39 protein-coding genes and 2 pseudogenes (2 of these 41 cut by a window edge) are annotated in these 57671 nt (G+C 64.5%); 11 read left to right on the plus strand and 30 right to left on the minus strand.

Features of this window, described 5'->3' with window-relative positions:
• From BM310_RS17110 to BM310_RS21535, 3 genes are all read left to right on the plus strand, one after another.
• Positions 1 to 947 carry the 3' portion of a selenium-binding protein SBP56-related protein gene (locus BM310_RS17110; RefSeq protein ID WP_089810041.1) on the plus strand. It extends 457 nt beyond the left edge of the window, so only the last 947 of its 1404 coding nucleotides appear in the window; the start codon falls outside the window, past its left edge; the stop codon is at positions 945 to 947.
• 6 nt (positions 948 to 953) lie between these two features.
• Positions 954 to 1271 (plus strand): 2Fe-2S iron-sulfur cluster-binding protein, encoded by a 318-nt coding sequence (locus BM310_RS17115; protein ID WP_089810042.1) that lies wholly within the window; start codon positions 954 to 956, stop codon positions 1269 to 1271.
• A 553-nt stretch (positions 1272 to 1824) separates the two neighbouring features.
• On the plus strand, positions 1825 to 1998 hold the full coding sequence (locus BM310_RS21535) for a hypothetical protein (RefSeq protein ID WP_177232684.1): 174 nt from the start codon (positions 1825 to 1827) through the stop codon (positions 1996 to 1998).
• A gap of 98 nt (positions 1999 to 2096) precedes the next feature.
• Here BM310_RS21535 and BM310_RS17120 read toward each other — a convergent pair whose 3' ends face one another.
• The 4 genes from BM310_RS17120 to BM310_RS17135 all read right to left on the minus strand — a co-directional run bounded on the left by BM310_RS17120 (position 2097) and on the right by BM310_RS17135 (position 7960).
• Positions 2097 to 3668 (minus strand): hypothetical protein, encoded by a 1572-nt coding sequence (locus tag BM310_RS17120; protein WP_218156484.1) that lies wholly within the window; start codon positions 3666 to 3668, stop codon positions 2097 to 2099.
• A complete protein-coding gene (locus BM310_RS17125) occupies positions 3665 to 4528 on the minus strand; it encodes an ABC transporter ATP-binding protein (protein ID WP_089810044.1) in 864 nt (287 codons plus the stop codon). The genes BM310_RS17120 and BM310_RS17125 overlap by 4 nt, the downstream gene beginning before the upstream one ends.
• Positions 4529 to 5805: 1277 nt before the next feature.
• Entirely contained in the window at positions 5806 to 6570 is a 765-nt protein-coding gene (locus BM310_RS17130; protein ID WP_089810046.1) for an IclR family transcriptional regulator, read from the minus strand.
• Positions 6571 to 7105: 535 nt separating this feature from the next.
• Entirely contained in the window at positions 7106 to 7960 is an 855-nt protein-coding gene (locus tag BM310_RS17135; RefSeq protein ID WP_089810048.1) for a BKACE family enzyme, read from the minus strand.
• 210 nt (positions 7961 to 8170) lie between these two features.
• On the opposite strand from BM310_RS17135, the gene BM310_RS17140 reads away from it, so the two are divergent.
• The 4 genes from BM310_RS17140 (at position 8171) to BM310_RS17155 (ending at position 13063) form a co-directional block, all read left to right on the plus strand.
• A complete protein-coding gene (locus BM310_RS17140; protein ID WP_089810050.1) occupies positions 8171 to 8947 on the plus strand; it encodes an SDR family NAD(P)-dependent oxidoreductase in 777 nt (258 codons plus the stop codon).
• Positions 8948 to 9109: 162 nt separating this feature from the next.
• On the plus strand, positions 9110 to 10462 hold the full coding sequence (locus tag BM310_RS17145; RefSeq protein WP_089810052.1) for a sugar ABC transporter substrate-binding protein: 1353 nt from the start codon (positions 9110 to 9112) through the stop codon (positions 10460 to 10462).
• 22 nt (positions 10463 to 10484) lie between these two features.
• Entirely contained in the window at positions 10485 to 12059 is a 1575-nt protein-coding gene (locus tag BM310_RS17150; RefSeq protein WP_245778534.1) for a sugar ABC transporter ATP-binding protein, read from the plus strand.
• A 104-nt stretch (positions 12060 to 12163) separates the two neighbouring features.
• Positions 12164 to 13063: an ABC transporter permease gene (locus BM310_RS17155; RefSeq protein WP_089810435.1), complete on the plus strand. Its 900-nt coding sequence runs from the start codon at positions 12164 to 12166 to the stop codon at positions 13061 to 13063.
• A 115-nt stretch (positions 13064 to 13178) separates the two neighbouring features.
• Here BM310_RS17155 and BM310_RS17160 read toward each other — a convergent pair whose 3' ends face one another.
• From BM310_RS17160 to BM310_RS17180, 5 genes are all read right to left on the minus strand, one after another.
• Positions 13179 to 13673, minus strand: coding sequence for a VOC family protein (locus tag BM310_RS17160; protein WP_089810053.1), 495 nt, complete (start codon positions 13671 to 13673; stop codon positions 13179 to 13181).
• 194 nt (positions 13674 to 13867) lie between these two features.
• Complete coding sequence (locus BM310_RS17165; RefSeq protein ID WP_089810055.1) at positions 13868 to 14677, minus strand: aldo/keto reductase; 810 nt, start codon at positions 14675 to 14677, stop codon at positions 13868 to 13870.
• 70 nt (positions 14678 to 14747) lie between these two features.
• Positions 14748 to 15821: a 2,3-butanediol dehydrogenase gene (locus BM310_RS17170; protein ID WP_089810057.1), complete on the minus strand. Its 1074-nt coding sequence runs from the start codon at positions 15819 to 15821 to the stop codon at positions 14748 to 14750.
• Between the two features lie 152 nt (positions 15822 to 15973).
• Entirely contained in the window at positions 15974 to 17650 is a 1677-nt protein-coding gene (locus tag BM310_RS17175; RefSeq protein WP_089810059.1) for an aldehyde ferredoxin oxidoreductase family protein, read from the minus strand.
• 72 nt (positions 17651 to 17722) lie between these two features.
• Complete coding sequence (locus tag BM310_RS17180) at positions 17723 to 18475, minus strand: SDR family NAD(P)-dependent oxidoreductase (protein ID WP_089810062.1); 753 nt, start codon at positions 18473 to 18475, stop codon at positions 17723 to 17725.
• 337 nt (positions 18476 to 18812) lie between these two features.
• On the opposite strand from BM310_RS17180, the gene BM310_RS17185 reads away from it, so the two are divergent.
• Positions 18813 to 19889 carry an amidohydrolase family protein gene (locus BM310_RS17185; protein ID WP_089810064.1) on the plus strand — a complete coding sequence of 359 codons (1077 nt, stop codon included), beginning with the start codon at positions 18813 to 18815 and terminating at the stop codon, positions 19887 to 19889.
• A complete protein-coding gene (locus BM310_RS17190; protein WP_089810066.1) occupies positions 19886 to 20299 on the plus strand; it encodes an iron-sulfur cluster assembly protein in 414 nt (137 codons plus the stop codon). Before BM310_RS17185 ends, BM310_RS17190 begins: the two co-directional genes overlap by 4 nt.
• Before the next feature lie 212 nt (positions 20300 to 20511).
• Here BM310_RS17190 and BM310_RS17195 read toward each other — a convergent pair whose 3' ends face one another.
• The 5 genes from BM310_RS17195 to BM310_RS17215 form a co-directional block, all read right to left on the minus strand.
• Positions 20512 to 22479, minus strand: coding sequence for an AMP-binding protein (locus BM310_RS17195; RefSeq protein WP_089810068.1), 1968 nt, complete (start codon positions 22477 to 22479; stop codon positions 20512 to 20514).
• 99 nt (positions 22480 to 22578) lie between these two features.
• Positions 22579 to 23079 (minus strand): gamma carbonic anhydrase family protein, encoded by a 501-nt coding sequence (locus BM310_RS17200; RefSeq protein WP_089810437.1) that lies wholly within the window; start codon positions 23077 to 23079, stop codon positions 22579 to 22581.
• 61 nt (positions 23080 to 23140) lie between these two features.
• On the minus strand, positions 23141 to 23548 hold the full coding sequence (locus tag BM310_RS17205; protein WP_089810070.1) for a Zn-ribbon domain-containing OB-fold protein: 408 nt from the start codon (positions 23546 to 23548) through the stop codon (positions 23141 to 23143).
• On the minus strand, positions 23545 to 24711 hold the full coding sequence (locus BM310_RS17210) for a thiolase domain-containing protein (protein ID WP_089810072.1): 1167 nt from the start codon (positions 24709 to 24711) through the stop codon (positions 23545 to 23547). The genes BM310_RS17205 and BM310_RS17210 overlap by 4 nt, the downstream gene beginning before the upstream one ends.
• A 70-nt stretch (positions 24712 to 24781) precedes the next feature.
• On the minus strand, positions 24782 to 25954 hold the full coding sequence (locus tag BM310_RS17215) for an MFS transporter (protein ID WP_177232685.1): 1173 nt from the start codon (positions 25952 to 25954) through the stop codon (positions 24782 to 24784).
• A gap of 146 nt (positions 25955 to 26100) precedes the next feature.
• Between BM310_RS17215 and BM310_RS17220 the strand changes: the two genes are divergently transcribed.
• Positions 26101 to 26502 (plus strand): universal stress protein, encoded by a 402-nt coding sequence (locus BM310_RS17220; RefSeq protein WP_089810076.1) that lies wholly within the window; start codon positions 26101 to 26103, stop codon positions 26500 to 26502.
• 733 nt (positions 26503 to 27235) lie between these two features.
• Here BM310_RS17220 and BM310_RS17225 read toward each other — a convergent pair.
• A complete protein-coding gene (locus tag BM310_RS17225; protein ID WP_089810078.1) occupies positions 27236 to 29650 on the minus strand; it encodes a pentapeptide repeat-containing protein in 2415 nt (804 codons plus the stop codon).
• Between the two features lie 270 nt (positions 29651 to 29920).
• On the opposite strand from BM310_RS17225, the gene BM310_RS17230 reads away from it, so the two are divergent.
• Complete coding sequence (locus BM310_RS17230; protein WP_143105185.1) at positions 29921 to 30943, plus strand: hypothetical protein; 1023 nt, start codon at positions 29921 to 29923, stop codon at positions 30941 to 30943.
• Between the two features lie 50 nt (positions 30944 to 30993).
• Here the strand turns inward: BM310_RS17230 and BM310_RS17235 are convergent, their stop codons facing one another.
• The 15 genes and pseudogenes from BM310_RS17235 to BM310_RS17305 all read right to left on the minus strand — a co-directional run.
• Positions 30994 to 33369: a phage tail protein gene (locus BM310_RS17235; protein ID WP_089810082.1), complete on the minus strand. Its 2376-nt coding sequence runs from the start codon at positions 33367 to 33369 to the stop codon at positions 30994 to 30996.
• Entirely contained in the window at positions 33366 to 35684 is a 2319-nt protein-coding gene (locus tag BM310_RS17240) for a baseplate J/gp47 family protein (RefSeq protein WP_089810083.1), read from the minus strand. Before BM310_RS17240 ends, BM310_RS17235 begins: the two co-directional genes overlap by 4 nt.
• Complete coding sequence (locus BM310_RS17245) at positions 35681 to 39319, minus strand: putative baseplate assembly protein (RefSeq protein WP_089810086.1); 3639 nt, start codon at positions 39317 to 39319, stop codon at positions 35681 to 35683. The genes BM310_RS17240 and BM310_RS17245 overlap by 4 nt, the downstream gene beginning before the upstream one ends.
• A 17-nt stretch (positions 39320 to 39336) precedes the next feature.
• Positions 39337 to 39726, minus strand: a complete 390-nt coding sequence (locus BM310_RS17250; protein WP_089810088.1) for a GPW/gp25 family protein — start codon at positions 39724 to 39726, stop codon at positions 39337 to 39339.
• Positions 39727 to 39733: 7 nt separating this feature from the next.
• On the minus strand, positions 39734 to 40027 hold the full coding sequence (locus BM310_RS17255) for a PAAR domain-containing protein (RefSeq protein WP_089810090.1): 294 nt from the start codon (positions 40025 to 40027) through the stop codon (positions 39734 to 39736).
• Between the two features lie 6 nt (positions 40028 to 40033).
• Entirely contained in the window at positions 40034 to 40675 is a 642-nt protein-coding gene (locus BM310_RS17260; protein ID WP_089810092.1) for a phage baseplate assembly protein V, read from the minus strand.
• On the minus strand, positions 40672 to 41730 hold the full coding sequence (locus BM310_RS17265) for a phage late control D family protein (protein ID WP_089810094.1): 1059 nt from the start codon (positions 41728 to 41730) through the stop codon (positions 40672 to 40674). The genes BM310_RS17260 and BM310_RS17265 overlap by 4 nt, the downstream gene beginning before the upstream one ends.
• Positions 41731 to 42369, minus strand: a complete 639-nt coding sequence (locus BM310_RS17270; RefSeq protein WP_089810096.1) for a CIS tube protein — start codon at positions 42367 to 42369, stop codon at positions 41731 to 41733.
• Positions 42370 to 44205: 1836 nt separating this feature from the next.
• Entirely contained in the window at positions 44206 to 48642 is a 4437-nt protein-coding gene (locus BM310_RS17275; RefSeq protein WP_089810097.1) for an eCIS core domain-containing protein, read from the minus strand.
• A gap of 187 nt (positions 48643 to 48829) precedes the next feature.
• Positions 48830 to 49753 carry an eCIS core domain-containing protein gene (locus tag BM310_RS21885; RefSeq protein WP_177232686.1) on the minus strand — a complete coding sequence of 308 codons (924 nt, stop codon included), beginning with the start codon at positions 49751 to 49753 and terminating at the stop codon, positions 48830 to 48832.
• A gap of 473 nt (positions 49754 to 50226) precedes the next feature.
• Entirely contained in the window at positions 50227 to 52731 is a 2505-nt protein-coding gene (locus BM310_RS17285) for an ATP-binding protein (RefSeq protein ID WP_089810101.1), read from the minus strand.
• A 56-nt stretch (positions 52732 to 52787) separates the two neighbouring features.
• A complete protein-coding gene (locus BM310_RS17290; RefSeq protein WP_089810103.1) occupies positions 52788 to 53225 on the minus strand; it encodes a phage tail protein in 438 nt (145 codons plus the stop codon).
• A gap of 216 nt (positions 53226 to 53441) precedes the next feature.
• Positions 53442 to 57101 carry an eCIS core domain-containing protein gene (locus BM310_RS17295; protein ID WP_089810106.1) on the minus strand — a complete coding sequence of 1220 codons (3660 nt, stop codon included), beginning with the start codon at positions 57099 to 57101 and terminating at the stop codon, positions 53442 to 53444.
• A 94-nt stretch (positions 57102 to 57195) separates the two neighbouring features.
• Positions 57196 to 57357, minus strand: a pseudogene (locus tag BM310_RS17300) (DUF6760 family protein); the annotation flags it as partial.
• A 59-nt stretch (positions 57358 to 57416) separates the two neighbouring features.
• Positions 57417 to 57671 (minus strand): annotated as a pseudogene (locus BM310_RS17305) (hypothetical protein) (its annotated part continues 123 nt past the right edge of the window); the annotation flags it as partial.

Genomic DNA, 57671 nt, shown 5'->3' on the forward strand with positions numbered 1-57671 from the left:
GCGTTCCCGAGGGAAAAATCGTCATCAGTATGCTCGGGAACGCCGACGGCGAACTCCCGGGCGGCTTCCTCCAACTCGACCAGGACGACTTCTCCATCGACGGCCACTGGGAGATCGACCGCGGCGACATGGAGATGAACTACGACTACTGGTATCAGCCCCGCCACGGCGTGATGCTGTCGACGGAGTGGGCGGCGCCGGAAACCTACTATCCGGGATTCGACTTGGACGACGTCGAAGACGGTAAGTACGGCGACAGCATCCACGTCTGGGACTGGGAGACGAAAGAACACCGGCAGACGCTGACGTTCGGCGAGGAGGGGCTCATTCCACTCGAGATTCGGATGCCCCACAACCCCGAGGAAACCGAGGGCTACGTCGGTGCCGCCCTCTCTTCGAACATCCTCCGGTTCTGGGAGGCGGAAGACGGCCGCTGGGAGTGGGAAAAAGTCATCGACGTCGAGGACCGCGAACATCCCGACTGGGACATGCCCGTGCCGGGACTGGTGACGGACATCCTCCTGTCGCTCGACGACCAGTACATGTTCTTCTCGAACTGGCTCCACGGCGACGTGCGGATGTACGACATCAGCGACACGGGGAGCCCGCGGTTGGTCGACCAGTGCTGGGTCGGGGGCAACTTCGCCGAGCGCCAGTCCGTCGGCGGCCACGACGTCCGCGGTGCGCCCCAGATGCTCCAGCTCTCCCGGGACGGCCGACGGCTCTACTGGACCACCTCCCTGTTCTCCTCCTGGGACAACCAGTTCTACCCCGAAATCGGGGAACGGGGGTCGCTGATGATGAAAGCGGACGTGTATCCCGAGGAGGGGCGGATGGAACTCGACGAGGAGTTCGTCGTCGACTTCGGAGACGCCCCCGGTGGCCCGGCCCGCGCCCACGAGATTCGCTGGCCCGGCGGCGACTGTACCAGCGACGTCTGGCAGTAGCCGCCGATGCCCCACGCAGTCACTCTGGAGTGGCGCGACGGCCGGGAGGCGACCATCGAGGTCCGGGAAGCCGAGGTGGTCACCGACGCTACCGAGCGTGCAGGCCTCGGCGTCCCCTACGGCTGTCTGTACGGTGCGTGCGCCACCTGCACCGGACGCCTGCTGGAGGGTGACCTCGTCCACGTCGAACGCCCGCGGGGGTTGAAACCCCGACACCGACAGGCCGGTTACGTCCTGCTCTGTGTGGCCGAACCGCGCTCGGACTGCCGTATCGAGGTGGGTGCGGAGGTACAGGCCGACCTCGTGCCGAACCCGTGGAAATGAGTGACTATCGGGTGTTCGTCCGTTGGGGCGAACAGGCGCAGTCACGGCGACTCGAGGCTGGTGACCGAGCGCTCGCTGTCGTCCTCGCACCGGTCGGGGGACGTCGTCGTTCGAAACGTCCCCTTCGCGTCGCACTCTCCCTCACAGGCCTCTCTAGTTGCAGGCGTTACTGACCGCCGGTTCAGCGCGAGCGCACCGAGATGGACACCGTTCGAGTGATGGTGACCTTCAGGGCCGAGTGAGCATGCCCACTCCGCGAATCATCTCCTTTAGGAAGCGCGCGAAGACTCGCTCACGAACTGGCGGGACTAGGCTGATCAGTACCTCCAAAATCACCATCAGACTGGCTGAAAACGTCAGCTGAGACAAGAACCGGGTGTGGTACAGCCCGGTTTGGCTCAGATACCACCATCCCGTAACTTCCGCTTTCTCAGTATGTGCCTAGTAGACGAATATCGGGCAAGCACGATGATGTTAGTGCATAGTAACGGAAATCGTGAGTAGCTATGTATCTATCCACAGGTTCCATTCCCGCAGGAACTGATGAACAGGTATGTATACGAAAGCGGAACTCGACGACGGTCCCGAGCCCGTCGATGCTGACGAGTGTACTGAAATGAATCGTGCAGACGAACTCGGATACACGGTGGAAGCGATCTCGACGCTGTTCGAGTTCGAGAAAAAGACAGTCGAACAGCACCTCCACGACGACTGTAAACACTACTGATTCCGTCCTCTATCGCGCTGTTCCGAAGAAGGAACTCACCCGTGAGTATTCGGACAACACCGTAGAGAGTCCGACTGACGTTCCTCCACGGCGTGTTCTCACTCGATCGTCGCCTCGCGACGGCGTCCTGCGACTGCGACGCCGAACGCGACGGCGGTCGAGAGCAGATACACGGCCGGAACTCCCGCCGCCGTAGTCGCCGGCATCGTCGCGGTGTAATCGAGCGGGACGACGCCGTTCACGGGGCCGAGATACCACGCGACCAGATACAGCAGTTCGAAGAGGCGCGGACGGCCGGTCCAGACGCCGAGCGCGAGGGCGAGGCTCGGGAGGAACGCCACCGCAGCGACGCCCCCCACGAACGAATCCCAGCTACCGACCGCCGCGAAGCGAACGAGTGCGGGGAGTATCAGTACGGCACCGAGACCGACCGCGACGACGTACGTACACGCCAACAGTCGCGTCACGTCGACGTCGACGAACACGAGTTCAGTCGTTCGAGAGAGTCGTTCGCGGGCGCCGAGGCGCGACCAGACGGGCAGCGGAAGTAGCAACACAATCGGCAACACGAACGCGCGCAGCGCGTCGAGCGGTGCGACGGCCGTCGCCGCGACCCCGCCGACGAACGCGAGGTACCACCACCACCGTCGTCCGCGCAGCGCCATGCGAAACTCGGCCGCCAGTACCCGACCGATGGCGAACCCGCCGTTCTCGACCGGCGTGAGGGTCTCGACCGAGACCAATGGCTCGCGCCGTTTCGATTCGGTGTCGTCCGTCGCACCCGTGTCTCCGTCTCCGAACCGGTTGCCGAACGCGAACCGACGGCCCCCGTCGTCGAACCGGTCGAAGGTGACGGTCGCGGCGCCGAGAAACCCGACGGCGACGGCGAGGACGCGCGCCCGCCCTGCGAGTCGGTCGAGCGACCACTCGAGGCCGTCCCACCGGAACGACTGGAGCCCCGACTGTGTCGGCTGATACGCGAGCATGCGGATGTCGCCCCCGAACGAGGGGAACTGCGCGGCGATAGACGTCGCCACACTGTCACGGAGCAGTGCGATACCCGCTATATCGACCAACGGGTCGGGTGCGACGCTCACCGCGACGGCGGCCAGTGCAAGGGCGAAGTATACGGCCGTCCCGACCGACCCACGGAGGGGTCGAACCGTCTCGAAGCAGACTGCTGCTGCGGCGACGACGGTCACCGCCGGGAGCGTCAGGAGGACGAACGGCGACGCTAACGCGACGAGATCGAACGCCCCGGTGCCCTCGACGAGGAAAGACGCGGCGGTCGCCGCCGCGAGGACGCCGGTGGCGACAGTGAGAACGGCGACGTTGCTCAGCCACTTGCCGACGATGTACTGCCACGTCGGGATCGGTGCCGTCGCGACGAGGTGGTCGACGCCGGTCGTCCGGTCGTGTTCGATGCTTCCGTCGACGAGAACACCGCCGAACACGAGGAGGACTGTCGTTCCGGCGCACGCGACCATCCCGCCGTACCACGCCGCCGTCGGCGCGCCCGTGTACTCTCCGGCGAAGACGAGCATCGAGTCGACGGTCAGTACCTTTGCCAGATAGGCGATCAGAACCGGGACGGCGAGGAGTTTCGACGTTCTGGAACGCGCTCTGAAGTCCGCGAGCGCCACGCTGTATATCACCCCGACCCGAGTCATTGCCGGGGCCTCCCGTCGAGGAGGTGGAGATAGGCGTCTTCGAGGGTCGGTTCGACGGGGTCGGCGTCGGCTGGCCGGTCATCGCTGACGATGCGGACGCGGACGCCGTCGCGGCATCGGGTCGTCCTGCAGACGGTGTGCGCCGCCCGTACGTCGTCGAGTGCCGCGTCCGAAACGACTCGTTCCCAGACGGAACCGTGGCTCCGGTCGATCAGGTCACTCGGCGGTTCGTGCGCGACGACGCGTCCGCCGTCGAGAACGGCGATGTCGCTTGCGGTGGCCTCTACGTCCGGCACGATATGCGTCGAGAGGACGACGATTCGCTCCTCTCCCAGTTCGGCGAGGATGTTCCGGAAGCGGATTCGTTCTTCGGGGTCCAGACCCACGGTCGGTTCGTCGACGACGAGTAGTGACGGGTCGGACAGAAGGGCCTGCGCGATACCGACTCGCTGTCGCATCCCTCCGGAGAACGTCCCGAGCCGTCGGTTGCGGTCGGATGAGAGGTTGACAAGGTCGAGGAGGTCCTCGATTCGATCGTCCGGGTTTCGGACGCCGCGGATGCCCGCGAGGTACGAGAGGAACTCCTCGGCGGTGAGGTTCGGATAGACACCGAATTTTTGGGGGAGATATCCGACAGCCTCACGGATCGCACGCGGCGTCTCGACGATGTCGGTACCGTTCCAGCGAACGGTGCCGTCGGTCGGTTCGGTAAGCGCAGTCACGATGCGCAACAGCGTGGACTTCCCCGCACCGTTCGGGCCGAGTAAGCCGACGACGCCGTCAGTGAATCGAAGCGTCACGTCGCTGAGGGCCCGTGCGTCGCCGTAGCGTTTCTCGACGCCTTCGATGTCGAGTTTCATGGGTGCAACTGGCTATGGAGTGATGTCGGTCCGGAGGCACCGTCGACGCCTCCATCTCGAGCGTATCTACAATCGGTCGGGATCGGAGGGACCTGCACGATACCGATCGGGCGGCGACGGGGTATAAAAACCGAACCAGAGTTGCCGAGCAAGCGAGTGTGGTGTCCGATTCACCAACGCTGTCTCCGAGGGGGTAGTGCCGTATCAATGAGTCGTGAGAACCGTGGAACGGGCTTCACTCCACCCCGCATATTACGGCCGATTTCTTCGTCGGTGTCACGCATCTGTCGACGCTGACGCACTCGTGACGTGGTTCGCCCAGAGTCACTGATAATCGATAGTTAGTAGATGGTTCCATTTGTAAGCAGTATAGCGCAGTATCCCTGTATATAGTGTGCAATAACCGATAGTAGCAGTGCTATTTCCGCGAATGGAGATATCCGGTTCTTATCTAGTCTCCGTTTGCTGGTAAACGTGCCGAAAATGCTAATTCGACAGATTCTCGTGGAGTCGGTATCGGCGCGTAGCTATCTGATCACCGACAGCGACTTTCAGCAGGAAACCAGCGAGTCATCAGGTATCGTACAGGTACTCCGCGAACACGACGAAGAACGACCGGGACCCGTAATCACACGATGAGGCCCTCGTTCCGACGACTCGCGTTCGTTCTCGACCAGGCACGACAAAATACCCCGATGACACCCCCGCCTCGAAAGTGCTCTCTCGACGGACGGTCGTGGACACGGCAGTCTCGCCACACCTACTCGACGGACCATCGAGAAACCCATTAGGCCGTTATCGGGGAGGACGACCCGAGTGTGATTTCGTAGCCAGTCTCGGGCCGTTCGTTTTCGATTGCCTTCTTCAACTGTGTTGTTATTATCATCGTTTATCATGCTTATGTCAACACACATAGCGTTACAGCTCTAAATTTGTAACGATAGCGCGAGTGCAGGACAACGCTACGAGGTGTTTACTTGCTCTTCGGTATGGGATACGGTAGCTGGATACCGGAGTGTTCGACGGGTGTGACGTACTCGTCCGGCCCTCTCCGTTCCTGTAGCAGTCTGCGTCTCAGCACGAGCGACAACCGCTCGTTCGGGGTTTCGAGGCACCTCTCCGGTTCCGTGTTTCGGACGAGACGCCGTTTTCCCCGGTTACTATCACGCAGTGCTGGTTCACCGGTGGCCTATGCCGCATAGTGGGACAACGAGCGCCATCGTCAGACCTATATCATTAATTCCTTACGCTTTTAGAACTGTAATACTAACGCCTCGTCACGAGAGCGAGTACTCGAGTTCGAACTCGTTCGTTACCCCCAGCGCGATGCTCGGGAGTTTCTCTTCGAACCACTCGTCGCTCATCCGGTTCGCCGGGCTGGCGACGCTGAATGCCCCGATGACACGGTCGTCCGGGCCGGTGACGGGAACTCCGACTGCCTTCACGCCTTGCAGTTGCTCTTCGCGGTTGAAGGAGTAGCCTCGGTCTCTGATCACGTCTAACTCCTCGTACAGTTCTTCCGGGTCGGTAATGGTGTTCTCGGTCCGCGCCGGGAGTCCCCATCGGTCCACTATCTCCTCGACTTCGGGTTGAGAGAGACGGGACAACAGGGCCTTGCCGGCAGCCGTCTGGTGGAGGTAGAACCGCTTCCCGACCGTCGAGTAGTGCCACACCGCGTGCTTTCCCGAGAAGGTATGGAGGTAGACACCGCGGCCGTTCTCTTCGACCACGAACACGGCGCGGCACTCGGTTTCGGCGGCGAGTTGCTCGGTGTACGACTCCGCGATTCGGTACGACTCTTTGCGGTTGCGCACGTAGTCACCGAGATCCAAGAAGCGGAGGCCAAGTGAGTAGACGTCCCCCTCCTTGACGACGTACTCCTCTTCGACGAGTGTAGACAAGTGACCGTGAACCGTGCTCGCTGCTTTCCCCAGGTCGTCGGCCAGTTCCGTGACCCGCGCTCCGTCCACTTCGCGGAGGTGGTCGATTATCTCCAAGGTCGTCTTCGTCGACTTCAGCGTTCGGCTCCCGTCTGTGCTCATGGCACTTGGTACCACGAGTGTGTATATAAAATTCACTCTCGCCGAATCGTCGATTCTTCCGACGGACCACGACGTAAGATAATCGCGAATTGTGTGACAATTTCTCTCGTGGGCTCGGAAGCGAGGCCGAAATCCGAGCCGGGAAGTATATAAAATCCGTCCCTCGCGAACTGATGACTTCGGTCGATTCTCTCGAGTATCTTCGCTACTTCGTTCCAGCACCACCGTTGGAAAGTGTGGATACGTAGGGGTATTCTCGCTATCGACGACTGAGTGGACGTCGATACTTCGCATCGCGGAGCCCTCGCTTCGAAATCTCTCTGCGAGCATCCGCGGATACCCCCGAAAGCGTCAGGAGAAGCTCCGAGAACACCTGCTGAACGTACACCGGTGAGCGATTCCCGTTCGAAACCGCCTGTTCTGTCGCCCGACGTTAAGGGATGTTCGTGTACGATTCGGCGATGACGAATCACAGGATTCGTTCCGAGACGCCCGATGGCAGCCACGAGAGCGGTCTGCGAGCAACGGACGCGAACTAGAGACCGAGTATCTCTCGCGTCTCGGAGGGCGTCGCGACTGGTCGTTCCATCTCGTCGGCGATACGCGCTGTCCGGCGCACCAACTGGGCGTTGCTCTCTGCGAGTTCTCCCTTCCGGTAGTAGATGTTGTCTTCCATGCCAACGCGGACGTGTCCCCCGAGGGCGATAGACGACGTCGTGAGTGGAAGTTGGTGTCGTCCGAGTGCGAGCACCTGCCACTCGCTTTCTTCGGGGAGATTGTCGGCGAAGTTGATCACGTTTCTCGGATGTGCGGGCGTTCCGTTCTGCATCCCGAAGATGGTCGTGCACCAGTACGGCGGTTCGAGGAGGTCGTTCTCCACGAGGTGTTCCATCTCCGGGATGTGACCCGGATTGAAGAGTTCGAGTTCCGGCTTCACGTCGGCGTCGAGCATCGCCCGTGCGTACTCCTCGTTCTGTTCTCGCGTGTTCACCGCGGTCCGCGTCTGCCCGAAGTTGATGGGGCCCAGGTCGACCGTCGCCATGTCCGGGCGCGGTTCCGTCTCCAGAATCGGCGCGATTCGCTCCTCGCGCGACCAGATACCCCCGCCGCCGGTCGTGAAGTTCACGATGATGTCGTCGCAGTACTCGTCGATTGCGTCGCGGATGGCCTGAAACCGAGCGACGTCTTTCGTCCCGTTACCGTCGCCGTCGCGAGCGTGGATGTGCGCGATAGACGCCCCGGCCTCCTCGCACGCTTTGAGGTCCCGCGCTATCTCTTCGGGTTGCTCCGGGAGATTCGGATTCGCCTCCTTCCCGTGGTGTCCGCCGGTCGTCGCGACGCTGATTATCAGCTTCTTCTCGAAGTAGTCGCTGTATCCTTCGTAGGGCATTCGTCTGAGAATGCCGCCATCACGTATTTATAATTTTTGTAAATGTAGGTCGCGGCGGCGGCGAGTCCTTCCGACTCTCGCGTCGGGTATCGTTTCGCTGTCTCGAACTGTCTTCTTCCCTCGACGTTTTCACGTGAGACCGCGCACATCCATCACGAATGATGGTTCGAGTAGCAGTAGTTTTATCACGGAGAGTATGTGATTCAGTCCATGGTCGTAGATAGCACAGCAATCGTGACCGGCGGGGGTCGCGGTATCGGTCAAGCCATCTGTGAGAAACTCGCGTCGGAGGGCGTAGACGTCGTCGTCGCCGACATCGACGAAGGAGAGACGGGTGAGACCGAGCAACTCGTAGAGGCGCGAGGCCAACGCGCGCTCAGCGTCGAAACCGACGTGAGCAACGAAGAAGACGTATCGGACCTCGTCGAAACGGTTCTCGACGAGTTCGGCTCGATCGAGATACTCGTCAACAACGCCGGCATCGCCGGGCCGACGAACCCCTGCGAAGACGTCGAACCGTCTGAGTGGGATGCGACGATGAACGTCAACTTACGTGGACCGTTCTTGCTCTGTCGCGAAGTCATCCCCACGATGAAGGAACAATCGTACGGACGAATCGTCAACATCGCCTCCGTAACCGGAAAGAAACCGCTGTTGAACCGGACGCCGTACGCGGCGGCGAAGATGGGCCTCATCGGCCTCACTCGAACACTCGCACTCGAATTGGGAACCCACGACATCAACGTGAACGCCGTCTGTCCGGGGTCGGTAGACGGGCCTCGAATCGACCGGGTGTTCGAGAAACAGGCGGAAGCGACCGGACGAACGTACGACCAAGTCCGCTCCGAAGTGGAGTGCCAGAGTCCGCGGAACGAACTCGTTCAGCGCGAAGACATCGCAGACGCAGTCGCGTACCTCTGCTCCGAAGAGTCGAAGCGAATCACTGGCCAAGACCTCAACGTCTCTGCGGGCAAAGTGATGTACTGAACAGGAACGAATCGAAATCGCTCACCGCTCGTGTCCGCGTCTCCGACTCTCGGCGGACGTTCAGGGTCGACGAGTCGCGAATACGCGCCATACTATACAAAAGACCATGACGAATACCCAAATCTATTTATACCTTGGTAGAAATTGACGAAGTGAAGCGATATGGCTCGGGATAGCAACAATCAGTCTAGACGGAAATTTCTGAAAACGACCGCAGCAACAGGTACGGCAGCGACCCTCGGTGGGTTGGCCGGTTGTACTGGTGCTGGAGGATCGGGCTCCGGCGGCCAAGAGAACGGCGGTTCGGACGAGACCGGTTCGAGCGGGAGCGATAGCTCGGACGGCGGAACCTCGATGGCCACGATAACTCGACTCTCGAACGCGTACTGGGGGTCCTGGGTCAAGGGGTACGAGGAGGCCGCCGAAGCACTCGGTTACGATACGAACGTCCAACTGAACGAAGGGAAGCTCAGTAAACAGATCCAACAGGTGGACACCGCCATCGCGAACCAGACCGACCTCGTGATGGGACAGGCCTTCACGAACTCGGGCGTTCCCCCACTCGCGGAGGCGTGTGTCGACGCCGGTGTCCCCCTCGTCATGCTGTGGACGATAGACAAGTGGTACACGCCGCAGGACGCGGGCGACGAGTTCGTCCAGTTCTTCATGCCCAACGCCATCAACAACGGGTACACGGCGGCGAAAGCGCTCTTCGAGGCGATGGGCGGATCTGGGAACATCGTTCACATCGAAGGTGTGCGCGGAAACGCGGCGAACACCGGCCGAAACATCGGGCTCGACAAGGCGATGGAGGAGTACCCCGATATCGAACTCCTCGCCCCGCCGCAGCAGGGCCGATGGGTGAAGTCCGAATCGCGCAAGGTGATGTCCGACTTCGTCTCCCAGTTCGGCGACGACATCGACGGCGTGTTCGGACAGAACGACGCCGTGGGACTCGGCGCGTTGACCATCGCCGAGGAGAACGACTTAGACATCGAAGTGGTGGGTATAGACGGGATTCCGGAGGCGCTCGGCCTGGTCGAAGAGGGTCGGTTCACGGCGACAGTCTCGTCGCTCGGTCCGTGGCAAGGTGGATGGTGCCTCGTCAAAGCGCACGACTTCGCCAATGGCTGGCGTCCCAAGGACGGCGAGCGAATGATGCTCCACGGGAGTCCGCTCTGCGTGGAGGAGACGAGCGACTTCGACATGATCGAGACGCTCCCGGTCCTCGACGCCGGAAACTTCAACGAACTCATCTTCGAGGGCGATTCGACGCCGTACGACTGGGAGAAGATGTCGGTCACCGAGGCGGGCGAGGACAACTGGGACCCGCAGAACTCGCTCGTGCCCATCCGAAAAGAGGACATGGTCGAACCCGGTCTCTTGGAGTGGAAGGACAAAAACAAACCGAGCGGATACGAGATTCCGGACGCGTACTCCGACACCGCGGCCCTCGACGAAGTCGAGCAGATGTACGCGGACCACTTCCAGAACAACCCGCTCACTCAGTCTTGAGACGAGAGCTTGACGTTCACACATGTCACAGAAAATGCCACAACGCACCGAAAAAACGGGTCAGTCCGACGCCACAGAGCACAGAGAGACGAGCCTCCTCGTAGACGACGTCTCGAAGTCGTTTCGCCACGTGACGGCACTCGACGGTGTCTCGCTACGCATCGACCGTGGAGAGGTCGTCGGCTTGGTCGGGGAGAACGGCGCGGGAAAGAGCACCCTGCTCAACATCCTGACGGGCGTCTTGGACCCAGACCGCGGTGAGATATCGATCGACGGACGTCCGGTGGAACTCTCGGGGCCGAGCGACGCCGCAGAACACGGCGTCTCGTTAGTGCATCAAGAGCAGGACGTGATTCCCAACCTCCGGGGATACGAGAACCTCTTCCTCGGGGACGAGCGGTCGACACTCGGTGTCCTCGACCGGACGGCGATGAGCGAGGCCGCCGAAGACGTGATCGACAGACTCGGTATCGACCTCGACGTGGACGCCTTCGTCAAAGATTACAGCTTCAACGAACGCCAGATGCTCGAGATTGCGAAGGCGTTTCACCGGTCGAGCAAGTCCGACCACCCGGTCATCCTCCTCGACGAACCGACGGCCGGCCTCGAGGAGGCCGGTCGTGAGATCCTCTTCGAGCGAATCGACGAACTGCGGGACCAGGCGACGTTCGTCTTCGTCTCGCACGAACTCGACGAGGTTCTCAGCATCTCCGACCGCATCTACGTCCTCAAAGACGGGGAACTCGTCGACGAGCGAGTTGCGTCAGAGACGACACCGGACGAACTCCAACAGAGCATGGTCGGACGAGAGTCGTCGTCGGAGTACTACAAGATTCCCGACCAGCGGACGGAGGATTCGCTCGGCGAGACCGTCTTGTCCGTCGACGGGGTCCAGTATCAAGACCAGATCGGCCCCGTCTCGTTCTCCCTGCGCGAAGGCGAGATATTCGGCATCGTCGGCGTCGAAGGCTCCGGAAAGGAGAGGCTCGGCCGAATCCTCGCCGGGGACCTCTCACCGACCGAAGGCACGATTACCGTGGCGGGTCAGGAGTGCAGCGCGAACTCCGTCGAGTCGATGGTCGACGCGGGCGTCGGCTACGTTCCGAAAGACCGGAAATCGGAGGGACTGCTCCTCTACCAGTCGGTCCTCAGGAACACGTCGCTCGCGCTGATTCAGGGTATGAACGGACGACTCCCGTTACTCGACCTCGACCTCGAGACCGAGGTGACGGCCGACGCCATCGAAGAACTGAACATCAAGACGCCGGGCGCGGACGCACTCGTTCACGGTCTGAGTGGCGGCAATCAGCAGAAGGTCGTCCTCGCGCGGTGGTTGGCGCGCGACTCGCCGGTGCTGGTGGTCGACAACGTGACCCGCGGAATCGACGTCGGCGCAAAAGAGGAGGTGTACCGCCTCTGCCGTGAACTCACCGAGAAGGGAGTCTCGATCGTATTCATCGGAGACGAACTGCAGGAGGTCATCGGAATGTCGAACAGGATCGGAATCATGCGCAAAGGGAAGATGTCGGACAAGGTCGTGAACGCGTCGCCGGAGGCGAAGCCGACCGAAGAAGAACTGATAGCCGAGATGATCTAACAATGAGTTCAGGCACGAACACGAACCCGATAGCCGTCTGGATCGACGAACAGCGAGAGAAGCGCACGAGACAGGACTGGATCATCGACGTCGGTCCGTTCGCGATGCTGTTGGTTCTGGGAGTCCTCTTCACGGCACTGTCGGAGAACTTCTTCACCTACGGCAACCTCGTCAACAACGTCGCCAAGAACAGCGCGTTCCTCCTCTTGGTCGCGTTGGCGGGGACGTTCCCCATCCTACAGCAGAGTATCGACCTGTCGGTCGCGCAGTTGGTCACGCTGACGGGCGTGGTCACCGCGGTGCTCATCCCCGACTTCGGCGTCCTGGCGCTTCCGATCGCGGTGGTCGTCGGGATGATGGCGGGCGCGTTCAACGGCCTCGTCTTCACGAAGCTCAAAGTTCCGTCCTTCCTGGTGACGCTCGGGACGCTCTCGATCATGGGCGGTCTCTCGCTCATCGTCACCGACGGGTCCTCGATAACGTTCCGCAACGACATGGTTCGCGACATCGCCACCGGGGAGTGGATTCCGTTCGTCCCGAACCTCGTGCTGTGGGGACTGGTGTTCTACGTGTTCACCGTCTTCCTCGCGTGGCGGACGAAGTTCGGACGCTACTGTTTCGCCCTCGGCGAGAACGAGCGTGTCGTCGAACTCGCTGGCGCGAAGGTCGACCGGTACAAGATCTATCCGTTCGTCCTCTCGGGCTTGCTCTGTGGCGCTGCCGGTGCGCTGTTGGCGGCTCGAATCTCGTCGGGGTCTGCGAGCATGGGCGAAGGGATGCTACTGCCCAGCATCGCGGCCATCGTCATGGGCGGGACCGCCCTCACCGGAGGCGTCGGTGGTCCCCACCGAACGATCCTCGGGGTGCTCGTCATCGCCGTGCTACAGAACGGGATGAATCTCACCGCCGTCGACCCGTTCGTCCAGGAGATAATCCTCGGCGTCGTCGTCGTCGCGGCGGTGGCTCTGTCGATAGACCGTCGCAAGATAGACGTCGTGAAGTGACGTCGCTGGACGGTCCGCGTCGGAGACTTCCCCTCCGGCGCTGAGTTCGACGCGCCCTCGGGCCGCTCTTTCTACGGTTTGCGGATGAAAAACGGACGAACTACTCGGCGGGCGACTACGCTTCAGAGTTACTGTATATTCGTTCGTGACTGTGCGAGTATATCTCGAGGAGATTTCCGTAGGGGTCACGGCAGTACGTGAGCGTGTAGGTGTCGTCGTCCTCGAATATCTCCCAGACCTCCGAGTAGTGGTCGCCGCCGTGTTCGTCGATTCGTCGGGCGAGTGCTTCCACGTCGGGGTCTATCACGCAGAGGTGGAACAGACCCGGGTTCGTCGGATCCGCGTCCGAGTTGCCCGCAGTCGACTCGAACTCGAAGAGTTCGACGCCGATCTGATTCCCCGTCGCGAGGTGGGCCAGTTGCATCTCCTCGAAGTCTCCGAGGAGGTTCGCCGCCTGACGTCCGGCGTATCCCTCGTCGGCGACGACGGTTTCCGGCCCCCTCACGTGGGAGAATCCGAGGACGGTCGTGTACCAGTCGATCGCTTCGTCGATGTTCGGCACCGTGAGGCCGACGTGGGCGAGGCCCCGGGGGTACTGCTGTCGAGACATGCTTGTGAACGACTGTCTATCTGCGTAATATACTTTCCGCCGCGGTGTGCGTGACCGAACCATCGTACGAGTAACTCGGGACGGACAGCGAGGCGCACCGCTACCGCTCTCTGCGGTTCGACGGGCGTTCGAGAATAGCGTGTCGCGAGTTCGGCGACGCCGAGCGAGGACTGTCTGGTGGCAGCAGAGAGCGCTTACTCCGCCCACGGGACGCCGTCCACCCTCTCTTCCTCGCTCGGGTCGACCGTTCTGAACTCCTCGTCGATGTCGTCGATGCGTCGACACTCCTCCTCGGAGAGTTTCAGCGCCAGCGACCCGTAGTTGTCTTGGATGTGGTCGCCGGAGGCCTTCGGTATCGCACAGACGTTCTCTTTCTCGAACAACCACGCCAGCGTCACCTGTGCGACACTGACGCCGTGGTCGTCGGCGACGGCTTGCAGGACGGGGTCGCCGAACACCTCCCCCTGTGCGAGCGGAGAGTACGCCACGAGGTGATGGTCGTGGCGCCGGGCGTACGCGCGGAGTTCGGTCTGCGGGAGGAACGGATGCATCTCGACTTGGTGGGCAACGAACGGCGCTGTGAGCCGCTCGCGTGCCTCGTCGAGGAGTGCCGGCGTGAAGTTGCTCAGACCAACGCCTCGAATCTTCCCCTCGTCGTAGAGTTCGTCGAACGCGCCGAGCGTCTCTTCGGGGTCGTAGGCGTTCGTCGGCCAGTGGACGTAGAGCAGGTCGACCGTCTCGACACCGAGTCGGTCGAGGCTCTCCGCGGCCGTTCGTTTCACGTCCTCGGCACCGAGGTTCCGCGGGAGGACTTTCGTGGCGATGGTCACGTCTTCTCGGGGGACCTCGCTCCGTTCGAGACCGCGTCCGACGACGTCTTCGTTCTCGTACCACTGGGCCGTATCGACGTGTCGATATCCCGTCTCTAGCGCAGTCACGATCGTCGAGGGGTCGGTGACACCGACGGTCCCGAAGCCGAGTCTCGGTAGCTCGTACTGAGGCATACTCCTCTATCTCGAACGGGCGTAAAAACAGTATCGCAGCCGAGAGGGTCGACTCGCCGACAACGACGCGCTACGGTTCGACGAGGACCTTCACGTGGTCGCTCTCGGGGTCGACGAGGTCCTCGAAGCCGTCTTCGACGATGTCTTCCAGGTCGATGCGTGCCGTTATCATCGGCTCGGGGTCGAACCTGCCGTCCGCCAAGAATCGCGTGACCATTCGAAACTCGCGGTCTGCGAGGGGTCCGCTGAGGTAGCCGTTGGACCCGTTGATGGTCCGTTCGACGACGACGAGGTCGTTCGGCGTCAACCCGACGTCACTGTTCGAGATACCGACGGCGGTGATCTGTCCGCCGCGCTTCGTGCTCTCTATCGCGGCGGTGAACGTCGGTTCGATTCCGACCGCCTCGAAGGCCACGTCGACGCCGCCGTCTGTCGCGTCGGTAATCGCTTTCACCGCGTCCGTCGACGTCGGGTCGAGCGTCGTCGTCGCGCCGACTTCGGCGGCGATCTCTCGCCGCGTGGTCCGGGGTTCGGAGACGAAAATCTCCGTCGCGCCCGCCGCCTTCGCCGCCTGGACGATGGCGAGACCGATGGGCCCCGACCCGAACACCGCCACGGCGTCGCCGGCCTCGAGTCCCGACCGGCGCGTGGCGTGCACGCCGACGGCGAACGGTTCGACCAGCGCGCCGTACGCGACCGGAATCTCCTCGGGGAGCGAGACGACGTTGGCCGCCGGAACGACGGCCCGTTCCGAGAACCCACCACTGTCCGCCGACAGGCCGACGTTCGCGACCGATTCACAGAGGTTGTACCGACCCTCGGCACAGTACCGACAGTCTCCGCAGACGATGGCCGGATTGACCGTCACCGCTGTTCCCTCCGTGACAGACGTGACGTCGGTCCCGACTTCGGTAACGATGCCGCTGAACTCGTGGCCCAGTGGCACTGGGAGACCGACGCCCGTCAAGGGATGTTCGGCGTCCGCGCTCGGTGTGAGGTCTGGACCGGCGGTGTACTCGTGGATGTCTGTGCCGCAGATACCGCACGCCTCGACGTCGATTCGGACTTCGTCGGCGGCGAGCGCTCGTTCTTCGACGGACTCTACACGAAGGTCTTCTCGACCGTAGTAGTTTGCGACCCGCATTGTCAATACTCAACACGGTGTATCGGTATAAAAATTCGTTCGGTCGGCGAATCACTACTCCTCAGTTGGGACGAACGTTCGCCGACGCACAGCCCGTCTTCTCGGTGGACGCACGCAATCGAGCGGCCGCACCCCGTACGAGTCGGAGCGAGTCAGTCGGCCGACTGTGGCTCGTTCACGTGGTCGTCGGGGACCGTCCCGTCCGCGTTCCAGTCACGCTGTGCGTAGTAGTCGTCGAGGGCGGCTTCGAAGTCCGGGAGGTCGTACGGGAGGGTGTCGTCGGCACGGTCGAACCCTCGCTGGTTGTTGAAGTGCCGCTCTAGCTCCACGACCCTCGACCCGACGGCGAGGAGATCGTCGTAGTCCGCCTCGAACAGTCCTTCGTACCGTTCGGGGGTCATGAAGCTCCGTGAGAAGCGACAGATGATGCCGCAGTCCTCCAGCGCGCGTGCGTTCTCCTGTTCGACGATATGCGGTGCTTTGCCGTCGAGACCGGTCGGGTCCAACGCGCTCTCGCGGTCCACGAGGGGATACTCCCACGCGTACAGCGTCGTGAACATGTGGTCGGCCCCGCGGTTCGCGACGGCGTAACTCAGACCCTGTCCGTTCAGGGTCCGACCGTCGTGCGCGGCGAACGAGAGTCCCTTGACGGTCCAGTTATCGACGCCCAGTTCGTCGTGGAAACGAGCGATACCCTCCGCGAGGACGTCGCCGTCTCCCTCGCGGTAGGCTATCTTCTCGACCATCTCGTGGATCAAGTCGACGTTGCCGAACTCGTCTTCGGCCGCCAAGTACGCGGCCACGGCGTTCCCGCACGAGATGGTATCCACGCCGTAGCGGTCGCAGAGTTCGTTCGACTTCATCACGTCGACGACGTCGTCGACGCTGCAGTTCGATCCGAACGACATCACCGTCTCGTACTCCGGGCCTTCCGTCTCCACGCCGCGTTCTTCGTCCTTGGTGGGGAGCTTACAGGCGAACGCACACGACGAGCACGTTCCGCGCTTGTACTTCTTCTCGCCCACTCGGTCGCCGTTGATTCCCTCGACGCCCTCGAACTGTAGCTCCGAGAAGTAGCGAGTCGGCAACGCCGACACCTCGTTGGCGAGGCTGGTGACGCTCGTCGTCCCCTGTTGCTTCATGATGTGGTCGCTCGTCGCCGCCTCGCGGTGGACGTCCATCTGAATCGGCGGTATCTCTGCCTCGCGCCGAGAGTCTCCCTCGAACGTGACCGCCTTCACGTTCTTCGAGCCGAGAACTGCGCCGAGGCCACCTCGTCCGAATGCGCGGCTCTCGGTCGTCATGACGGACGCGAACCGTACGAGATTCTCACCGGCGGGTCCGATACAGGCGACGTGCTCTTCGGAGAGGCCGTGCGTCTCCTCGACGTACTCGGTGATCTCCGGCACCGTCGCCTCTTCGAGGTCCGGGACGGCCTCGAACTCGACACCCTCGTCGGTGACGTGGACGACGACCAACTCGTCGCTCTCGCCAGTGACTTCGACGGCGGCGTATCCCGCGTCGGCGAAGTTTCTCGACATGAACCCACCAGCGTTCGACGAGAAGAGGCCACCCGTGAGCGGTGAGACCGCAGTACAGTTCATCCGTCCGGTGAAGCTCATGTTCGACGTCTGCATCGGTCCGGTCGAGAAGAACAGGCTGTTCTCCGGGCCGAGGGGGTCGGCGTCGAACGGAATTCGGTCGTGTGCGAGGCGGGTCGCCACGCCGCGCCCGCCGATGAACGATTCGAGGACGTCGTCGACGTCGGTCTCTTCGGTCGTTCTCGCTCCAACGTCGACCGTCAACAACGGTCCAGAGACGTGTAGCATACGAGAACAACACACACACTCCGTATTAAAAATACCTAGCAATCGGACCCGGAGGAACGTCGCTCGCTGCGGTCAGGCGGTCACGCCGCCGTCTACGACGAGATTGTGCCCCGTCACGTACGACGACTCGTCGCTCGCCAGGAACAGTACGACCTCCGCGACTTCTTCTGGTTGTCCTGCCCGCCCGAGCGGAGTCTGTGCCACTAGTCCACCCGCCGTGTCGCCGTCCTCCTTCGTCATCGCCGTCTCGATGATGCCGGGGTTAACTGCGTTCACGCGGACGCCGTCCGGCCCCGTTTCGACCGCTACCTGACGAGTCAGGTTCGTGACGGCCCCCTTCGAGGTGCAGTACAGCGAGGAGTTCTCCAACCCTCTGATTCCCCCGATAGAGGACATGTTGATTATCGAGCCGCTTCCCTGGACTCGCATCACCTCGACGGCGGCCTGACAGCCGAAGTAGACGCCCCGGACGTTGATACCCATCAACCACTCGAAGTCGTCGGCCGTCGCCTCGGTGATGGGGAGTTGTCGTTCGACGCCGGCGTTGTTCACCATCACGTCGAGCGACCCGTACGCGTCGACGGTGGCGTCGACCGCCGCACGGAGGTCCTCGATGGACGTGACGTCAGTCTGGACGAACTGCGCGTCGCCGCCCGCGTCGCGAATCGCCTCGTGCGTCGGCTCCCCGCCGAGTCGTGGGTCGGTTCGGACGTCCGCAACAGTCACCGCCGCTCCTTCTTCGGCGAACCGCCGAGCGATCGCCCGACCGTTGCCCGACGACCCACCTGTCACTACCGCCGCTTTCCCGTCGAGTCTGCCTGTCATACTGTACCAAACGTTGGCTATCGCGGTCACATAAACGTTGCTTCCTCACCGGCGGGGGAGCGACGTGTCTGCTCGGCCGAGACGCGCGCGGGCGTCCCTCAGCACGCGTCGTTCTACGGCCGTTCGGACGTCGTTCGCCCCGCTGATTCCGCTCTGTGAGGACCCGACGAACGGCGTCTCGCTTCCGCCCGTTCCTTCCCGTCTTGTCCCCTCCCCGCCCCGAGTCGACGGCACCTTAGGGTGGTTTCGTCCGAGCGAGTTGGGGGGAGTGTTCGAGAGTGGAGGTGTTGTACCGACCCAAATCCTTATTATTCATTATATACATGGTTCGAGTGCGATGTTAGACAACGGAACGTTGGTAGTGGACTCTGTTTCCCACTGCTTCAACCACACCCCGGAGAACCACAAGCACGCGAACGCTCAACGATGGGACGACGAGACGTTCGACCTCGGCGAGAAACTCCTGCCCGACAGTCACGTCCCTTCCGAGGAGGTGTTCTACCGCGACCACCAACCCGAGGAACTGGCTCGTCTGCTCTTCCTCGAGAGTCAGATCGACTACACGGTGTACCACTCGCTGCCGCTGGACGACTACTTCCACGACGGCTACGTCTCCCGGGAGAAGGGCTTCGAGTTCCGCGACCAGAACCCCGAGCGAGTCGGAATGTACGTCGACATCAACCCGCTCGAAGACGACGCGGTCGACCAGGTCGAGTACTACGTCAACGAGAAAGACGTCGACGGCATCAAACTCTACCCCGCCCGGTACCAGAACGGTCAGGACCTCTCGCTCCAACTGAACGAGCGCTCCGTCCAACCGATACTCGACAAGGCCGACGAACTCGACGTCGACACCGTCGGCATCCACAAGTTCATCCCGTTCGCGAAGGCCCCGACCAAGTACTTCCGCATCGACGACGTGGAGGAAGCCGCGAACAAGTACCCCGACCTAAACTTCGAGGTCATCCACGTCGGATTCTCCTTCCTCGAGGAGACCATCTGGGCGATGGCGAGCAACGACAACGTCTACGCGAACCTCGAAAACACCGCGTGTCTGGTGAACACCCGTCCGCGGAAGTTCGCCAAGATAATGGGAGAACTGCTCTACTGGGTCGGTTCGGACCGCATCCTCTTCGCCAGCGGTGCGACGGCACTGCATCCACAGCCACCCATCGAGGGTATCTGGGACCTCGAGATGTCCGAAGACCTGCAGGCACAGTACGACTACCCCGACATCACCCAAGAGGACAAAGAGAACATCCTCGGGAAGAACGCCCTCGAACTCCTCGGCAAGGACCCCGACCAACTTCGCCGCGACATCGAAGACGACCGATGGGCGAAGGCGCGCGAGGAACTCGACCAGTACCCCGCCGAACCGTGGTCTAGCTACGACGTTCCCGCCCCACAAGCATGAGTTCCAGCAGCCACGTCACCCCGGACGAAGAGTTCACGAACGAACGCAAGGAGCGAATCAAGGACGAACTCGGGAAGGTCCTCGACCCGTGTAGCTGTATGAGCGACCATCCCATCAGCATCCTCGACCTCGGACTCGTCGAGAACATCGACGTAGATAGCGACGTCGTCCACGTCGACTTGCTCTTGACCTCACAGCTGTGCACGTACTTCCTCGACATGAGCGACGAGATCGTAGAGCGCGTCGAGGGGTTAGAGGGAATCGAGCGCGTGGAGGTCCACCAGGACACGAGCGGACAGGTGTGGACGCCCGACCGGATGTCGGAGAACGAACGACAGACGCGCCGCGAACGACTCCGGACGCGCATGGAGGAGGCGGGCATCGAACCGTACGCGAAACGAACCAACTGACGGACTCAGTCGCAGCGTCTGTCCCGACGACTGAGAACTCACGGTCCTCGATTCCCGTGTCGAGGCCTTCTTCGGCGGCGACGATTCAGGAGTAGTGGCATCGCCGTCTCTCGTGCGCGCGGCGAATATACGTCGAGTGGAGACCGCTGCGAGTCGCGGAGCAGGTAGCGAAACGAGAGCGGAAGGGACGGGCCGGAGCCGAACGCGGGAATCTACCGCGCCGCCTCCACTTCTTCGAGCGCCTCCGGGTTCTCGATGCTGCTCATGTCGCCGAATTGCTCGCCCTGATAGATGGCGGAGATGGCGCGGCGGATGATCTTCCCCGACTGCGTCTTCGGGAACTCCGAGACGAACAACAGCTCCCGCGGACGGAACGGCTTCCCGTGTTCCTCGCCGACGAGTTCCCGGAGTTCCGCGCGGAGTCCGTCCGAAGGCTCGACGCCGTCTTCGAGGACGACGTAGGCGACGACGGCCGTCCCCGTCGTCTCGTCGTCGACGCCGACGGCAGCCGCCTGGTTCACCGCGTCGTGTTCGATGAGGACGCCCTCTATCTCGGCAGGGCCGACCTTCCGACCGGCAACGTTGAGAGCGTCGTCCGCCCGGCCGTGGAGGAACCAGAGGCCGTCCTCGTCCTTCTGCGCCCAGTCGCCGTGGTCCCAGAGACCTTCCCACGTCGACCAGTACTCCTCGAGGTAGCGGTCGTCACCCGACCACAGCGACTTCGTCGTCGACGGGCAGGAGTCGCGCGCGACCAGGTGGCCCCGTTCGTGCGCGTCGGCGATGCTCTCCCCGTCGTCGTCGACGATGTCGACGTCCATCCCGAGTCCCGGCCCGCCGAGCGTGCACGGCTTGAGCGATTGGATTGGCATCGGCATGAGGAAGCACCCGCAGATTTCGGTCCCTCCGGAGATGTTGATGATTGGCGCTTCGCCCCCGCCGACGTTCTCGTAGAACCACATCCACGACTCGGAGTCCCACGGTTCCCCGGTGGATCCGAGGAGTCTGAGCGACGAGAGGTCGTGTGCCTCTACGTACTCGTCGCCGTGCTTTCGGAGCGCGCGTATCGCAGTCGGCGAGACACCGAACACGGTGAGGCCGTGGCGGTCGATCATCTCCCAGAAGCGGTTCGGGTCCGGGTAGTCCGGTGCGCCCTCGTACATGAAGATGGTCCCGCCGAAGGTGTGGTTGCCGATGAGCGTCCACGGCCCCATCATCCAGCCGATGTCCGACACCCAGAAGAACCGGTCCGAGGGCTCGTGGTCGAAGCCGAAGTGTATCTCCTTGGCCGTCTGCATCTGCACGCCCGCGTGCGTGTGGACGATTCCTTTCGGCGTGCCAGTCGTTCCGGAGGAGTACAGCAGCATCGACTCTCGGTTCGCGTCGAGTTCCTTCGTCTCGTACGCGCCGGCCTGCGACTCCACGGCGTCGTCCCACCACTCGTCGCGGGTTTCGTCCCACGGGACGTCGGCCCCGAGTCGGTCGAAGACGATGGTGTGTTCGACGTAGCCCGCCGCTTCGATGGCGTCGTCGGCGGTCCCTTTGAGCGTCAGTTCGCTCCCGCGGCGGGAGAACCCGTCGCCCGTGAAGAGGACCGAACACTCCGAGTCCGCGATCCGGGTGGCCGCGGCGTCGACGCCGAAGCCGGAGAAGATGGGGACCGCGATGGCTCCGACTTTGAAACAGCCGTAGAGGATGGAGACGACTTCGGGCACCATCGGCATGTACAACCCGACGGTGTCGCCCGTCTCGATTCCCCGTTCTTCCAGCGCGTTGGCCACCTTGTTCGACTGCCGGTGGAGTTCGTGGTAGGTTACCTCACGGACGTCTCCCTGTTCGCTCTCCCAGATGGTGGCGACTTTGTTCCGCGTCTCGCTGTCGACGGCGGCGTGTCTGTCGAGGACGTTGTGGGCGATGTTCATCCTCCCACCGGGGTACCACTCGGTGAACTGCGGGCCCTCCGAGTCGTCTCGGACCGCGTCGTACTCCTCGTAGAACTCGACGCCGAGGTAGTCGACGAGTTCGTCCCAGAACCACTCGACGTCGCCGTTCGTCGTCTCGAGTAGGTCGTCGTAGTCGTCGATGCCGTACTCCTGCATGAACCGCCAGACGTTCGTCGATTCGACGAACTCGTCGGACGGTTCGTGCACTACTGATGTCTCTTCGGGAGGCTCTGCTGGCATGGTTGCGCGTGAGACAACCTCGCGCAGCATCCAATATAAATTATCGGACTGAAAGCGACGTTCGTCGAGGAGAGCAGCCCTCCGGCCCTGCTCGGAGAACTACTCGAACCGACCGGTCGATTTGTACTCTCGCCCGAGTTCGACGTAGTGTTCGTGCACGCGCGATATCTCGTCGCGTTGGGCGTCGGTGAGGGGTTTCGTCTCCGCGGGCGCGCCGTAGGCGAGGTGACCCTCGGGAATCGTCTGGTCCTGCAGGACGACGGACCCGGCGGCGACGATGCAGTTCGACTCCACCGTCGCGCCCTTGAGGACGGCGCTCTGCATCCCGACGAGGGAGTGGTCCCCGACGGTAGCGAAGTCGACGACGACGTTGTGACCGACGGTCACTTCGTCGCCCAACGTCGCCCCGTGCAGCATCGAGAACTCCTGGACGTTCGTCTCCTCACCCACCGTCACCGGGCCACCGTCTCCCCGCAGGCAGACGAACGGCCACAGACTCGCTCGCGGGCCGACAGCCACGTCACCGATCAGGTACGCCTTCTTCGACGTGAACGCCGAGTCCGCGACGAACGGTTCTTCTCCGTAGAGTCTCTCTCGCATCGTCTGTGTCTCCGTCTTGGGCTCTGTATCGTTGGTTTCCGTCTCGTCGTTCATCGGATGATCACCGAGGCCGAAGGACCACGATTCGCTCGTCCTCCTGTCCGGAGCGCTCGACGCCCGGTTCCACGGCGGTTCCGCGTTCGACGTCGTCGTACTCGACGCCGCGCAGTCGGCCGGTGACGCGCACCGTCCCGAAGTCCGCGATGGCGACGGCGACGGCGTCTTCGTGGGAGAAGCGCGGCGCAGGGACGGTTATCTCGGTGTACGTCTCGACCGTCCCCGACGCCGGCAACGGCATCCGTTCGAGGGTGGTCGATCCGCACGTCTTGCAGACCCGTCGCGGCGGGAGCCAGCCGTGTCCCTCCGGACAGACGAGGGAGAACCCGTCGCCCGACGCGACGGCGTCCAGCCACGTCTCGTGGTCGACGGACTTCGCGCCGCCGGCCTCGCGGGACGCGTCAGCGGTCACGCGTCCACCTCCACGACGTGGACGACGGCGCTGGCGACGGTTCCGCCCGCGTTGTGTGCGACGCCGACGCTGGCGTCGGCGACGGCGTCACTCATCGGGTGGTCGCCCCTGAGCAACCGTGTTAGTTCGACGAGTTGGGCGACGCCGGTTGCGCCGACGGGGTGCCCTTTGGCTTTCAACCCGCCGGAGAGGTTCACCGGACGGGCGCCGTCGGCGGTGGTCTCGCCGTCGGCGGCGGCCCGGATTCCACCTCCCGAATCGTAGAAGCCGAGCGACTCGATGGCGAGTACTTCGGCGATGGTGAAGCAGTCGTGGACCTCGGCCACGTCCACGTCGCCAGCGGTGATACCGGCTTCCTCGTACGCGTCCGCCGCCGCCCGTTCCGCCGCGGGCGTCCGCGTGAGGTCCGCCCTGTCTTGGAGGGCGAGCGAATCCCCGCCCTGTCCGGACCCCGTCACGTTAACTGGTGCCGAGAGGTCGTTTTCGGCCGCGTACGACTCACTGACGAGGACGGCCGCGGCCGCACCGTCGGTCACCGGACACGAGTCGTACAGGCCGAGGGGGTCGGCGATGGTCGGTGCGTCGAGGACGTCGTCGACGGTTATCTCGCGGCGGAACTGCGCGTACTCGTTGTCGACGGCGTTGGCGTGGTTCTTCACCGAGATGGCGGCCAAGTCCTCACGCGTCCCCCCGTGTTCTTCGAGGTAGGCCCGGGCCATCAGCGCGTACGCTCCCGGGAACGTCACGCCGATTCGACTCTCGAAGAGGTCGTCGGCCGCCATCGCCAGCGCTTCGGTGGCTCTCGGCGTCCCGAGGTCGGTCAACGTCTCGACACCGCCGACGAGGACGACGTCCGCGTCGCCGCCGCGGATCGACCGGACCGCTCCGCGGACGGCCGAACCGCCCGCGGCGCAGGCGTTCTCGAACCGCGTGGCGGGTGCGGTAATCCCCGCTGCGTCGGCCATGAGGGGCCCTTGATGGCCCTGGTTCTCTGCGACGTCCCCGACGAAATTGCCCAGACACAGTCGGTCTACGTCCGCACGTGGGACGTCAGCGTCGGCGAACGCCGCCTCCGCGGCTTCCCCGAAGAGGTCGCGTCCGGTTCGACTCGGATGTCTCCCGAGCGGTGTCAGTCCGACACCAGCTATGCGAACTGGTTGCATTCGTCCTGTCGATACATAGCACGGATAGTAGGTGTTACGGTCCCACGGCGCCTCCCCTCGTGCGAATCCGTCAGCTCCGTTCGGGAGTCCTCGTCTCGATACCGCCGACGCGGAATCGAGTGACCACCACGACGAGTGCGACGCCGGCCATCGCCGGGAACAACACCCGAACTCCGGTCGAGATACCGAACTGCCCCGAGAGCGTCCCGACGACGACGGGGAGGACGGAGAGACCGACGTAGTTCGCAGCGACGGCGACTGCGTTCACCGGACCGCTCCGTTCCGGGAGGGCGTCGACGCCGAAGGCGGACATCGTCGGGTAGAACCCGGACACGAGGAGACCCAACCCTAGTACAGCGACGGACAACTCTATCGGTGACGGCGAGACGAAGGCGACGAAGAGAAGCGGAAGCGACGTGACGGCGAGCGTGGCGATGAGGGTGAGCGACCGGACGTGCGAGACGAGACGGCTGTACACCAGTCGACCCGGGATGTACATCACGAGAAACCCCGAGAGCAGGAGGTTCGCCGTCGACTGCGGGACGAACTGCGTCGCGTAGAACGGTAACCACGTGAAGAGCGTCCCCTCGATACCGCCGGTCAAAACGAGTGCGCAGACCATCCCGACGACAGAGGGCTTTCGCAGCACGGACCGTAACTCGGCGAGTGTCAGTCGCTGTTCCGTCCACGTCTCTGCGGGTAATTCGAGTCTCCTCAGGAGGAACGCCGTCGGCAGGAAGACGACGATCAACACGAGGTACGTGAGTCGCCAGTCGCCCAGGGAGAGAACGACGTTGACGAGGAGGGGGCCGGCCGTCGCCCCGAGGGCCCACAAGACAGCGTACAAGTTGAAAATCCTGCCTCGTTGGTCGGGGTAGAGGTGACCGAGGAGGGGTCTGTCGAACGCTCTGAACACTCCGAACGCAACCCCCTGGACGAGAAACCCGACGAGCAACGTGAGGTACGACACCGACGTACCCAACAGGAGGAGGCTCGCGATGGTGACACCGACACCGACGGCGAGGAACCGCTTGACGTCGAGGCTTCCCGAGAACATTCCGACTATCAGAACCGTCAGGACGAGTCCGATAGTGCCCGCCGGAGCGACGAGTCCGAGGAGGCTCTCGGACACGGCAAATGATTGCTCGAAGGTGGAGAGGAGGGCTCCGCGGGTCTGTACGGCGATGCCGTCTCCGAGAACGAACAGAAAGATGGCTAACGTCCACTTCTTGCGGCGGTCCATTGAACACATCTGGTCCGCGCTGTCACATAAAATTCGGCCATCGGCGCGGCCATCGTCGGTCCGCCGACGGAGGAACCGGAGAGACAGTCCGGGCACGGGAGCGTTTCGGGCGACCATTCAAATAGATGGTCTCCGTTGGTGACTGCATGTACCAGATACTGGTACCAGTCGACGACGACGTCGGCAGAGCAGTTGCACAGGCAGAATTTGTCACCGGTTTACCGGGCGTCCCCGGCGACGTCGGTGTGACCGTTGTCCACGCCTACCGAGACGACGGTGCCGACGACGACTTACCACCGGAACAGAGCAAAGCGGTCAGCGAGGCGTTGGATCGCCTCGCCGAGGCCGGGGTTGAGGCCGAGTCGCGTGAAATTTATCTCCCCGTCTCGGAGGGGATACTCGACATCGCTTCGGACCTTGCAGTCGACCACATCGTGCTCGGCGGACGGCGACGGAGTCCGGCGGGGAAAGCCATCTTCGGGAGCGTGACTCAACGTGTGATACTCAACGCAGACCTGCCCGTCACCGTCGTCGGCATGACGGACTAACGACTTCAGATACTGGAACCGTCCGTCCGGTCGGGTAGTGACGGCATCGGTTCGGAGTCGTCTCCGGTTTCGACCGAATCGTCGACCTTGCATCGACGGCAACGACGACTGTGTGCGTTCTTCCTCTTCGTCACAGACACGACAGAATGACCGAAACCAGTCACTCTGCATCTCCCTCGTCGCACCTCCTATCGGAACGTACTCGTCTGTGATCTGTCTAACAGTATCGCAGAACTATACCTCTCTCGACTGACTTTGAAATCATCTCGCCGAGTATATTTACGAATCTCGCTTTCTCTACTTTTATTCTCTAAGTATGATTTTATATTGGATATTTGAAATACACTTTGCTCTTATAGAGCTACGTTTTGGGTAATAGGATATTATACGGTCAAAATCAGTCGACGTATCTGTCCCGATGGGCGTCGATGTAGCTACCAGACTCGTTCGGTTAGTCGAGTTCACATCCGGGTCTTCGTCGAAGACTACGGAGTCGGGCGGTTACCGTACGAGTTCGGATCGGCCGAACCGTATGACCGCGTCACCAACACCCGCGCCCGCCTCCAAACAGACGGCACCCCCCCCGAGCCCGGTGGTCGGCGAGAGCGGTTCGAACCGACTGTCGTACGTCCCGCGTGTACGAGAGCGTGAGTCGGTGTTCGACCGGGAGGCGGCTTGTGCGTTTTCCGACGGACACCGCCCACCGAAGCGATACCGCCGCTGTGAGGACCGCTTACGCTTGACCAGTCTCCTCGTCGGTTCCCTCCGCGCTGGTGTAGTCCTCCTCGTCCTCGGGCGGTTCATCGGCCGCGGGCTCCGAGGCGGCCTCGTACGGTGAACTCTCGCCGTCGGGAGTCTCACCGTCGTCCCAGACGATGTACCAACACTTCGCGTCGGTCGTGTCGGCCTCGGCCAAGTCGGCCTTCGAGGAGACGTGAGCGTGTCTGAGGTCCGCTTCGGCGAGAATCGCGTCGTGGAACTCCGCCCTCGTGAGAACCGCGTACTGCAGGTCCGCACCGGTGAGGTCCGCGCCCGCGGAACCAGTTCCCTTGTCGAGTTCCGCGTCGGCGAGGTCGGCCGCTCTGAAGTGTGCGCCCGTCGCCGTCGCCTCGTTCAGTTTCGCCTCGGTCAGCGTCGCCCCGGTGAAGTCCGCGTCGGTGAGGTCGGCCTTCTGGAACGCTGCGCTCGTGAGGTCGGCGTCTCTGAACACGGTGCCGATGCAGGTGGCGTTCTCGAACGTCGCCCCTGTCGCGACCGCTTCCGTGAGGTCGGCGTCCGAGAGCGTCGCGTGTGGCAGTTCGGCGTCGGTGAGGTCGGCGTGGAACAGTACTGCCTCGGTGAGGTCCCCCCGTTCCAGTTTTGCACCGACGGGTTTCGCGTACCCGAGGTCGGCTTGCACGAGTTTCGCCTCCAGCATCTCGGTCCCTTCGAGAGTGGCGCCTCGAAGGTTCGCTCCCGGAAGCGTCGCGTAGTCGAGTGACGCCGACGAGAGGTCCGCGCCGCGTGCGGTGGCATCCGAGAGGTCCGCTTTAGAGAGGTCCGCCTCGACCAGCGTTGCGCCGTCGAACGTCGCGCCGTCCAACTTCGCACCCGAGAACGTCGCCCCGGGAAGGAAGGCGTGCGAGAAGTTCACCTCCGAGAGGGTCACGTCGGCGAAGTTCACGTCGATGCTCGCGCCCGTGGTTCCCCGTTGGTCCGCGTTCACGCTCCAGAAGTTCACCTTCGGCATCGTCGCGCCGGCGAAGTCGGTTCCGGCGCCGACCGTCGCACCGGCGAAGTCGGTCTCCGTGCAGTCGGTGAACTCCATCGACGCGCCGTCCAACGTCGCGTCGGTGAACGTCGCGCCGCCCAACTTCGCGCCCGCGAGGTTCGAGTCGGCGTCGAACGTCGCGTCCGGTGCGGTCGCTCCCTCGAAGACGGCCTTCGAGAGGTTGGCCCCCGAGAAGTTCGGCCGCCGCACCGTCGCGTTCGAGAAGTCCACTTCGACCAGTTCCGCGTCGTCGAACGCCACCGAGGTGGCGGCGTTCCCACTCGATTGCTCGGCGCTGTCGTCGTCTTCGACGCGGTAGACAGTCGCACCTGTGAACATCGCCTTCGAGAGCTTCGCACCCGAGAACGTCGCGTTCACGACCCGGGCGTCGGTGAAGTCGGCGTTTCGAACGTCGTCGTCGGCGAAGTTCACGCCTCGTACCGTCGCTCCGTCGAACTTCGACCCGTACAGGTTCGACTCCGCGGAACCGAGTTCGACGTCACGAACCTCTGCCGTCGAGAAGATGGCCTCCGACAGTTTCGCGCCCGACATGTTCGTGTTCTTCGTCTGACCGCCCTCCGTACTCGGGCCGACTCTCGCCTCGGTGAAATCGGCGAACCGGAGGTCGGAGTCGGTGAAATCCACGCCCAGCAGCGTCGCCGACGGGAACTTTGCCCTCGAGAGGTTGGCCCCCGAGAGGACGGCTCTCGCGAGGTAAGCGCCTTCCAGCGTCGCTTCCGAGAGATTCGAGCGCACCGTCCCGTCGGCTTTGCCCAACTTCGTCTCGGTGAGGTTCGCGTTCGTGAGCGTCGCACCCGCGAGGTCCGCACCTCTCAGCGACGCGCCGGTGAAGTCTGTGTCGGTCAGGTCTGCGCCCGCGAGGTCGACGCCGTCGAGGACTGCCCCCGTGAGAAGCGCCCCCGTCATCGACGTCGACCGCATGTCCAGCGACCCGCCCTCGACCTCCGCCTCCGAGAAGTCCGCACCGTCGAGCGTGGCCTCGAACAGGTTCGCACCCGATAGCTTCGCGTCCGGCGCGCTGAAGTTCGTCAGGTCCGCTCCACGGAGGTTCGCGTCGGTGAGGTCCGCCTTCGTCGCCCGCACGTCGGCGAGCGACAGTCGGTCGCCGAGGTCCGCCCCGCCGAGGTACAGTTTGTCGAGGATGACCGGCGTCTCTTCGGCCTCCAACCGTTCGGCCAGTTCCGCGACCGGCTTATCCGTGACCTCCGCGTGCCAGATACAGCGGTCGTCGCGCCACTTCTCTCTGGTGCAGTGGACCTCGTCTTCCTCTGTGTCCCAGTCCCAACCGTCGGACCCGGACGGTGGGACGTACTTTTCGCCTATCTCGTCGATGTCAAACGAGAACGTGCACCAGTGGTTGTCGTCGCTCCCCGTCATACTCAACAAGGGACGGCGACGTACTTATAATCATACGTAGTATGACATATCTTCTGTTCGATGACTATCATTCGGTTCGGCAGGAAAAAAGCGATATAATGGAAGATGACCGAACAACATGAATTCGAAAAATAACACAAGTTTATATGTCGACACGATGACCTCAGTGTAGAGGGACGGTGCGAAATGAGTCAACAAATTCGGCGGGCGGGGACCGATGGGTCCAGGTTGAATCGATTCGAGCGGAACGCGTACTTCCACGGGAAATTGATGACCGCTCGCGATATGGAGGCGGAACAGTCGTACCATCGAGAGCGGACGAACGCCATCTCGAATCACGTACTGGGCGGTGGCCTCGTCTGCGGGCTCGGAACCACCATTAGCGAAACCGATAGGCGGGGACTGGAAGCGACTATCGAACCCGGCCTCGCCGTCGATAGGCAGGGGCAGTTGATGGTCGTCCCCTCGAACGGACCGTACCGACTCAAAGAACGCGATGGCGGGGACACCGACCCCGAGGAACCGTGTCACGCGGACGGGAAAGATATCTACGTCTTCTTGGAGTACAGAGAGTGTCACGTGGAGTCCGTTCCGATTCCCGACGGCGCCGACGGGTGCGAGGAACGGTGCTGTCACAACCGAATCGTTGAGACGTTCGACGTGGTCTACAGCGAGCAGGCACCGACCGACTACAAGACGGTACCGTCGGTGACGTTTCCCGCCAAAGAGAAACTGACGAAACACGGGGGGTCCGCGCGGGAGCACCACGAGGCGCTGACGCAGATGGCTCGGTCCTACTACGACGAGCACTCGGAAGACTGCGACGGAGAGCCGTTCTCCGTCTACCTCGGTCACTTCGAGAAGGACTCCGGGAGCGAGTGGGAACGCGACCCCACACCGGACCTGCGGTCGTTCCTCTACACGAACGACATGCTGTACGCCATCATCGCCTCGCACGTCACGGATTTCGACGACCCCCACGAGATCGACGCGCTGAAATCCATCCACACGGTGAGTAATCCCAACGGCAACGTCGACCTGAACTCGCCGAACGATACTCTCTCTATCGCCCCCGATCAAAACGCGAAGCAGGTCAACATCGACGTGAAGGGTGACTACGTCACACGCGTGGAGTACGAGCGCTTGGAACGCAGGGTCCGGGAACTCGAAAAACAGGTCGAACACGTCCTCGAAGAGTGCTGCGACGACGACATCGTCATCGAAAAGCAGGCCGACCCGAAACAGAAACGGTCCGAACGACAGCAATCGGCGTCCGACGACAAAGAAGAGTAGCCGGACGGCCGAGAGACGCGACCCGATTTTCACCGCGAACGACTCGCGAGTCAGGAGAGTTCGAAGTCGCTGCCGAGTCTGGACTGCCAGCCGAGTTCGGCGTCCGATTCGGCGGTCCCGACGACGGAGTCCCAGCCGAGGTTCGACTCCGCGACGGTGAACGAGGGGTCGGGGAGACGACTGTTGACGCCGAGGAGGACGTGCCCGCCCAGCCGACTCCACGGTCTGAGGTGGACGGTTCGACCGACCGCGTGTGCCGGCTGTTGGGCCTCCACGAGCCGTCGAATCGCCGCTCGGGCGTCCGCATCGACGGTCGGCCCCACGAGGACGACGAACTCCTGCGGACAACAGAGCACCGCGTCGAACGGCGACTCGGCGTCGTCGCCGGACGCGCGCTCTGCTCGCAGCGCCTCACACGACCCTTCGGCGGCGTCGCAGTCCGAATCGGCGTCGGCCACGTCGGCCACGTCCCAGTACTCGAGGAGCCACACGAAGTGGCCGTGCCCCGCCTCGTCGCCCTCGCCTCCGTTCACCCGTGGTTCGGCCGGACGCGCTACGCCCGCCTCCTCACCCGCTCCGGTCGGCGGCTCCGCGCCCGATTCGATGGGGATCCCCCCGAGGAAGATGTCGAGGAGTCTCCGGAGTCCTCGCCGCGTCCCGCGCTCTCTGAACAGGTTCGGCGCTTGTGCGACGAGTTCTCGTCTCGACCAGTCCGACCACGCGTCGTCCTCGGCGACGCTGAGCCAACTGCCCAACCACGACAGGTGACTCGACGGCACCGACTCGGGGTCGAAGTACTCGGTCAACGTCGCGACGTGGTGGTCGATGTCGGCGTACGTATCCTCGAACACCGTCAGGTAGCGAGCCAAGAAGTCGGCGCTCTCTTCGTCCGTCTCGTATATCGCGGGCAGGTAGTCCAGGTACGAATCGTGCGTGACCGACAGCTTCAGGCGGTCGACTCGGGGCGTGTGGAAGCGGTCGCCGTGGAGTTCGAGGCGAACCCACAGATATCGGCGGCCGTTCGGCTCGACGAGTACGTGGTTCGGATACCCGCTGTCGGCCGTCGCCCACACCGGGCCCGGTTCGTCGTCCGCGTCGTCCGACGGTTCGCAGATGGACACGGGGCCGTCAGCGTCCCCCATCCCGTCGGCGTCCTCGCTCCCTCCGCCTCCGTCTTCGGATGGTCCGTCGACGCCACCTTCCGCGACTCCGTCGCCCCCACCTTCGGGGTCGCTCGGGACTGCGTCGGCGTTCGTCGCGGCGTAGCGGAGGACGACCCGCGTTCCGGGCGGCTGCGTCCCGAGTTCCAGAGCGAGCCTGTACCAGTCTGCATCGAGTGCGCCGAAGTCGTAGCGGGTCGTGAGGCGGCCGACGTACGCTCCGCCGACTATCTCGACGGTCTCCGCCGGGTCGAGGACCCAGACGGCCCCCTCGGCCCCGTCGATGGCGTACAACTGCGGGTCGACCGCCCCCCACGGACCGCGACGGAGTCGGACGCAACTGTGCTGGTAACTCGTGAGGGGGTCGGCCGCGTTCGTCTCCGGGTCGTACCGATACAGCGTCTTCTCGGACGGCGCGTCCGGTCCGACGCCGAGGACGAACGCTCCGTCGCCGAGCCACTCGATGCTGGTCGCACTCGCGACCGGCAGTTCGACGGGGTCGCCGTCGGGTTCGCTCCCGTCGGGGTACCACCCGAACAGTGCGGCCTCGCTGTCTCCCCCCACGAGGACGGCGATGGCACCATCGGCGGTGACGGCGAGGTCCACGGGCGCTCGGAGTTCCCGCACGAGGTGATTCACCTCGGCCCGTTCGCTCACCCGAGCGACGAAGCCGCGGTCGGTGTCGCTCCCGCGGTCGAGCACGTACACCGTTTCGTCCGGCCCGTTGACGACACGAGTCGGCTCGACGAACCCCTCGGCCGTCCCTGGCGCGTCGTCGTCCGCGGCCCACTCGTCTCCGGAGAGCACCCACCGCGTCTGCAGCGAGTGGACGGAGAGCGAGTGAACGTACCCGACCGTCCGCAGTCGCTCGACGCCATCGTCGGTCGATTCGTCGTCCGTCGCCGCTACCCTGCGGGTACCCACCACGTACAGGCTGTCACCGGCGACGCAGAGTCCGGTCGGCGACTTCCCGTCGGACCGCAGGTCTTCACAGCGCACGGGGCGGAACGAGTCGCTCCCGCAGACCGCCCGGAACAACCGTCCGTCTGCGGTGAGCACGTACTCGTCGCCGGTGGCGGTCACGTCGATGTCGATGGGACGCGCGGACGCGAACGCCTCGGTCCATCTTCGAACCGGTGCGACGAAGGTCGGTGCCGCCGCACGCGCGAGTTCGACCCCCTCGTCGGTCAGGACGACGTTCTCGCGCGTCCACGCCTCCCACTCGCCCGGCGTCGCCGTGTCGACGACCGTGAAGTCTCTCGTCATGGGCGGTCACAGTCTCCTGCGGCCGGTCCGTTCGTCCCGACGCGGGCCGTCACGGTGTGGTCTGTCGGCGTGAGGAGGGCGTCCGCGTCGACGACGACCGCTCCGTTCGCGTCGAGGCGACCGTCCGTTCGCACGTCCAACCGGGTGACGCAATCGACGCCCGGCACGCTCTCTATCTCCTCGTACAACTCGGACCGGTAGAGGGGGCGGCCGAACGGCCACCCGTCACCCTCGAAGCCGCGAAGCGGGTCGAGGAACTCGTCGAGTGCGGCGTCGATAGCGTCTCTCCGGTCGGTGACGGCGTACTCAGATTCGAGTCTGACCTCCACGTCGACGCCCACCTCCACGTACGTCGGCGGTTCGACGCGCACCCGGTCGGTGAGGAGTCGGTGTCGGTCGAGGTGCGCGTCCACCGCGTTCAGGAAGCCCGTGCTCGGTTCCGGCCGCGAGGACCGCGAGTACGGGACGACGACGACGTTGACCGACCGGTGCGGTTCGCACTCTCTCGGCGACTCGTCGGACGGTTCGGCCTCCCCGTCGGCGTTCGCGTCTCCCGCCGCCGATGCGCTCGACGTCGGTTCGGACGACTCGGTGGGCAGTTCCGACGCCTGTCGAGATGCCGCCGCAGAGCGCTGTTTCGTTTTCGGCCTCTGCCGCATCCGCTCGTCGTCGATCTGTCTCACGGGCCGCCCGTCCTCGGTCGACACCACTCGGTCCTCGTCGGGGCGTCGGTCGGAGCCACCGTCTCCGCGGCGCACATCTGCGGCGTCCTTCGACCAGACGCTTGGGGGTCGTTCGACCGGGTCGTCTTGCACGACCCACACCGCGGCGCGACCGAACCGAAGTCCCGGCGTGTGGGTGGCGAGATACTCGTAGTCCGGGGCGGTGACGGCGCGGTACGGGACCCGCCTGTCGGCGACGAGTCGGTCGAACGCGTCCCCGATTGGTTCGGCGGGCGCACCGCCGGTGACGTCGGCTACCTGCTCGACCGTGAGACTCGCCGGGTCAGCGGTCGTGAACTTCCCCTTGGGGTCTCTGAAGCGCACGTCCGCCCCCGCGAACGACCACTCCGCTTCGGCGGAGACGCTCCCCGCGTCCCCCGTGCCGACGTATCGCGTCGCCGTAATCGGGGCGTCCAGCGGCGGAATCATCCCTCGAGCACCGTCGCCGAAGCGGATTCCTCGATACGACGGCTCCACGACGAAACACCGACTGTACGGGCCGGCCGCATCGAAGTCGTCCCGTCGCCGCCATCGCTCGTCGCCGACCCACACGGCCACGTCCGTGTCGAGTAACGGACCGTGCTCGAACTCGAAACGCTGGTCCGGAAGCCCCGTCGAGGCGGTGTTCCCCTCCCCGTCACGGAGCGGTTCGCCGCCCTCCGAACGGACGGTCCACCGTCGTTCGACGGGGAGCACGTTCACCGCCACGCTGTCGATCCTCGGCGCGATTTCGTGGCCGGGAGTGGTCACTCGGCACCGAATCCACCGATACGACGTCGCGTGGTCGAACACCGTCCCGCCGTCCGCGTTCCACGAATCGGGCTTCTTCAGTACGACGCGACCGCTCTCGTAGAACTGGTTCGTTCCGTCCGCCTCTACCGGCAGCGACTCCCACGCACCCTCGTCGTACCACTCGTACGTCGGGCAGTGCTCCCACTCGACCGCCACCGTCGGTTCGAACGTCGCGTCCTCGGTCCACGCGTCCACGCCTGCACCGTGCCTCGCGGGGGCCGGCAGGTCGTCTTCGGCCAGTTTCACGGAGAGGGAGAGTTCGCCCTCGCCGCCGAACGGGTTCCCCGCGAAGCCGAGGTAGAGCACCCCCTCAGCGCCGTCGCCGAACGCGGTGAACTGCATCCCCGCCGTCCGGTTGGCCGTCGTCTGGTCGCGGCGGCCGCGCGCCCCGTCGACGACCACGCGTTCGAGCGTCGCTCTCGTCACCGCCGTCGCGACAGTCGTCTCGAACCCCACCGTCCGGTCGTCTCCCGTCGTGGCCAGCAGTTTGGCTCCCTCGTTCACGGCCGCGCTTCCCGCGTGGTCCGGAAGCGTGACGCGGACCGCCGTCGTCGCCGGGCGCGGCGGCCGTGGCCGTTCACCCAACAGGGCGAGATACTTCAGCCGGTGCGCGTCGGTGATGCGGTCCAGTTGGTAGGTGTACGTCTCGGCCAGCCACGCCAGCAGTTCGAGGACGGTTATCCCGGGGTCCGACGCGTTGTGGTCGGTCCACGTCTCCGAGTAGACCGGAATTCGGTTCCGAGCGTCTCTGAGTATCGTTTCGTACGGTCTGTCGTCTAAGCTGGGGATGTCGAGACTCACGTTTGGTCCTCGCTCTCGTCGTTCGTCGTCAGTTCGCGGGTCGCCTGCACGGTGTGCGCGGTGCTACAGACTAACGTGTCCGGCGGGACGGTGGGGAGTCGCTCGTCGTCGGCGACGGTGTAGCCCCGTTCGCTCCCGTGGTACGTGACCGTCAGCGAGACGACGTGGTCCACGCCGCCGACCCGTTCGAGGGCGGCGTACACGTCCGAGAGGCAGGGGAGTTCTCCGAACGCCCACCCCTCGCCCTCGGGACCTCCGGTCAGCGGGTGGAAGAAGGCCGTCAGTCGAGTCGTAACTGCTGTCTCCACCGCGGCGATGCTGCTAGCGACGGTCTCGTCTACGGCGACCGTGACGTCGACGCCGGCTTCCACGTAGTTTGGTCCGCGGACGGTGATTCGATTCGCGTCCGGGTCGCCCGCCGCCGTCGTCGTCGGTACGGGGGCGTGGCGACGCAGGGCGTCGGCGACGACGGATGTCACCTCGGCGTTGGGAGTGGGGCGGCGTTCGGTCGACCGCGGCACGAGCAGTACGGTCACCCACCCGGCGCGAGGCGAGTTCGAACGGTCCATCCCGGGGACACACCGGACGCGCGCCAGTTCTCTGGACGCCGACGCGGCGATGCGCTCGAAGTCGTCGGCCGTGACCGCACGGTTCCGGTCCTCCAGCGTCCGGGCGGCACGGTTCGCCGCCTCCGGGGTCGTCTCTGCCTCGGCCCCTCCGCCACCGGTGTCCGGGTTCCACACGCCCTCCACGTACGGAATCGCCGTCACCAACGCTTCGACCGCTTCGGCGGGGACGTTCCCCGCGGCACCGCCGCCCGTTCGGTAGTCGGTGCTGACGTTCTCTTCGCCCGGTGGTGGCGTCGCGCCGTTCGTCCCGTCTCCGAACGTGAGGCGGCCGTCGATTCGATCCAAGACGTAGTGTCGATCCTCGTCTGTGGATTCGGTGAAGTCGTCCACGCGCGTCCACCGAACCCAGAAGGCCGTCGGCGCACCCTCGTCGTCGGTCTGTTCGGCCGTTTCGACCCCGGACTCTGCTACCGCCGTTCGTTCGGCCTCCGAGAGCGTCGCCAGTTCGTCGACCCACACGGACTCGTCGACCACCGGACGGTTCGCGAACGCGAACGCCTGGTTCGGCGTCCCGTCACTGGAACCGAGAACCTCGCCGGTGACGGTCACCACGTTGTACGCCCACCCCGCGTTGGGGTAGATGCCGCGGAGCGAGGGCGGGTCTCTCGTCGCCTCCGTCGCCGTCTCCAACAGTCGTGGTGAGAGGGACTCGCACGGCGTCGGAGTCGGTTCCGGCGTCGGTTTCGGCGTCTCGAAGGCCCCGTCGACAGCAGATTCCTCTTGGAGACTCCGTTCCGCGGTCGTGTCCACCGTGTCTATCGCCCTCTCTTCGTACCGAACGCTGACCGGGACGGACTCCCAGTCGGGCGTGTACAACTCGACGGCACCCGTGGGTCGCGAGATGGAAACGGCTATCGATTCGTTCGGACCCAGTGACGCAGCCAGGTCGGACGACGGCGAGTCGGGGCCGACGGACAGCGAGAACCGTTCGAGGTTGAACCTCTTTGCTCCCCTGTTCTCCAGGACGACGACGTTCTCCGTCCGGTCGACGAGCATCTGTATCGCCGATTCCTCGTCCGGTGGGTCGTCTCCCGGAACGGCGGCGTTCTCGGTGACGGTCACGTCGAACGGGTCGCCGACCAACCGGGCGCGAATCCAGTGGCGGACCCGGCCGAACCGCTCGAACGCCTCCGTCGCCTCCGGGAACGCGAGCGAGACGATACCGCGTTGCAGGAGTCCTTCCGTTCCGTCCTCGGCGTCGAGTTGCGTCCACGTCCCGCTTGCGGGGTCCTCGCAGAACTCCCACCGCGCCCGCGGGTAGAACGGTACCGGATACGGCTTGTCGGCGGCCGAGTACAGCAGTTGTATCGGTCCGTCGTCCAGCGGTCCGTCGAAGCCGAGATAGAGTACCTCCGTCGGTTCCGCCGTCCGCGCCTCGGGGAGTCGCCTGAACGGGCGAATCGCCGTCGCCTGCGTCTCCGCGGAGAGTCCCTTCGCCTCGTCCGCGCCGTAGCCGCGGTTGTTGAAGGCCACCACGTGGTCGGGTTCTTTCGCCTTCGAACTCACCGCCTCCTCGGCGGCGGTAGGTTCTGGATAGCTGATAGCGAGTCCCGTGAACTCCGGGACCGCATCGTGGATCATCTCCCACTCCTCCGGGTCGACCGGGTTGCCCTGATCGTCTTTCTTCTGTCGGAACCGGATGGGGTTGTCCTCGAGGAGGCGAACGCGAATCCAGTGGTGTTCGTGCCCCGAGACGGACGTCGCCGCCGCGTCCTCGGGGACGACGAACCGAACCGCCCCCTCGCCAACCTCCTCTTTCCGTTCGCTCAGTTCCAACCGCGCCCACCCCGACCCGTTCCAGTACTCCCACGAGTAGTCGGGCGGCGCGAGGTCCGCGAGCGACGGCCTGTCCGTCGTCTCGAACCCGAGTTCGACGGGCGTCTCCGTCTTCGAGAACGCCTCGTCGGACGCGATGTAGAACGTGTCCAACGGAAGCGGCATCTCTCCGAACGGACGTATCGGTCCCGTCGTCGAGAGCGGTACGTCGTTGGCTAGCAGCATCTGCGGTTTCACACCGGTGTCCGATTCGACGAGCGACAGGGTCAGCTTCGACACCGACGCCTCGAACAGTGCGTCGCCGAGGGTCGGTGGCCCCACGAACCGAATCCACATCGTCTCCACGTCCGTCACCGGCGGCGATTCCGCCGCTTCCGCCTCGGCCGCCGCGGCTTCGGCCTCCGCGCCGACGAGTCGCAACTCGTCCGTCGGAAGCGTCGTCGCCGCGAACGCCTCCGCCTCCGCCTCGCTCAGCTTGAACCGAATCCGGACGCCGTCCTCGGCACCATCGCTCAGGTCGGCCGTCTCCACCGTCCCGTCCACGGTTTCCCCGAGCGAGTGCCACCCCTCGACTTCCTCGCCGCCGACCTCCTTCACGCCGAAGAACTGACAGCCGAGCGATTCGAACGCGCCCGTCCCGACACCCTCGACGGTCACCTCGAACTCCGTGTCGGTCGATAGTTCGAAGAAGTTCGCGTGGCCGACGTACAGCAGATGCTCCTGCCGGTTTGCTCCGGTGAACAGCTTCGTCTCCGCCTCGTCCGCGAGTGCGTCGTGATGCACGAATATCGCGTCGTCGGCCGGACTGACGCTGACCACGGAGTCGAGTCGCGCTGGGGTCGCCTCGAACCCCGCTCCGTCGGGTATCTCGAACGTTATCTCGGACCCCTCGCCGGGTGGCGGTGCGAGCGCTTGCGTCCCGGGCGTTATCCCGACGTTCGCGTCGAGTCCGGGAGCGACGTCGAAGACGAGGGGGAGTTTCGCCGGTTGGGGCGGGTCGCGGTCGAACGCCAACGCGTCGAAGAACGCGAAGCGGTGCTTCTCGGGCGCGCGGTCCACGCGTTCGAGGACGTCCTCGGTTATCTCCGCGAACAGGTCGAGGACCGCGGTTCCGACGTCTCCCTCGTCGGGGTCCCACGCGGGGGTGTAACTTCGTGCCCGTTCGGCGGCGGCGGCCCGCAGTGCCGCGCGTCGGCGTCCGTCTATCGTCGGCGTCTCACTATCTGTCATCTGTCACCCATCGCAGTTCACTCGTTGATGTAGAACGGGTAGACGAGGTTCCCGGTGGCGTTCGTCTGCCGCACCCTGTACTCCACGCTCACCAGCAGTCGCCCCCGGTCGATGTCGTCGATGTCGACGGAGACGTCTCTGACCTCGATTCGCGGCTCCCACTTCCGCAGTGCCTCCTCCACGCTCGTCTGAATCATCGTCACCGTCGCCGTGTTGACGGCTGCGAACACGAAGTCGTGGATGCCGCACCCGAAGTCGGGTCGCATGACGCGCTCTCCCTTCGCCGTGCCGAGGATGATTCTGATCGCCTCGTCTATGTCGGTCTCACCGGTCGAGACGGCCACGTCCGCGGCGTCCGTGGTTTCGACGGGGAAGGTCCACCCAGTGCCGAGGAACTCGCGATTCATCTGGTTCTCACCCTATCTGGACGGTCGGACAGCCCATCGCGATGGTGTTCGGGGGACCGGCCTCCGGAATCGTGTCGCCCTGCCGCGCCGCGGGCATGCTGTTTATGAGCACCGTCGTGCTCCCCATCGCCACGACGCCGCCGACGTGCGGCGTCGTGCTCGGCAGGACGAGCGGACACGTGTGCATGTCCGCCCCGGCCCGCCACGCGGGCATGCCGCCGATGAGGACGGTCGGACTCCCCGCGCCGAGGAGCGGTGTTCCGTGACTGGTCTGGTCGAGTACGCGTGCTGCTGGTGGCATGATGGTTCAGTTTATCTTGACGAGTGAGCCTTTCAACGTCAGAATTCCGCCGGCTTCGACGGTGACGTTGCCCTGTCCCTTGATGTCGATAAGCTTCGACTCGACGCTCACCGTCGCCCCGCTAGAGACGTTGATGGCTCCGCTGGTCGAGTCGAGTTCGACGGTGTTCTGTCCGCTCTTGTCGGCGACGACGATTTTCTCGCTTCCGCTGGCGTCGTCGAGGAGTATCGAGTGACCGGCGTTCGTCGTAATCTCGACTTTGCCGGCCGTGCCGTTGTCGTTCAGCGTAATCTGGTGACCGCTCCGGGAGCGAATCATCCGCACGTCGTTGTTGCCGTCCGCGTTGTCCTCGGGCGGTCGCTCGGCGGAACTCCACAGCGCACCGATGACGTACGGGTAGTGGATGTTGCCCTGTTCGAAGGCGACGAGCACCTCGTCGTCCACCTCCGGGTGGAAGTACGTGCCGCGGTCCCCTCCGGCCATCGTCCGGGCGACGCGCGCCCAGTAGCTCTGTTCGTCCTCGTTGCGCCACGGGTACCGCACTTTCACCCGCGCCATCCCCTCGGGGTCCTCGTTGTCGGTGACGATAGCTGTCGCGACGCCGCGAATGGCGTCGTCGACGTCGTCGGTGAATTCGCTGTAGCTCACGTCGTTCCTCCCTTCCGCTTTCTGACCTGGAACGTGGTCGTGTATCCGCTCGTACTGATCTGGTGGTCTGCGCTCTCGACGTAGTACCGCCCGTTGAACGTCTCGGTCACGCCGTCGAGTTCGACGGTGATTCCGGCGACGAGTTCGGGCACGCCGATGGTCTCGCCCCGTCCGGTGAGGCGGCCCTGACGGATGCGCGCGGCTTCGGACGCCGCAACGGTCTCCGCCTCCGCCGGCGACTCGACGGGCATCCGAAGGTCCCGGGCGTCGCCGTTCGGGTCCGCCCCCTCGGCCGACCCTTCGATGACCTCCCGTCCGTTCCGGTCGTTCCACCGGACGTTCACTCGGCTCACGTCGCGCGCTCGGTTGAGCCGCGGCGAGAACGACCGCAACGACTCGCCGTACGCGAGTTCGAAGTCTGCTGACCTGTCCTCGCGGGGTTCGCGGAAGTGGAACGCGTCGGTGGTGACGAACACCTCGTAGTTGTACCGCTTCGCGCGCTGTTTGACGAACTGGTAGTCGGTCTTGTTGTCCTGGACGATGCGGGGGAACTCCAGGTCGGTTTCGTCTATCACCACCTTGCTGAAGCCGTAGCCGCCACGTTCGAGCACCTTCCTCACGACGTTCGAGTCGGTCACACGGTCCTCGACCGTATCACGGTCCCACGTCTCCGTGTTCGTCCCCGTCATGAGTTCGTGCAGGCGGCCGTAGCCGCTCACGTCGACGGTGGGCACGCCGTCCGCCGGGAACTTCGGCTCCGCGGACTCGACGGTTCCGACGACCATCGGTACGAGCGTGTCGCCGTACCCCAACGAGACGGTCACGGGGCTGTCCGAGTCTATCAGCCCCCAGTCGATGCCCTCGAACTCTCGGCTCTCCTGGTCGTACAGGTTGTTCAACGAGAACGAGAACCGCTCGGCGCTGTCGACGCTCGTGCTCACGGACAACTGTGAGACGACGCCGCTGGCTTCGGTGAACGTGGTATCCCCCGCTTCGACGACGAATCGGGGAACGTAGAAGTCGCCGTACTTCTCGCGCACGTCGGCGAGACTCATCTACGGCTCCACCCGCGGCACCACGAGTCTGTCTCCGGGTCGGAGGCGGCGCGGGTTGTCGATGTCGTTCGCCTCCGCGATGGGTCGCCACCGCGTCGGGTCGCCGTACTCCGCGTCGGCGAGCAACCACAGCGTCTCCTCTTCGGTCACCCGGCGCAGTTTCGTCTTGTCGGCCGAACTCCGACGGACCTGTTCGGCCTGTTCGCCGGGCGGTCTGTACTCCTTGAACGTCACATCCATCCGCGCGCGGACCGGCACGCCGGTCGGCAGGAACATCGTAAAGCGCGTGTTCGCGCTCTGGAGGACGGACTTGAAGTCGAGTCCGCCCCAGACGAACCGGCAGATGGGCGGCGCGTGCAGGTCGCCGTCCACTTCCAGCAACCCCCGCACGCGGTCGGTGTACGTCCGAACGTCCCGTTCGTCCTCCTCGTAGGCGTCGAAGAACAACTCCATCGAGAGTGTCTCCGCCTCACCGCTCGTGAACTGCGTTACGGGCGAGGTGAACCCCGGGAGCGACTGGTCGGCGTACGAAATCGACTTGTCGAGGTTGTACTCCGTCGGGTTGAACCGGACGGGAATCTCCTCGCCGCCGGCGACGACGACGGCCTTCACCAGGTTCGAGTCCGTTCCGTCGGGCATCGCCGTCAGCGCCCCCGTCGTTCGCGCTCGATGCGGAGCTTCCGTTCGAACTTGTCGAACAGAGTATCAACCAATCTGTCGAGTGTCGGGTCCGCGTCCATGTGACGGCTAACAATCGATTCCAGAGGTGATATATGTTGTTCTGGTGAACTGTAACGTCGGTCGGTTCCCGGGTCGGTCGCTTCCCCGTTCCCAGTCGCTTCCACGTCGCTGCCTCCGACGTCGGAGGTCGTACCCTTGGCTAACTCCGACTGCGACGCCGCCGACCGTCTGTACGTCAACCGTCGAGTGTCGCCACCCGGCGGCACGAGTGTCGACTGGGCCGTCAGTTCGGCACCCGCAGGTGACCCCACGTCCCCCTCGGTCCACTGGAGCGTGCGGTCTCCGAAGCGTAGACCACCCCGGCTCTCCCTTCGCTTCGCGGGTTCGACGGCTCCGGTCCGCTGGTCGCTTCGGGCGGTGACCGCGAGCCGCGGCGCACGCGACAAGACGGTGTACCGACGCCGTTCGCGAGTCGATGGGGTTCGCCGCTCCGCGCTCGTCGTTCTCGTGACGAGACGCCGTCGAACCGGGGACCGCGGCGGAGTCATCTGCCCAGCACCGAGGGAGTCGTCGTCGGGTCTGTCCAACACCTCCCGGACCCGCCGTTCTGGAGGTTCCGGTGAGGCTTCCGCTGGACTCGGGTCGTCCGCGTTCGGCGAGCGCCTCGGTCCCGTCACCGGCGAACGTTCGGGTTGCGTCGGAGACGATTCGGCCGCGGATGGACCGCGGACCCTCGTCGATGTCCGGTCGGGTGGTGACGCGGGCGAGCGCTCCCGACTCCCGTACGCGACGGTAGTCGTGTCCTCTCCGAGGTGCATCCGTGCTCCGACGCGTGTCACGAGGTGAGCGGAATCCGCGAACGCCGAACTCCGTGGGACGACGACCCTGTGAATCGAGAGGCGGTTGCTCGAATCCGCCGCCGAGCGCGGCCACGCGTCGTCCGGACGGGGACGCCGCTCTCCCCTCTCCGCCGTCTCGTCGCGGCGCGGTCGGGGTTCGACCCGTCGGGCCGTCGGTTCACCGCCGGCGAGGGGAGACTCCGCTCCGTCGTCGGTAGGGCGTCGATGCTCGCGGTAGACCCACGGCGCTCCCGGTGGGCCGGCGGGATGCGGAGTGGCCCCACGCCAGTCGCTCGCACCCGCTCCGACCGTTCGCCTCGTCAGTTCGTGGGTCGCCAGGACGTGCGTCTGCGGCCGGTTCCTCTCCGGTTCGCCTGCCTGTTGTTCGCGCGTCAGCGGTCCGCGCGTCTCTATCGTCGGAGTGGCGGGTGAGTTCGTCCGCGAGTTACTGACCTCGCGGCGTTCCCGAACGACTCGAGTCGAGGTGTGGTGGACGTCCCGACTCCGGTCGGTGCTCTCGGCGACCACCGGACGGTGGACGAGATACGAGAGCGCAGACCGTCGCCAACTGGTCGTTGGTACCCGTCCCTGCAACACGCCGAAGAACGGAGTCGACCGAGCGACTCCGTACCGAGCGGTCGCTCTCGGTTCTCCCTCCGGTTCGTCCCGTTCGTCGCGGTGCCACCGACCGACCGCTATCGGACGTGCGACCCGCGGTAGTTCGATGTCGGTGGTATCTGACGGCATCTGTTCGTTCCGACGTGACCGCTTCGGTAGCTTCAGTCTCCCGCCACGGTCTTCGTCTTCCTCACGAGTTCTATTGTCGGGGAGCGGTCAAATACACTTCGGGTTCCCGAGTCCGCGGACCGTCGTTCGGGCCACGGACGCAGTCGATTGACGGGCACCGGTTCCCAACTGTCTCGAATCGGGACGGTCGGGTGCGTGGGGTTCCGGACTACTTCGAGGTGTACACGTGACCGTCGATGTCTCTGATCGTGATCTCGAATCCCTCCGCGGCGTCGAGGACGTCCCTCGGAATCGGCGCTATCTGCTCGGGGACGATGAGCACCTGCTGGCCGGTGAGCTTCATTCCCTCGACCTGGCGGGCCCTCGAGGAGGGGACATCCGCGATAACGGCTCCCGGGGGATACTTACTCCACAGTTGCATGAGGTAGTCCACGGCCCTGTCGTAGCCGATTTCGGAGAACTGCGTGAACTTGTGCTCGCGAATCTCGGGCGGTCTCGACGACCCCTCTCCCGCGGGCGACCCCTCGCCCGGAACCCAGCTATCGGCACGCCAGTAGAGCGGCCGACCGTTCCGGGTCTTCCTCCCGGTATCGACGTACACCTCCGCGTGGATGCTGCCCTTCCCCTCAGCCGCTTCGTGTTTCTCGACGACCTGGTCGTCGAACAGGTTGCCCCGCTTCGCCGGATAGCCGCTGGAGATGTCCATCGGAACGTTGGCACCGAGTTCCTTGTCGTACACCTCCGGCACTTTGTCGAGGTCCATCCGTGTGTAGTGAAGGCCCAACTCGTCGAACGCCTCCGCAGCGGGGTCGTAGCCGACCGGTAGCGCGCGTTCTTCGGCCAACTGCTGGAGTAACTCTATCCGGTCGGGGTCAAACCCGAGTTCCTCCATCCACGCGCGTTCGACCGCCCGCAGGTCGGCTTCGAGCACTCGCGCGTCAGATGCGACTTGGTCGGCCAATCCTCGGTCGTCCGCCGCGACCGCCTCCCGTGCACGCTCTTCGAGCGAAGCCACCCGACGGACTAACTCCGGGTGGTCGTCGAGTATGTGAGCGTACCGTGCGCCTAACGTCTGACACACCTTCGAGCAGCGAATGATCTGTCCGCGTTTCGTGAGCGTCAGCGTGTGGTCGCCGTCCTGCGTCCTTCGGGTCACCGGTTCGCCGCCGAGACTTCGACTCGGTGAGCGTCCCCCCGTGGCCTCGGGCGTCCGTCGAGGTTCGCCGTCGTCGGGTCGGCGTTCCGGGGCGACGTCGGGTTCTCGCGCCCCCGGCCGGACCGCCTCCCCGGGTGGTCCGACGTCCCTAGTCTCCGGCCGGGAGACGCTTTCCCCGACGGTCGGCGCTTCCGAAGTCCCCATGCGACGCTGCTGGGCACGCTGTGACAGTTCGCGGCCCACGGAGATGCCCGATTCGAGCATCGCCTGCCCCAGAATCTCCATGATTCGTGCCGAGCGTTCGCCCTCCGGGAGACCCTCGAGCGCGGCGATTTGGGTGGCGATTTCGGCGGGGACCAACAGCCCGCTCAGACCGTCAGCTCCGAGACCCATCACGTAGAACGCCCGACCGGTCTTCACCATCCGAAGCGGCGTCACAGCGTGTCCGACGCCAGTGAACCCCCCGACGACGTTGACGACGTCCATGGCCGTCGCCATGTCGAATCGGAGGGTGTCGTCTATCGCTCTGTTGATAACTCGGTAGCCCGATGGAATCGCGCCGACGGCACCGATGGGAAGAAGCAGCGAGATCGACGAACCGGCCGTGAACGGGGCCGCCGCGACGGCCGCTATCGAGAGGACCATGGCGACGTTCTCGACGGCTTCCATGAACAACGCCCCGGCGCTCGCTTTGATGCGCTTCGAGACCGTCTCGCCGTCTATCTGAACCGCGACGTAACCGCGGCCGTACCCCGCGTAGCCGCTCAGGATGTCCACCACCGCGTCCATGATAGCCTCGGCGCGGTTGCGGCCGGTGCCGTAGTCTTCACCGCTGTTCGCCGTCGTGAGGTCCGACACCCAGTACTCGACCTGACCGTCCTCCGTACCGCGGTAGAGCGCTTCCATCGTCAGCTGAATCGACTCTCCCTTGTCGCTGACGAACGTGGCGACCAGCGGTTCGGCGGCCGTGAGGTCACGCTCCTCGCCGCGGTCCGCGCGCAACGCGATGATGACGTCGAGTCGCTCCAGTTGCGTCTGGACCCGGCCCCGGTCGGCGCTCCCGACGGGGAGCGAGTTTCGGTACTCGACCAACTTCTCGCGTTGGACGCTCAGCGCGCCACCGACAGAACTCAGCGACCGTTCGAGCGTGTCCAGTTCCTGCCGCAACTGTTCCTCGTTCAGGTGACTGACCGGTTGACTCAACAGGTCCCGCAGTTCCGCCATCCGCTCGTGCTCCCACGCAGTGGTCGCTCCCCGCTCTCGATTGCGACTCTCGACCAGTTGGACCGGGTCGCGGACGATGATGGGGTAGTACGCGACGCTCGGCGGGCGGACGACTTCGGCGTTCTCGCCGGTGTACGGAATCGCCTTACAGCGGACCAGGTAGGTGCCCGGGCCGGGGAACGCGATGTTCTTCTCGCTCGCCGGCGTCGTCAGTATCTCGATGCCGAGTCTGATGCCTTCGCCGACGTACCGGAGTATCGCGTTCGCCGCGACGAGGGACGTCGCCGCGACGCCCGGCGGGCCGAGTTCCTCGAACACCGTCTCGAAGTCCTCCTCCGCGTATCGAGTCGCGCGACCGAATCGCTGGCCCGCGACGTCCCATCCCGACGGGGTCTGCGGGTCGAGTTCGTCGAACGAGGCCGTCTGCTCGCCCTCGGGAACCCGAACGTAGTTCCACTCGTAGTAGTACGACTGGAACGCCGCGAACACGTCCGGGAACTGGATGCTCATGACGAAGCGGTAGTCGGCTTCCGAGGACGCCTCGAACTGGGGTCCACCCGGTGGGCCAGAGAGTGTCGGCGAGACGCTCATCTTGGCCGGGATGGGCGGCGTGTTGGCCGTTGCGGGTTGGTCACGGACCTGCTGGTCGCCCGAGGGCGGTCCGCTCACGCTCCGCTCTAAGAATCGACCGAACCGGTCGAGTAACTCGCGTCTCGCCTCCGTCTCGTTCCACGACCGATCGACCAGCGACTGTTGGCTGTGAAGGAACGAGAGGAACTGCGACGCTATCGAGGGGTGGGGAGCGCGGTTCTCCGGCGCTTGTCGCGGTTCGGGCTGTTCGTCCTCTGCCAACCCCTCCGGTCGCGGCGTCGGCCAGAGCAACTGATACACCCAGTGGCCGACCAGCGAGGTGTCGGCTCTGATTCCCTCCAAAACCGCCGCGTGGAACTCCAGTTCGAAGACGATGTCCGTCAACACGCGAACGATGCCCTGACGGTTCGCTTCGGAGCGCTCAGAGTGGTAGAGCAGAGCGGCGTCGATGTACGAGCGAAGGAGGCCGATATTCTGCGCCAGTTGTGACCGGAAGAGTTGCTCGCTGTACCACGCGGGCAGCGAGATGTCCATCTCCTGTGCGACTTTCGGGACGTTCAGTAGTCGCCACGCGTCGGAACTCGCAGTGCCGAGGTAGAGGAGTTCCCGCTGACTGTCCGAGAGCAGCACGGTGACCCCCTTCGTCCGTTCTAACCAGAGCACCGACTGCAGGGCGAGGTGACTGGGGATCCAGAACTGTGTCACCGTCTCGCCGCCAGTCGCGTCGCCCGCTAACGTCCCCTCCCCGTGCCACTGCTTCGCGGTCCCCCACTGATAGAACTCGGCGGCCAACGCGGCGGTGTACCCTTCGTCCCCCACCAGCGTGTAGAGCGCTATCTCCGAACCCTGCTTCGCGCGGGAACCGGGCCGAAACTGCGTGCCCTCCGGTGGCAGGAACAGCAGTCCGGTCATGCTCACGGACATCCCGGCACGCGGTGGACTCTCGGAGGACACCATCCGCCGTTCGTCGGCCGGTTCCGGCGATGTGCCCGGTCCCGAGACCGGGGACTCGCCTTCGGGGACGCGTTGGACGATGTCAGAGGACGAGCGCTGTTGGACGACGTGTGCGAGTTCGTGTGCCAGCAGCTCTCGACCCCCGGTCGAAGACGGTCGGTACTCTCCCGCACCGAAGTGGACGTCTCGCCCCACGGTGAAGGCGCGAGCGTCCGCTCGACGCGACGCGTCGGCGGCGTCGGTTCCCGCGTGAATCCGAACGTCGCCGAGACCGGTACCGAACTGCCGTTCGAGCGTGGTTCGTATCGAGTGCGGTATCGGCGTCCCCCCGCCCCGGCTCTGCTCGACGTACGACGCGACGTCCGAACCGACGGGTGCCTCACCGGGAACGCTCCCGGTCGTCCGGGACGGCTCTCCGTTTCGTTGGACTCTGTCTCCCCGTCTCGCCGCTTCGGCCCACCGTTCGGCCTCCAGTTCGTGCCGTCCTCGCTCGCGTCCGACCAGCGGTTTCCGTTGAAGCTGTCGCTCGACGAGTCCCTGGACCGCTCGGTTCCCCCAGTCACGTTGCAGCAGCTCGAACGGATGCGCTCGCTCGTCAGAAACCGGTGATTCCTCGAACCGACGGTCACTCGACCCCTCCGCGCGCCCTCGTCGCCTGTCGGCCGTCTCGGTTTCACTAGTCCGCGTCGAATCCGCTCCGGCTCGAAGATTGTCTGTCATCGCTACGGTGGGTAAAGGCTTCCTCCACGACGCGTGCGGTGACCGGCGGGCCGCCGTCCGGCATCGTTCGGTGCGGTGCGCTTCACAGACGACCAGATCTGGCTACGGGTCGCCGACCCACCCCGCTGGTCACTTCCGCGAACGCGTCCGGGGCCGTGCTGCATCAGTGCGTGGCCTGTCCCCCCAGTCATCGGGAGGACACACCCGGTTGTTCTTCGTACGGTAACGGTATCTCCAACGTCTGTCCGGGGAAGACGAGGTCGGGGTCGTCACCCACCACGTCCCGGTTACGCTCGTAGAGCGTCGGCCACCCACCGGGGACGGCGAACTGGCGGGCGATGCCCCAGAGTGTGTCGCCCGGCTTCACCGTGTACGTCGTCGTCTTCGGCGCTGGTGGGCCGACGAACGCGTCGTCTGCGGGTTCCGGAACGGGTTCGGGATCGACCGGCGTCTCGACCGGTTCGGACGGGGCCGGTGGCTCTTCGGGCTGGCAGTCGCACACCTGCCGCTGTCGTTCTTCGTGGGCGCTTCCGCCGAAGTGTGTGAGCGCCGTGAAGTAGCGGTCCGCCCACGTCCGACACCGTTCGACGACCGACTGGTTCTCCGAGGAGGCGTTACAGATGGCCAGCATATCACGGTGCATCCGCTCGTCGCAGGCCGCCCTGTCGGACCCGCACGTCTGGTAGCACTCGTCGTGCCGGTCGCACGCACGCCCGCCTCGAGCGGTCGGTGCTTCGATGGCGAACTGCGTGTCGCTCCCGCCCGCCGGATTATCGGGGTCGATTCCGGCGACCGAAGACACCCAGTCGGGGACGCTACAGCCGTCGTACTCGAACTCCCACCGGCCATCGACGCACTCGCGCTGGACGACGGCCGCCGTCGCGCCGTCCTGCTGAATCGTGTGCGTCAGTTCGTGTGCGAGCAATCGCCGGCCGTCGCTCGTCTCCGGTCGGTACTCGCCGGACCGGAACACGACGTCCCGTCCCAGCGTGAACGCCCTCGCGTTCACCGCTCTCGCGGCCGCGTCCGCTCGCGCCCCGGTGTGAACGCGGACGTCACCGAATCCCCGCCCGAATCGCGGTTCGAAGAACGACCGGACGGAGTCCGGCAACGGACGACCGCCGGTTTCGGCTCCCCGAACCGGGCTTGCCGTTCGGGCTCCGGCATCCGGTCGTTCCGGTGAGGCGGGTGTCCGCCGAATCTCGCGTTCGCAGTCCGGACAGTCGAGCGGTTTCCCCTCGGCGTGCCGCTTCTGACACCGCGGGCACATGCGCTGGACGGTGCTGTCGACGGCAGTGGCCCGCGCTACCGCCGGGCGCTGACCCGTCTCGGCTCTCCCCCGCGTCACGTCCCGTGCGACACGGTCGGCCTCACGTTCGAAGCGGTCGTTCGGCGGTCCCACCGTCTGATTCGGTCGAGTGCGCTCGCTCAGGAGTCGCTGGACGCCTCGGTTACCGAGCGTGCGCTGGACGCGGACGAGTGGCCCGTCGCGGTTGCGGCGGGTGTCGTCTCGGTTCGTTCGACTGCGCGTCTTCGTGGGTCGACGGCGGCGCGTCGCGCCGCACGTGATGGCGTGTCTGGTCGTCATGATTCGAGCAGTCTCTGGTACTCCCCGAACTCCTCGGGTTCGATGAGTTTCCCCGACTTCTGGTACTCGCGGCGGATGCCCCAGACGAGATGTTCCATCTCCACTCGGTCGAGGAACCAGAAGTCGAGGGGGCCGGAAATCTCGTCCGCCTCGGGAATCAGCCCTTCTATCGTCTCGCGTTCGATGCTGTAGAGTTTCTCCGTCTCGACGGTTCGCTTCCCCGAGGCGGCGAGAAACGCCGCCGTCAGGGCGACGTTCTTGATGTGGCCGCCCGTCACCTCGAACTTCGAGAGGAAGTCGTAGTCGAGATTCCGGCAGGGCGTCGTATCGACGGGGAAGATACCCTCCCAGATGCGCTTTCTCGCGTCCCGTTGCGGTCGCGGGAAGTCCACGCTCAGGTGGATGCGCCGCAGGAAGGCGTCGTCGATGTTCTGTTTGAAGTTCGTCGTCAGGATGACCGCGCCGTCGTGTTCCTCCACGCGTTGGAGTAGGTAGTTCACCTCTATGTTCGCGTACCGGTCGTGAGCGTCCGATACCTCCGAGCGCTTGCCGAACAGGGCGTCGGCCTCGTCGAACAGGAGGATGGCGTCGCTGTTCGCCGCCTCGTCGAACACCTGCCCGAGGTTCTTCTCCGTCTCGCCGATGTACTTGCTGACGACGCTGGAGAGGTCTATCTTGTAGAGGTCCAGTCCGACCTCGTGTGCGATAATCTCGGCGGCCATCGTCTTTCCCGTCCCCGAGGGTCCGGTGAACAGGGCGACGACGCCGTTTCCGAGGCTGAACTTCTCTTTGAAGCCCCAGTCGCTGTAGACGCGCCCCTGATGTTCGACGTGAGCGGCGACTTCCTTGAGGTGCGCCTCCTTGTCCGGCGGGAGGACGATGTCGTCCCAGCCGTACCCGGGCGTGACGATGCGGCCGAGCGACCCGAGTTTCTCTCTGGACTGTAACCGACAGCCGGCGTAGATGTCGTCGGCCGTGAGTTCGCCGCCGTACGTTCGGGACCGCGCGGCGTCCACGGCATCGACGATCTGTCCGGCGGTCAGCCGGAACTTCCCCGCCAGTTCGGTGACGTTCACGTCCGCGGGAAGGTGGGCGACCCGTTTCCACAGTTCGCGTCGGCGGTCGTAGGAGGGAACGGGGAACTCGACGGAGACGAACACGTGGTCGGTGACGCCGAGGCGGTGGCTCGCCCCTATCGTGTCCGTCCCGACGACGAAGACGCGACCGTCGTAGTCGTCCAGCGAACGGAGCAGGTGTGTCACGTCCGCATCGTCGTCGCCGAGAGCTTCGAGATTCGAGACCGCGAGTACGGCGTCTCGGAGTCGCGCCTCTCTCAGTAACATCTCGACCGTCTCACGGATGCCGTGCCGACGTATCTCCTGCGCGTCGGCGGTCAGGAGCGTCTGCTCCCAATCTGCACAGAGTGCGGCCACCGTCACCGACCGACCGGAGCCATAGGGTCCGTAGAGGTGAGTCAGCAGGTGGCTCCGCTCCTCGTCGTCGGGCGGTTGCGTCCAGCCCGCGATGCGGTCGAGTTGGGCACTCACCTCGTCGTCCAACGTCAGCCGTTCGAGGTAGTTCGTCCCGTCTTCGACCGTCTCCGCTCGTCTGGCGGCACTCGGCGTCTCCTGTGAGACGCCCTTTCCCCGGGACACCGTGTCGTCCGTCGATTCCTCGCTCGCGTCGTCCGAGTCCGGTCGCCGGAGCAACAACGAGTGGAGGTCGTCCGTCGGCTCTCGCACGGTGGCGACGTCGGCGAGCGTCCCGCCGAGCAGGTCGATTCCGAGCAGATAGTCCACGACCCGTTCGTCCACCTGTATCGCCCGCGTCGGCAGCGGCGACGAGTCGTCGCCCGACAGCCTGACGAGGCGGTGCTCTCGGAGCGGGGACGTGCGGGCGAAGACGGTTCTGCGCCTCAGCCGTTCGTCCGTGGACGGTGCGAACGTCCGGAGGACGAGGTCAACTGTCGGCCGTTTTCGCGTCACGTCGTCGTGCAGGTACGCGAAAATCGTCTCGTACTTCGGGTCGATTTCGGGGGCGACGCCGACCAGTAACACGTCGAGATCAGCGCGTTCCAAGCCGAACCGGTCGGCGACTCTCACGAGTCGGAGTTCCGTCCCTTCGCGCCGTGTCAGGTCCTTTCGTTCCGCTATCGTTTCGGTGATGTCCTGGAGATACTGGAAGTGCGCCTCGGTCAGCACGCCCTCCGTCACCGGGTCGGTCCCCCACCCGTGCGAGGAGAGTTCCAGCAGTTTGTCGACCGTCTCGTCGGAGATGTAGTAACCCGCGAACTCGTCGGTTCCGCCCCCGTTGGATTCACGCCACTGCTGGACGCGGAGCCACAACACGTAGTCGAGGCGGACGAGTTCGTCCACGAGGTGTTCGCGGTCGTCTCGGTACGGGGTCGGCTGGTCGGTCTGGACACTCCGCTCGTCCGCCCGGCGTTGCCGTCGCTCCCGTCGTCGGCGTTCGTCGTCGCGTTCCCACGGCCACGTTATCATCGTCTCTCAGTCGGTCGGTCGTGTCGGTCGTGTCGGTTATCCCGGGTCATGTCCGCTCACTCCACGAGCGTGAACCCCTCGTGGGCGAGTTCGAGCGTCTCGATAGCCACCGAGCCCTGGTCGGCGCTGAACTCCGGACCGGCCCACCGAACCGGGTACGCCCTGATGAACCGCCACGTGAGTTTCTGCTCGCCCACCGTGTTCATGAGGTGGAGCCAGACGGTGTCCCGTCGAACGACTCCTTCCCGGGCGTCCGACACCCACTCCCAGAGGTCCGTCGAGTCGGTGATTCCGCGCTGGAGTTCGACGTTGGGCTGGGTGAATCGCGCGGGCAGTTTGTGGGTGAAGCGGTTGTTCCCGCCCTCCTCGTACTCCTCGGGTTCCATCTGGTGTTCCAGCCCCGACACCGAAGAGAACCCTCCGACGGTGAGAGCGTCCATCTCGACGTGAAACCGGAAGTCGAGGTAGGGGTCGGTCCGTTCTGTGGTGGCCATCACTCACACCCGGTCCGCCGCCTGTCTCCCGGTGGGGTCCGGCTGCTCCCCCAATTCCGGGTTCGCACGTCTCGCCGACGATACACGCTCCACATGTCTGTTCATCGGTAGTATACACTCGAACCGTATAAATAACTACTCGTGGGTTTACTGCCCACAGTGGCGGCGTTTCCACTGGTTTCGTCTCGGGCCGACTCGCTCATCATCACACCCCTGTCACTCTGACTGACCCGCTCGGCTCCGTATTTCGCTCTCGAATCGTCTCGACCCCGCCGTCAATGTCAGTTCGTCTTCGTGAACGAGTGCGTACCCCTCGGCGTTCCGGTAGACGTCGTACACCGGGCCCGAGTAGTGCTGCCCGATTACCGAATGTGAGTACTCACGCCAGTAGTAGCGGCTCAGGCGCCGGAACGTCCGCATATCGACGGCTCTGACCAGGGCGTACTGTTTCCCGCGGACCGTCTGGGTCCCCACGCGGAGGAACCGCGGTTCGACATCGTCGAAATCGAGCTTTCGCAGGCTGCCGCCGCTAGAGAACACGTACACTCGCCGGAGGTCCTGGACGATGCCGGTATCTTCGACTGTCCGAACTGAACCCTCCTCACTCGTCTCTACGTCTCGTTCGAACCGCGCCTGCTGCGCCCGTTCGAGATGTGCGTGCAGTTCGTTCAACGGCCGCTGAATCGCCGAGTCGTACACGTACCGATACTCGCCCTCTTCGCGGTCCCAGAGGCGGACACCCCAGTCGTCGCCGAACTTCTTGAACGCTTCGTCGGACGGGTATCCGGCGTTGAACCGCGTCCAGTCTTCGAGCGTCTGTGACTGCAGGTACTGCGAGTAGACGACGCGTTCGAGCTCCGCCGAGTCGACGCCCGTGACGACGACTTTCTCGTACTCGGGTACTGTCGCCTCTATCGACTCCCCGGAGGCGACGCGGAGAATCTGTTCCTGTGTCAGAGCGCCCGAGACGACGTCGTAGCCGCCCCAGAAACCGCGTTTGACGAGCGCAAGCGTCGGTCGAACGCCCTGTCGAATCCACCACATCGCCGTCCGTGCGCCGGTGGCACGTGCGCGCTCTTCTGCGGCTTCCTTCGCGATACTGGCCTGGTGTGCCGTCTCTGCGAGTTCCACTCCGATTCGAATGACTTCCAGCGCCGCGAGGGCGCCGGCGCCGACGCGACTTCGCATCGGTGCCGAGACTCGCCCCCCGGTGATGCCGCCGTGCATCGCTTGGCTCATCATCTCGTTCAGACGCATCTGCCGCCCGAGCGATTGGAGCAGTTCGACTCGGAACTCAGACATCATGAGCCGGTGTGCGAACGTCGCTCGCCCGAGTTGGGCGGCGACGCGCTGAATCTGCTCTCCGGTCCAATGTGACCGGGTCGCCTTCCACGCCGACCGAACGTGTTCGTGAACCTCCGCTTGCCCGAGTACTGCACGCGCTTCCGCGAGGCGTGACTCGTAGACACCGCGCAGTCGGTTCACCTCGCGCCACTGTTCGGTCTGCACCGCACGGAACATCGAGAACATCGTCTGGAACGCTCGACCGTACGCGTTCAGGCTGTTCTCGTGAATCTCGATATCACGTCGGAACGTCTCCAACCTCGCCGATTCGACGTGGCGCCGTATTGCCGCGAGTGCGCTGGTAACTATCGACATATCACGACCGGCACGCATACCTTGTCTGCCTTCGGCAGCCGACTCCATCGCGCTGAACAGCGCGTCCACTCGCGCCCACGTCTGCCGTTCTACTACCTCTAGGCCCTGTTTTATCTGTTCGGCCGAGCTACGGAGTCGGGCGGGTGCACCGCCCTGCGAGTACGCTTCGTGGAGCGCTTCGGCGCGTTGTCGCAGCATCACCGTCTCGTGACGGGTAGCAGCGGCGCGCATGAGTTCGCCCTCGTGCGTTCTCACGAACTCGGTCACCCGGGTGAACGACCGCGCGTCGAACTGTACCGTCTCCATCGTCCTCCCCCGGCCGCGGATGACCTCCGACCGACCTTCCGGTGACGGGTCGGTCGTCACCCGTTCGACGTTTACGCCGGCGAGGTCCAGGAACCGGATGGAGGCGGACGCCCCCGACGCGAACGACTCGCTCGTCTGCGTGAAGAACCTCGTCGTCCCGTCGCTTGCCTCGAACGTCAGTCGGAGCTTCCGAATCATCCCTTTCACGTCGGGACCGGTCGTGATTGCTCCCCCGTGGTGTTCCTGCTCGACCCCCCGAAGGTGGAATCCGCCAGCGCCGAGCAGTCGACTCAACGCGGCCTGTCCCACCGCATCGACCGACTCGGAGAACTGTCGCTGTCGAGCGTCTGCACCGAAGAGCCATCGGTCGCCGGTCACGAGGTCTTTCACAATCGTCACTGGACTCGTTCGGTTCTTGTCGAACGTCCTCCGGTCGGTTTCGGTGAGTTGTCGATGCGCTTCGACCGACCTGTATTCGGTTATCTCCATGTTACCGACGACGGCTCGCCGTTCGTGGACCTGACCGCCGGACGGACCGAGGCGCCGCCCTGCCCCGAGCACGTCGATTTCGACTATCTCCTGTCCGGTCCTGAGACTCATCTCCAACGAGCTCCACCCGGCGTGACTCACCTGACGCAACTGTTGTGTCGTTATCTCTATCGTCGCCCGCTGTAGCTGCGACGCGCGCAGAAACGACTCTATCGCGTTGAAGTGGTCGGTGTCGATGTGTGACACCCTGAAGTTCACGAAGTTCCCGATCATCCCTCTCGCTGACGCGCGGCGGAACGTTTCGGTGAGCCGCCGCACGTCGTCCGAGCGGCCAGTGATGTCGGTTCCCGTTCCCGCGTCCAACACGACGTCGGGACCCGTTCCGCCGACCGAGCGCAACAGAATCGAGCGGCCCTTGTCGACCTTGAACAGGATCACCTCGACGCCAGCGCGCAGCGGGGGCGGTTGCTGGATGCGAATCGCCGGGAGCCGCAGGCTCTGCGTGCCGGTGTTCCCTATCCCGAGGACGTACACCGGTCGCTCCTCGCCGAGCATGAACCCGTTCGGGAACGTCGCGGCGAGGGTCGATTCCTGTGCTGCGTCCAACTGGATGCCGCGACTCGTCAGCTGACTCTGTTCGACGTCGCCGAGGGTCTGGCCCGCGTCTTCGTCCTCCGGGCCGGCGTCACTCTCCGACTGTCGCCGGACTTCGGGGACACCCCCGTTCGACTGCTGCTCGACGTGCGCTAACTCGTGAGCGATGAGCTCCCGACCGCTCGACGTCTCCGAATCGTACTGGTTTGCACCGAAGTAGATGTCCGAACCGTACGTGAACGCACGGGCGTCGAGCGCCTCGCTCGCCGCGGCCGCGCGGCCGCCGGTGTGTAATCTGACGTGACCGAAATCCCGACCAAACCGTGGTTCGAAGAACGCTCGCACCGATGGCGGTATCGGCTCACCGCCGCCCGAGGCGGTACCCCGCGGTGATAGCCCTTCGCCCGACCCAGTCGCCGGCGCGTCGCTCGCCCGCCGAACGACCGCGGCTCCAGACTCGCCTTCTGTCGAAAGCCCGGAATCAGACTCGCGGGCGTCCGTCTCTCCGGCGTCTGTGGTCTCGGTTGAGCCGTGGCCGGCGTCGGTTCCGACACCGTCGGGGGATCGCTCCGGCGTCGTAACCACGCGTCGTGCCGTCCGCTCTGCGGCCCGTTCGTCGCGCGCTTCCGACGGAGAGCCGTCCGAACGCCGTTGCTCACCGCCGCCCACTACCCTCCGTACGGCGCGATTACCGTAGCGACGCTGTGCATCGACGAGTGGGTGTGAGGCTGTCGAGGACCCCTCGCCGCGTTCCGACCGTCCGGTAGAGCGGGTCGATTTCGCTGATTCGGCCGACTTAGAGTCGTTCTCGGTGGTCTTCGAACTCATATCTCGTCTCGACGCCGGAGTTCGACGAGCGGCCCGTGTCAACCGACCCCCACGAACCGGTCTCTCCGACGGGACCGCGGACCTAACTCCGCTCCTCGTTCATCCGCTCGTTGATGGCGCTAATCTCTTCGCACCACCGCCGTCGTTCCCAGTGCGGCATGTTCAGTACCTCGTCGTGGCTCCAGTTGAAGTGGTAGGCCACGAAGGCGACTTCCTCGTACAGTCGGTCGAGCGGATAGCCGCCGCCGTCCGGCAGGAGCCTCACGGATTTCCCATCCCGAGACCGTTCGTCACCTCCGCGTCGCCGGTTATCGGCGTGAGACTCGCGCCCGACGACACTTCGACGTCGAACTCCTCGCCGCAGTCCGGGCACACCGTCTCGACGGCGTCCGCACCGCGCAGGTTCACCCGTTCGTACAGGTCCTGCAGGTACGCGAGGTCAGAGACGAACAGATTCTCCACGACGTGGGGGTTCACGTTGTCGAGCGAGCCGAGTTTCGTCGTCACCCGTGCGAGGAGGATGATGGACAGGTACGCCTCGTTCGACCGGACGCGCGGGTCTTTCAGCGG

The organism is Halogeometricum rufum, assembly GCF_900112175.1.
GTDB classification, from domain to species: domain Archaea; phylum Halobacteriota; class Halobacteria; order Halobacteriales; family Haloferacaceae; genus Halogeometricum; species Halogeometricum rufum.

Bases quoted from the DNA above. Each gene is read 5' to 3' on its own strand.
- BM310_RS17115 (WP_089810042.1), top strand. From the start codon at position 954: ATGCCCCACGCAGTCACTCTGGAGTGGCGCGACGGCCGGGAGGCGACC.
- BM310_RS21535 (WP_177232684.1), top strand. From the start codon at position 1,825: ATGTATACGAAAGCGGAACTCGACGACGGTCCCGAGCCCGTCGATGCT.
- BM310_RS17120 (WP_218156484.1), bottom strand. From the start codon at position 3,668: ATGACTCGGGTCGGGGTGATATACAGCGTGGCGCTCGCGGACTTCAGA.
- BM310_RS17125 (WP_089810044.1), bottom strand. From the start codon at position 4,528: ATGAAACTCGACATCGAAGGCGTCGAGAAACGCTACGGCGACGCACGG.
- BM310_RS17130 (WP_089810046.1), bottom strand. From the start codon at position 6,570: ATGAGCACAGACGGGAGCCGAACGCTGAAGTCGACGAAGACGACCTTG.
- BM310_RS17135 (WP_089810048.1), bottom strand. From the start codon at position 7,960: ATGCCCTACGAAGGATACAGCGACTACTTCGAGAAGAAGCTGATAATC.
- BM310_RS17140 (WP_089810050.1), top strand. From the start codon at position 8,171: ATGGTCGTAGATAGCACAGCAATCGTGACCGGCGGGGGTCGCGGTATC.
- BM310_RS17145 (WP_089810052.1), top strand. From the start codon at position 9,110: ATGGCTCGGGATAGCAACAATCAGTCTAGACGGAAATTTCTGAAAACG.
- BM310_RS17150 (WP_245778534.1), top strand. From the start codon at position 10,485: ATGTCACAGAAAATGCCACAACGCACCGAAAAAACGGGTCAGTCCGAC.
- BM310_RS17155 (WP_089810435.1), top strand. From the start codon at position 12,164: ATGCTGTTGGTTCTGGGAGTCCTCTTCACGGCACTGTCGGAGAACTTC.
- BM310_RS17160 (WP_089810053.1), bottom strand. From the start codon at position 13,673: ATGTCTCGACAGCAGTACCCCCGGGGCCTCGCCCACGTCGGCCTCACG.
- BM310_RS17165 (WP_089810055.1), bottom strand. From the start codon at position 14,677: ATGCCTCAGTACGAGCTACCGAGACTCGGCTTCGGGACCGTCGGTGTC.
- BM310_RS17170 (WP_089810057.1), bottom strand. From the start codon at position 15,821: ATGCGGGTCGCAAACTACTACGGTCGAGAAGACCTTCGTGTAGAGTCC.
- BM310_RS17175 (WP_089810059.1), bottom strand. From the start codon at position 17,650: ATGCTACACGTCTCTGGACCGTTGTTGACGGTCGACGTTGGAGCGAGA.
- BM310_RS17180 (WP_089810062.1), bottom strand. From the start codon at position 18,475: ATGACAGGCAGACTCGACGGGAAAGCGGCGGTAGTGACAGGTGGGTCG.
- BM310_RS17185 (WP_089810064.1), top strand. From the start codon at position 18,813: ATGTTAGACAACGGAACGTTGGTAGTGGACTCTGTTTCCCACTGCTTC.
- BM310_RS17190 (WP_089810066.1), top strand. From the start codon at position 19,886: ATGAGTTCCAGCAGCCACGTCACCCCGGACGAAGAGTTCACGAACGAA.
- BM310_RS17195 (WP_089810068.1), bottom strand. From the start codon at position 22,479: ATGCCAGCAGAGCCTCCCGAAGAGACATCAGTAGTGCACGAACCGTCC.
- BM310_RS17200 (WP_089810437.1), bottom strand. From the start codon at position 23,079: ATGCGAGAGAGACTCTACGGAGAAGAACCGTTCGTCGCGGACTCGGCG.
- BM310_RS17210 (WP_089810072.1), bottom strand. From the start codon at position 24,711: ATGCAACCAGTTCGCATAGCTGGTGTCGGACTGACACCGCTCGGGAGA.
- BM310_RS17215 (WP_177232685.1), bottom strand. From the start codon at position 25,954: ATGGACCGCCGCAAGAAGTGGACGTTAGCCATCTTTCTGTTCGTTCTC.
- BM310_RS17220 (WP_089810076.1), top strand. From the start codon at position 26,101: ATGTACCAGATACTGGTACCAGTCGACGACGACGTCGGCAGAGCAGTT.
- BM310_RS17225 (WP_089810078.1), bottom strand. From the start codon at position 29,650: ATGACGGGGAGCGACGACAACCACTGGTGCACGTTCTCGTTTGACATC.
- BM310_RS17230 (WP_143105185.1), top strand. From the start codon at position 29,921: ATGACCGCTCGCGATATGGAGGCGGAACAGTCGTACCATCGAGAGCGG.
- BM310_RS17235 (WP_089810082.1), bottom strand. From the start codon at position 33,369: ATGACGAGAGACTTCACGGTCGTCGACACGGCGACGCCGGGCGAGTGG.
- BM310_RS17245 (WP_089810086.1), bottom strand. From the start codon at position 39,319: ATGACAGATAGTGAGACGCCGACGATAGACGGACGCCGACGCGCGGCA.
- BM310_RS17250 (WP_089810088.1), bottom strand. From the start codon at position 39,726: ATGAATCGCGAGTTCCTCGGCACTGGGTGGACCTTCCCCGTCGAAACC.
- BM310_RS17255 (WP_089810090.1), bottom strand. From the start codon at position 40,027: ATGCCACCAGCAGCACGCGTACTCGACCAGACCAGTCACGGAACACCG.
- BM310_RS17265 (WP_089810094.1), bottom strand. From the start codon at position 41,730: ATGAGTCTCGCCGACGTGCGCGAGAAGTACGGCGACTTCTACGTTCCC.
- BM310_RS17270 (WP_089810096.1), bottom strand. From the start codon at position 42,369: ATGCCCGACGGAACGGACTCGAACCTGGTGAAGGCCGTCGTCGTCGCC.
- BM310_RS17275 (WP_089810097.1), bottom strand. From the start codon at position 48,642: ATGACAGACAATCTTCGAGCCGGAGCGGATTCGACGCGGACTAGTGAA.
- BM310_RS17285 (WP_089810101.1), bottom strand. From the start codon at position 52,731: ATGATAACGTGGCCGTGGGAACGCGACGACGAACGCCGACGACGGGAG.
- BM310_RS17290 (WP_089810103.1), bottom strand. From the start codon at position 53,225: ATGGCCACCACAGAACGGACCGACCCCTACCTCGACTTCCGGTTTCAC.
- BM310_RS17295 (WP_089810106.1), bottom strand. From the start codon at position 57,101: ATGAGTTCGAAGACCACCGAGAACGACTCTAAGTCGGCCGAATCAGCG.